Origin of the sequence: Catellatospora sp. NPDC049111, assembly GCF_040648615.1 — a bacterium.
Classification (GTDB): Bacteria; Actinomycetota; Actinomycetes; order Mycobacteriales; family Micromonosporaceae; genus Catellatospora; species Catellatospora aurea.
Window position 1 is genome coordinate 1 of the sequence record NZ_JBEZEB010000056.1, and the last position, 54,108, is coordinate 54,108.

General features: G+C 71.1%; 53 protein-coding genes and 2 tRNA genes. 35 read left to right on the forward strand and 20 right to left on the reverse strand.

What is annotated here, in order from left to right:
- Positions 1-121 precede the first annotated feature (121 nt).
- Positions 122-1,324: a hypothetical protein gene (locus AB0B66_RS39870; protein WP_360540163.1), complete on the reverse strand. Its 1,203-nt coding sequence runs from the start codon at positions 1,322-1,324 to the stop codon at positions 122-124.
- A 148-nt stretch (positions 1,325-1,472) separates the two neighbouring features.
- The gene (locus AB0B66_RS39875) at positions 1,473-2,297 is read right to left on the reverse strand and encodes an SURF1 family protein (RefSeq protein ID WP_360540165.1); all 825 of its coding nucleotides are present in this window, start codon (positions 2,295-2,297) and stop codon (positions 1,473-1,475) included.
- Between the two features lie 177 nt (positions 2,298-2,474).
- Between AB0B66_RS39875 and AB0B66_RS39880 the strand changes: the two genes are divergently transcribed.
- A complete protein-coding gene (locus AB0B66_RS39880) occupies positions 2,475-3,071 on the forward strand; it encodes a GNAT family protein (RefSeq protein ID WP_360540167.1) in 597 nt (198 codons plus the stop codon).
- Positions 3,072-3,128: 57 nt separating this feature from the next.
- Here AB0B66_RS39880 and AB0B66_RS39885 read toward each other — a convergent pair whose 3' ends face one another.
- Positions 3,129-5,351, reverse strand: coding sequence for a transglycosylase domain-containing protein (locus tag AB0B66_RS39885; RefSeq protein ID WP_360540169.1), 2,223 nt, complete (start codon positions 5,349-5,351; stop codon positions 3,129-3,131).
- A 122-nt stretch (positions 5,352-5,473) separates the two neighbouring features.
- Between AB0B66_RS39885 and cobT the strand changes: the two genes are divergently transcribed.
- Together cobT and cobA are read left to right on the forward strand one after the other, a co-directional pair.
- On the forward strand, positions 5,474-6,547 hold the full coding sequence (gene cobT / locus AB0B66_RS39890) for a nicotinate-nucleotide--dimethylbenzimidazole phosphoribosyltransferase (RefSeq protein ID WP_360540239.1): 1,074 nt from the start codon (positions 5,474-5,476) through the stop codon (positions 6,545-6,547).
- A gap of 112 nt (positions 6,548-6,659) precedes the next feature.
- On the forward strand, positions 6,660-7,859 hold the full coding sequence (cobA, locus tag AB0B66_RS39895; RefSeq protein WP_360540171.1) for a uroporphyrinogen-III C-methyltransferase: 1,200 nt from the start codon (positions 6,660-6,662) through the stop codon (positions 7,857-7,859).
- Between the two features lie 184 nt (positions 7,860-8,043).
- Here the strand turns inward: cobA and AB0B66_RS39900 are convergent, their stop codons facing one another.
- The 3 genes from AB0B66_RS39900 to AB0B66_RS39910 are packed head-to-tail and all read right to left on the reverse strand — an operon-like array spanning position 8,044 to position 13,523.
- On the reverse strand, positions 8,044-9,513 hold the full coding sequence (locus tag AB0B66_RS39900; protein WP_360540173.1) for an ATP-binding protein: 1,470 nt from the start codon (positions 9,511-9,513) through the stop codon (positions 8,044-8,046).
- Between the two features lie 51 nt (positions 9,514-9,564).
- Complete coding sequence (otsB, locus tag AB0B66_RS39905) at positions 9,565-12,105, reverse strand: trehalose-phosphatase (RefSeq protein ID WP_239167873.1); 2,541 nt, start codon at positions 12,103-12,105, stop codon at positions 9,565-9,567.
- Positions 12,102-13,523, reverse strand: coding sequence for a trehalose-6-phosphate synthase (locus tag AB0B66_RS39910; RefSeq protein ID WP_203697773.1), 1,422 nt, complete (start codon positions 13,521-13,523; stop codon positions 12,102-12,104). The genes otsB and AB0B66_RS39910 overlap by 4 nt, the downstream gene beginning before the upstream one ends.
- A 291-nt stretch (positions 13,524-13,814) precedes the next feature.
- Here AB0B66_RS39910 and ettA point away from each other — a divergent pair, with 291 nt between their 5' ends.
- The 4 genes from ettA (at position 13,815) to AB0B66_RS39930 (ending at position 17,321) form a co-directional block, all read left to right on the forward strand.
- Entirely contained in the window at positions 13,815-15,491 is a 1,677-nt protein-coding gene (gene ettA, locus AB0B66_RS39915) for an energy-dependent translational throttle protein EttA (RefSeq protein WP_360540175.1), read from the forward strand.
- Between the two features lie 73 nt (positions 15,492-15,564).
- Entirely contained in the window at positions 15,565-15,966 is a 402-nt protein-coding gene (locus tag AB0B66_RS39920; RefSeq protein ID WP_120316575.1) for a thioesterase family protein, read from the forward strand.
- Complete coding sequence (locus AB0B66_RS39925; RefSeq protein WP_360540177.1) at positions 15,951-16,580, forward strand: hypothetical protein; 630 nt, start codon at positions 15,951-15,953, stop codon at positions 16,578-16,580. The genes AB0B66_RS39920 and AB0B66_RS39925 overlap by 16 nt, the downstream gene beginning before the upstream one ends.
- A 273-nt stretch (positions 16,581-16,853) precedes the next feature.
- On the forward strand, positions 16,854-17,321 hold the full coding sequence (locus tag AB0B66_RS39930) for a YbjN domain-containing protein (protein ID WP_120321434.1): 468 nt from the start codon (positions 16,854-16,856) through the stop codon (positions 17,319-17,321).
- A 107-nt stretch (positions 17,322-17,428) separates the two neighbouring features.
- Here AB0B66_RS39930 and AB0B66_RS39935 read toward each other — a convergent pair whose 3' ends face one another.
- The 4 genes from AB0B66_RS39935 to AB0B66_RS39950 form a co-directional block, all read right to left on the reverse strand.
- Positions 17,429-18,712, reverse strand: coding sequence for a delta-60 repeat domain-containing protein (locus tag AB0B66_RS39935; RefSeq protein WP_360540179.1), 1,284 nt, complete (start codon positions 18,710-18,712; stop codon positions 17,429-17,431).
- Between the two features lie 118 nt (positions 18,713-18,830).
- On the reverse strand, positions 18,831-19,247 hold the full coding sequence (locus AB0B66_RS39940; protein ID WP_360540181.1) for a globin: 417 nt from the start codon (positions 19,245-19,247) through the stop codon (positions 18,831-18,833).
- A 10-nt stretch (positions 19,248-19,257) separates the two neighbouring features.
- A complete protein-coding gene (locus AB0B66_RS39945; protein ID WP_360540183.1) occupies positions 19,258-20,601 on the reverse strand; it encodes an MFS transporter in 1,344 nt (447 codons plus the stop codon).
- 141 nt (positions 20,602-20,742) lie between these two features.
- The gene (locus AB0B66_RS39950) at positions 20,743-21,762 is read right to left on the reverse strand and encodes a mechanosensitive ion channel family protein (protein ID WP_360540185.1); all 1,020 of its coding nucleotides are present in this window, start codon (positions 21,760-21,762) and stop codon (positions 20,743-20,745) included.
- 200 nt (positions 21,763-21,962) lie between these two features.
- Between AB0B66_RS39950 and AB0B66_RS39955 the strand changes: the two genes are divergently transcribed.
- Complete coding sequence (locus AB0B66_RS39955) at positions 21,963-22,481, forward strand: HNH endonuclease (protein WP_360540187.1); 519 nt, start codon at positions 21,963-21,965, stop codon at positions 22,479-22,481.
- 3 nt (positions 22,482-22,484) lie between these two features.
- Here the strand turns inward: AB0B66_RS39955 and AB0B66_RS39960 are convergent, their stop codons facing one another.
- The 3 genes from AB0B66_RS39960 to AB0B66_RS39970 all read right to left on the reverse strand — a co-directional run bounded on the left by AB0B66_RS39960 (position 22,485) and on the right by AB0B66_RS39970 (position 24,347).
- Entirely contained in the window at positions 22,485-23,102 is a 618-nt protein-coding gene (locus AB0B66_RS39960) for a class F sortase (protein WP_360540189.1), read from the reverse strand.
- A gap of 4 nt (positions 23,103-23,106) precedes the next feature.
- A complete protein-coding gene (locus AB0B66_RS39965) occupies positions 23,107-23,601 on the reverse strand; it encodes a hypothetical protein (protein ID WP_360540191.1) in 495 nt (164 codons plus the stop codon).
- Positions 23,602-23,912: 311 nt separating this feature from the next.
- Positions 23,913-24,347 (reverse strand): Lrp/AsnC family transcriptional regulator, encoded by a 435-nt coding sequence (locus tag AB0B66_RS39970; RefSeq protein WP_360540193.1) that lies wholly within the window; start codon positions 24,345-24,347, stop codon positions 23,913-23,915.
- 142 nt (positions 24,348-24,489) lie between these two features.
- On the opposite strand from AB0B66_RS39970, the gene AB0B66_RS39975 reads away from it, so the two are divergent.
- The 14 genes from AB0B66_RS39975 to AB0B66_RS40040 all read left to right on the forward strand — a co-directional run bounded on the left by AB0B66_RS39975 (position 24,490) and on the right by AB0B66_RS40040 (position 36,714).
- On the forward strand, positions 24,490-25,380 hold the full coding sequence (locus tag AB0B66_RS39975; protein WP_360540195.1) for a tryptophan 2,3-dioxygenase family protein: 891 nt from the start codon (positions 24,490-24,492) through the stop codon (positions 25,378-25,380).
- A 92-nt stretch (positions 25,381-25,472) separates the two neighbouring features.
- A complete protein-coding gene (kynU, locus tag AB0B66_RS39980; RefSeq protein ID WP_360540197.1) occupies positions 25,473-26,753 on the forward strand; it encodes a kynureninase in 1,281 nt (426 codons plus the stop codon).
- Positions 26,750-28,084, forward strand: a complete 1,335-nt coding sequence (locus AB0B66_RS39985; protein ID WP_360540199.1) for an NAD(P)/FAD-dependent oxidoreductase — start codon at positions 26,750-26,752, stop codon at positions 28,082-28,084. Before kynU ends, AB0B66_RS39985 begins: the two co-directional genes overlap by 4 nt.
- Positions 28,085-28,101: 17 nt before the next feature.
- Complete coding sequence (locus AB0B66_RS39990; protein ID WP_360540242.1) at positions 28,102-29,583, forward strand: 2-hydroxymuconic semialdehyde dehydrogenase; 1,482 nt, start codon at positions 28,102-28,104, stop codon at positions 29,581-29,583.
- Between the two features lie 29 nt (positions 29,584-29,612).
- The gene (locus tag AB0B66_RS39995) at positions 29,613-30,410 is read left to right on the forward strand and encodes a fumarylacetoacetate hydrolase family protein (protein WP_360540200.1); all 798 of its coding nucleotides are present in this window, start codon (positions 29,613-29,615) and stop codon (positions 30,408-30,410) included.
- Between the two features lie 124 nt (positions 30,411-30,534).
- On the forward strand, positions 30,535-31,452 hold the full coding sequence (locus AB0B66_RS40000; RefSeq protein WP_360540244.1) for an acetaldehyde dehydrogenase (acetylating): 918 nt from the start codon (positions 30,535-30,537) through the stop codon (positions 31,450-31,452).
- The gene (gene dmpG, locus AB0B66_RS40005) at positions 31,449-32,483 is read left to right on the forward strand and encodes a 4-hydroxy-2-oxovalerate aldolase (RefSeq protein WP_360540202.1); all 1,035 of its coding nucleotides are present in this window, start codon (positions 31,449-31,451) and stop codon (positions 32,481-32,483) included. The genes AB0B66_RS40000 and dmpG overlap by 4 nt, the downstream gene beginning before the upstream one ends.
- An 11-nt stretch (positions 32,484-32,494) precedes the next feature.
- The gene (locus tag AB0B66_RS40010; protein ID WP_360540246.1) at positions 32,495-33,208 is read left to right on the forward strand and encodes a fumarylacetoacetate hydrolase family protein; all 714 of its coding nucleotides are present in this window, start codon (positions 32,495-32,497) and stop codon (positions 33,206-33,208) included.
- Positions 33,205-33,624, forward strand: a complete 420-nt coding sequence (locus tag AB0B66_RS40015) for a RidA family protein (protein ID WP_360540204.1) — start codon at positions 33,205-33,207, stop codon at positions 33,622-33,624. Before AB0B66_RS40010 ends, AB0B66_RS40015 begins: the two co-directional genes overlap by 4 nt.
- Before the next feature lies 1 nt (position 33,625).
- Positions 33,626-34,147, forward strand: coding sequence for a 3-hydroxyanthranilate 3,4-dioxygenase (locus AB0B66_RS40020; RefSeq protein WP_360540206.1), 522 nt, complete (start codon positions 33,626-33,628; stop codon positions 34,145-34,147).
- On the forward strand, positions 34,144-35,148 hold the full coding sequence (locus AB0B66_RS40025) for an amidohydrolase family protein (protein ID WP_360540248.1): 1,005 nt from the start codon (positions 34,144-34,146) through the stop codon (positions 35,146-35,148). The genes AB0B66_RS40020 and AB0B66_RS40025 overlap by 4 nt, the downstream gene beginning before the upstream one ends.
- Positions 35,149-35,203: 55 nt before the next feature.
- The gene (locus tag AB0B66_RS40030) at positions 35,204-35,944 is read left to right on the forward strand and encodes an alpha/beta hydrolase (RefSeq protein ID WP_360540208.1); all 741 of its coding nucleotides are present in this window, start codon (positions 35,204-35,206) and stop codon (positions 35,942-35,944) included.
- 112 nt (positions 35,945-36,056) lie between these two features.
- Positions 36,057-36,320, forward strand: a complete 264-nt coding sequence (locus AB0B66_RS40035) for a hypothetical protein (protein ID WP_360540250.1) — start codon at positions 36,057-36,059, stop codon at positions 36,318-36,320.
- Positions 36,307-36,714, forward strand: coding sequence for a DUF5130 family protein (locus tag AB0B66_RS40040; RefSeq protein WP_360540210.1), 408 nt, complete (start codon positions 36,307-36,309; stop codon positions 36,712-36,714). The genes AB0B66_RS40035 and AB0B66_RS40040 overlap by 14 nt, the downstream gene beginning before the upstream one ends.
- Positions 36,715-36,773: 59 nt before the next feature.
- Here the strand turns inward: AB0B66_RS40040 and pepN are convergent, their stop codons facing one another.
- Entirely contained in the window at positions 36,774-39,329 is a 2,556-nt protein-coding gene (gene pepN / locus AB0B66_RS40045; protein ID WP_360540212.1) for an aminopeptidase N, read from the reverse strand.
- A gap of 176 nt (positions 39,330-39,505) precedes the next feature.
- On the opposite strand from pepN, the gene AB0B66_RS40050 reads away from it, so the two are divergent.
- From AB0B66_RS40050 to AB0B66_RS40065, 4 genes are all read left to right on the forward strand, one after another.
- Entirely contained in the window at positions 39,506-40,141 is a 636-nt protein-coding gene (locus AB0B66_RS40050) for a disulfide bond formation protein DsbA (protein WP_360540213.1), read from the forward strand.
- 105 nt (positions 40,142-40,246) lie between these two features.
- Positions 40,247-40,447, forward strand: a complete 201-nt coding sequence (locus tag AB0B66_RS40055; protein WP_360540215.1) for a hypothetical protein — start codon at positions 40,247-40,249, stop codon at positions 40,445-40,447.
- A gap of 72 nt (positions 40,448-40,519) precedes the next feature.
- Complete coding sequence (locus AB0B66_RS40060; RefSeq protein ID WP_360540217.1) at positions 40,520-41,710, forward strand: DUF1015 family protein; 1,191 nt, start codon at positions 40,520-40,522, stop codon at positions 41,708-41,710.
- 303 nt (positions 41,711-42,013) lie between these two features.
- A complete protein-coding gene (locus AB0B66_RS40065) occupies positions 42,014-42,484 on the forward strand; it encodes a ribose-5-phosphate isomerase (protein ID WP_360540219.1) in 471 nt (156 codons plus the stop codon).
- Positions 42,485-42,519: 35 nt separating this feature from the next.
- On the opposite strand, the gene AB0B66_RS40070 is transcribed toward AB0B66_RS40065, so the two are convergent.
- Positions 42,520-42,750, reverse strand: coding sequence for a hypothetical protein (locus tag AB0B66_RS40070; protein WP_155389646.1), 231 nt, complete (start codon positions 42,748-42,750; stop codon positions 42,520-42,522).
- Positions 42,751-42,829: 79 nt separating this feature from the next.
- Here AB0B66_RS40070 and AB0B66_RS40075 point away from each other — a divergent pair, with 79 nt between their 5' ends.
- From AB0B66_RS40075 to AB0B66_RS40085, 3 genes are all read left to right on the forward strand, one after another.
- Positions 42,830-43,405 (forward strand): hypothetical protein, encoded by a 576-nt coding sequence (locus AB0B66_RS40075; RefSeq protein ID WP_360540220.1) that lies wholly within the window; start codon positions 42,830-42,832, stop codon positions 43,403-43,405.
- Positions 43,406-43,616: 211 nt separating this feature from the next.
- Positions 43,617-44,222 (forward strand): hypothetical protein, encoded by a 606-nt coding sequence (locus AB0B66_RS40080; RefSeq protein WP_360540222.1) that lies wholly within the window; start codon positions 43,617-43,619, stop codon positions 44,220-44,222.
- Positions 44,223-44,330: 108 nt separating this feature from the next.
- On the forward strand, positions 44,331-44,753 hold the full coding sequence (locus tag AB0B66_RS40085; RefSeq protein WP_360540224.1) for a hypothetical protein: 423 nt from the start codon (positions 44,331-44,333) through the stop codon (positions 44,751-44,753).
- A 48-nt stretch (positions 44,754-44,801) separates the two neighbouring features.
- On the opposite strand, the gene AB0B66_RS40090 is transcribed toward AB0B66_RS40085, so the two are convergent.
- The 3 genes from AB0B66_RS40090 to AB0B66_RS40100 form a co-directional block, all read right to left on the reverse strand.
- Positions 44,802-44,875 (reverse strand) — tRNA-Gly (locus AB0B66_RS40090).
- Positions 44,876-44,940: 65 nt separating this feature from the next.
- Positions 44,941-45,017 (reverse strand) — tRNA-Pro (locus AB0B66_RS40095).
- A gap of 290 nt (positions 45,018-45,307) precedes the next feature.
- Positions 45,308-45,616 carry a hypothetical protein gene (locus AB0B66_RS40100; RefSeq protein WP_360540226.1) on the reverse strand — a complete coding sequence of 103 codons (309 nt, stop codon included), beginning with the start codon at positions 45,614-45,616 and terminating at the stop codon, positions 45,308-45,310.
- Positions 45,617-45,861: 245 nt separating this feature from the next.
- On the opposite strand from AB0B66_RS40100, the gene tig reads away from it, so the two are divergent.
- From tig to clpX, 4 genes are all read left to right on the forward strand, one after another.
- Positions 45,862-47,229 (forward strand): trigger factor, encoded by a 1,368-nt coding sequence (tig, locus tag AB0B66_RS40105; protein WP_360540228.1) that lies wholly within the window; start codon positions 45,862-45,864, stop codon positions 47,227-47,229.
- Positions 47,230-47,386: 157 nt separating this feature from the next.
- Complete coding sequence (locus AB0B66_RS40110) at positions 47,387-47,998, forward strand: ATP-dependent Clp protease proteolytic subunit (RefSeq protein WP_203699347.1); 612 nt, start codon at positions 47,387-47,389, stop codon at positions 47,996-47,998.
- Between the two features lie 12 nt (positions 47,999-48,010).
- Positions 48,011-48,664 (forward strand): ATP-dependent Clp protease proteolytic subunit, encoded by a 654-nt coding sequence (locus AB0B66_RS40115; RefSeq protein ID WP_155369939.1) that lies wholly within the window; start codon positions 48,011-48,013, stop codon positions 48,662-48,664.
- A 200-nt stretch (positions 48,665-48,864) separates the two neighbouring features.
- Positions 48,865-50,157 (forward strand): ATP-dependent Clp protease ATP-binding subunit ClpX, encoded by a 1,293-nt coding sequence (gene clpX / locus AB0B66_RS40120; protein ID WP_203699348.1) that lies wholly within the window; start codon positions 48,865-48,867, stop codon positions 50,155-50,157.
- Positions 50,158-50,243: 86 nt separating this feature from the next.
- Here the strand turns inward: clpX and AB0B66_RS40125 are convergent, their stop codons facing one another.
- On the reverse strand, positions 50,244-50,924 hold the full coding sequence (locus tag AB0B66_RS40125) for a helix-turn-helix domain-containing protein (RefSeq protein WP_360540231.1): 681 nt from the start codon (positions 50,922-50,924) through the stop codon (positions 50,244-50,246).
- Positions 50,925-50,965: 41 nt separating this feature from the next.
- Between AB0B66_RS40125 and AB0B66_RS40130 the strand changes: the two genes are divergently transcribed.
- Together AB0B66_RS40130 and AB0B66_RS40135 are read left to right on the forward strand one after the other, a co-directional pair.
- Positions 50,966-51,814, forward strand: a complete 849-nt coding sequence (locus AB0B66_RS40130; protein ID WP_360540233.1) for a DMT family transporter — start codon at positions 50,966-50,968, stop codon at positions 51,812-51,814.
- A gap of 56 nt (positions 51,815-51,870) precedes the next feature.
- Positions 51,871-53,043 (forward strand): MFS transporter, encoded by a 1,173-nt coding sequence (locus tag AB0B66_RS40135; protein WP_360540235.1) that lies wholly within the window; start codon positions 51,871-51,873, stop codon positions 53,041-53,043.
- Here AB0B66_RS40135 and AB0B66_RS40140 read toward each other — a convergent pair.
- The gene (locus AB0B66_RS40140) at positions 53,040-53,882 is read right to left on the reverse strand and encodes a GNAT family N-acetyltransferase (protein WP_360540237.1); all 843 of its coding nucleotides are present in this window, start codon (positions 53,880-53,882) and stop codon (positions 53,040-53,042) included. The two genes, AB0B66_RS40135 and AB0B66_RS40140, sit on opposite strands and share 4 nt — an antisense overlap.
- Between the last annotated feature and the right edge of the window lie 226 nt (positions 53,883-54,108).

The window sequence follows — 54,108 nt, forward strand, 5'->3', positions numbered from 1 at the left end:
GGGGGCGCCACCCCCCCGCCCGCCCGTTTCCCTAGCCCGGTTCCCTTAACAATTCATGTCCTACCGCCGCGTCCCTTTTTTCTACGCCCACCGTCGACTAAGGTGCGCCCCCGGCGGGCCGCTACAGGGCGGCCAGTGAACGGGCGTAGTTGACCTGGGCGTGGATGTGGGCGACCACGCGCTGGTCGGTCACCGGGATGCGGATCACGTACTGCCGCGGGCCGTTGGTGATGAGGACCTGCACCGTGCCGCTGTACCGGGTCTCCTTGGCGAGCAGGAAGAGCAGGCTCAGGAAGCAGACCAGGAAGAAGCCCACGACCGCGCAGACCACCGCCCACGCGGGGATGCGCTGTTGGGAGTGCCACTGGTCGCTGACCGTCCACTGCGAACCGCGCAGCGGGATCTCGCCCGACGGCGTGTGAATGGTGGTCGAGCTGACCGACACTTCACCGAGCTGCACCAGCACCGGCCCCGGCCCGGCGGCCGGCCGCCCCGGGGGCGTGGCCGGGGGACGGGTCGCCGGAGCCGGCTCGTTCGGCAGTTGCAACCGAGGCGGCGCGGGCTGCGTGGCCCGAGCCGCGGGCGGCGGTGCAACGGGCGGGACCGACGGTGCGACGGGCGCGACTGGAGGCGTCGAGACCTGCGCGGATCCGACGGCGGGTGCCGAGGCGATGGGTGCGGTAGGCGCGAGCGGCGGTGCGGGAGGCGCGACCGGAGGCGTCGAGACCTGCGCGGATCCGACGGCGGGTGCCGAGGAGATCGGTGCGGTGGGCGCGAGCGGTGGCATGGGTGGTGCGACTGGAGGAGTCGAGACCTGTGCCGATCCCACGGCGGGTGCGGAGGAGATGGGTGCGGTGGGCGCGAGCGGTGGCGCGACGGCGGGCGAAGAGACCTGCGCGGATCCGACGGCGGGTGCCGACGAGATCGGTGCGGTGGGCGCGAGCGGTGCCACGGCCGACGGGATCGTGGGAGCCGAGACCTGCGCGGATCCGACAGCGGGCCCGACCGGGGGAGTGGAGACCTGCGCGGAACCCACCGCCGGCGCGGAAGGGGCCGGCGGGGCGGGGACCTGTGCCGAGCCCACGGCAGGGGCGGCAGGGAAGGCCTGCGTCGGGTCGGCCGGGGGCACGGGCGGGGTGGCGACGTAGACCACCGGCATGGTGGGCAGGGCCGGGGGTTCGCTAGGTGGAGCAGCGACGGGGACCTGAGCCGCGCCGGGCATCTCGGCCCGGGCACGCGCGCCGAAGGCCGCCAGCGGCTCGGTCGGCAGCGGCAGGGTGGGCGGCAGGTCGGGGGTCGGCTTGTCGGGCTGCTCGTCGGTCACACCGGCACGATAGCCGCTGGCCCGCAACGGCATCAGCGCTCACCGGGGTGACCGCCCGTGCACAGCCCGGTGTCCGGCAGCGGCGTGCACACCGGACGGTCGGGCACAGCGGCCGGGATGAGAACCGATCCCGCTACGTCGGAGCAGCTCAGGCGGGCGTCACGGCGTCGGCGGGCGCGGATTCCGGGTCGAGGTCAGGGTCCGGACCCGTGCCGGACTCCGCTGCGGCCTGCTGTTCGCGCAGGTCCTTGCGAGCCAGATAGGCGACGCCGACCAGGGCGCCGGCTGCGAAGATCCACCACTGCACCGCGTAGCCGAGGTTGAGCCAGTCGTTCTCGTGGCCGACCTCGATCGCGGTGAGGCCCTGCGCGCCGGGGGTGTCGGCGTCGGCGAGCACGTACGCGCCGAGCACCGGGTAGGGCAGCTTCTCCGCGATCGCGGGCACGCTGACGCGGCGGGTCTCCCAGTGGCCGTTGCGCTGGTCGACGCCGCTCGCGCCGGACTCGGTCAGGTGCACCCGGCCGACGACGGTGACGGTGCCGTCCGGCGCGGCGGGGAACTGCGGCGCGACGGTGATGCCGTCGGGGTGCGGCGGCACCCAGCCGCGGTCGACGAGCAGCGCCGAGCCGTCGGCCAGCAGCAGCGGCGTGAGGATCTCGTAGCCGACGGTGCCGTCGACGGTGCGGTTGCGGACCAGGATCTCCTGCGTGGTGTCGTACCGCCCGGTCGTGGTGACCCGGGTCCAGGCCGCGCCCTCGCCGGGTCCCGGCGCCGCGCCCTTGCCGGTGGCGGGGGCCAGGACGTCGCCCACCGGCACCGGTGTGACCACAGTGCTGGCGTCGATCCGGTCGTTGATCGCGCTGCGCAGCTCGTACCGGCTCCACTGCCAGCGGCCGAGCAGCACCATCACGAAGGAGGCGAGCAGGGCGACGGCGAAGACGGTCAGCCAGCGGCGGGTGAGGAGGGCGTGCACCCGGGCAGTTTACCTATGCCCTGAGCTGTGAGTTCTGTCACGGCCGATCGGTGGAGCGGTCACTCGGGCGACCGGTTGGGCCAGCGGGTATGGTGCAGCTTCGGACAGCGGCCGCGCGTCCGTGAAACAGCACCTGTGTTCCGCCGAGGCGGCTGCCCTTACGTCTGGAGTCCTCGTATGCCTGCCAACGATCCCGGCGTGGCCGGGCTGGGCAACGTCGCCGTGCGCCGTTTTCCGACGATGACCGTGCAGACCCCGCGGCTGGACGTGCGGCCGCTGCTGGCCGCCGACGCCGACCCGGTCACGGAGATCTTCGCGGACAAGCAGACGCAGCGCTGGCTGCCGTTCCCGAAGGAGTTCGGGCAGATCGACGGGCGCTCGTGGTGCACGGAGATGGCGGGTGAGCGCCGCGACAGCGGGGCGGGCGACCACTACGGCATCGTGCGGCGCGAGGACCAGCGCCTGGTCGGCTGCCTGTGGACGAAGCGCACGGACTGGGTCGGCCGGGTCACCGAGATCTCGTACGCGGTCTCCGCGGACACCCGGGGGCTGGGCATGGCTCCGGAGGCGGTGGACGCGCTGACCCTGGCGCTGGTGCTGGAGCACGGCTTCCAGCGCATCGAGCTGCGGGTGGCCCCGGGCAACACGGCCTCGCGCCGGGTGGCCGAGAAGGCGGGCTTCACCTACGAGGGCCTGCTGCGCAACGCCGGATACGTGCACAGCGGCCGGGTGGACCTGGAGGTCTGGTCGATAGTGGCGGCCGACCTGCGCTGATGTCTCAACGTGAAGGGGCCCCGCCGACCGGCGGGGCCCCTTCACTGTGTGAGCCGTTCAGTTCTTCTTCTTTTTCTTCATCTTCGGCAGGTTCGCCGGCTTCTTGCCGAGGATGTTGTCCGACGGCGGCGTGAACTGCTGCACGTCCTTGCCCTTGAGCGCGTCCTTCAGGGTGTACGCCACGGTCTCGATCGGTTTCCAGGAGTTGTAGTCGCCGGTGGCGTGGAACGGGTTGTCCGGATCGGCCATGAACGACGCCGCGGCCAGTTCCTTGGTGAAGCCGACGAACCAGGCGGCGCGGGTGTCGTCGGTGGTACCCGTCTTGCCGGCGACCGGGCGGTCGACCATGCCGTACACGCCGGGCGCGGTGGACCAGCCGCCGCATGCGCCCTTGGCCGCGCCGTACCCGGTGACGCAGCGCATCGCGTCGGTGGCGGCACGGGCCACGTCCTTGCTGACCTCCTGCCGGCAGCGCGGCGTCGCGACCGGCACCTGCTTGCCCTTGACGTCCATCATCGCCGGGGTGCCGTCGGGCTTGACGATTCCGGTGACGGGCAGGACCTCGCAGAACTTGCCGTCGGCGGCCATCGTGGCGTACGCGTTGGCCATCTCCAGCGGCGTGGTGTCCGCGACGCCGAGGGTGAACGAGCCCCAGGTCTTGGACTTGCCCGGCGAGGCCTGCAGCTTGTCGATGTCGGTGCGCCACTTCAGGCCGAGCCGCTCGGCCATGCGGACCGCCTTGTCCGCGCCGACCTTCTGCTCCAGCTGCACGAAGTACGTGTTGACCGACTTGCCGAAGCCCGACCACATGGCGTGGTTGCCGGTCATCGAGCCGCTCGCGTTGGACGGGCACCAGTGCCCGCCGCCGCAGGAGCCGCGCTCGCCCCAGCCGGCGAAGTACTGCGACTTGTAGCGGTGCGGCGCGTAGAACCAGGTGTTCATCTTCATGCCGGCGTCGAGCGCGGCGACCATCGTGAAGATCTTGAACGTCGAGCCTGCCTGGTATCCGGGCAGGTTGCCGCCGCCGAGCAGCGGGTTCACCGTGTTCGGGTAGTTGCCCTTGATCTTGCCGTACCGCTTGGGGTCGGTGTGCGCCCCGTTGCCCGCCTGGTCGAGCGAGTACGTGCGGTTCACCGCCATCGCCTTGACCAGCCCGGTGCCGGGCTGCACGACCACCTCGCCCAGGGCGTACGCGCTGCCGATCGGCTGGCGCTTGGTGACGTGGTCCATCGCGATGTCCTGGACCTTCGGGTCCAGCGAAGTGGTGATCTTGTAGCCACCGCGGCGCAGGTTGTCCTCGCGCTCGCCGGGGTTGGCCCCGAAGGCGGGCTGCGACAGCCACCAGTTCTTGAACATGTCGCAGAAGAAGCCCCAGCTGTTGTTCTTCTTGGCGACCGCGATGCAGTCGTTCGGCGGCTCGGTGATCTTGAGCTTGATCGGCTCCTTCTTCGTGGTGTCCGCGACCGCGGGAGTGATGTAGCCGAGTTCGGCCATGCGGTCGATCACGTAGTTGCGCCGCTGGGTGGCCGCCGTCTGGTCGCTGCCCGCCGGGTCGTACGCCGTCGGCGCCTTGACCAGGCCCGCCAGTGTCGCCGACTCGGCCAGCGTCAGGTCCTGCGGCAGCTTGGAGAAGAAGATCTGCGCCGCGGCGAAGACGCCGTACGCGCGGTGTCCGAAGTAGGCCACGTTCAGGTAGCGCTCCAGGATGTCGGTCTTCGACATCTCCTTCTCGACCTTGATGGCCAGCCGCGCCTCGCGGATCTTGCGGATGGGGGTCTGCTCGGTCGCCGCCATGACCTCGCTGGGGGTCTGCGCGCCGTCGCGCAGGGCCATACGCACGTACTGCATGGTCAGGGTCGACGCGCCCTGGGACACCTCGCCCGCGGTGTGGTTGGCTACGAAGGCGCGGGCGATGCCCTTGGCGTCGACGCCGTTGTGCTCGTAGAAGCGCCCGTCCTCACTGGCCACGATCGCCTTGCGGATGTTCTCCGAGATGCTCGCGATCGGCGTGTACTTGCGATGTTCCTCGTAGAAGTTCGTGAGCAGCGTCTTGCCGTCCGAGGCGTACACGTAGCTGGTCTGCGCCGGCGGCAGGCTTTTGAGTTCCGAGGGCAGCGAGTCGTAGAAATCTGCGCCGGCCTTCAGTCCCAGGCCGCCGACGGCGGCGAGGGGGTAGGTGACCGCGGCTACGACGACGCCCGCGATCAGGCCCGACCGCAGGATCGGCGCGAGACGTCCAGTGGCGGAAATTGCACCTTTTAGGCGGCTAAGCGGCTTCACCCTACAAAGGTAGGACAAACTACTCAGAAGAAGGATTCAAAGCAGTAAAAGACGCGACGATTTCTGCCCCCGAGTCGGCATCGCGACAGTCGACATGGTGAGGTGAGGTCGTGACGAGTGAGCTGTTGGGCTTAACGATCGAGGCGGTCCGTCCGCTCGACGCCGCCGCGATGAACCAGGCCCGCGAACTGCAGGCCCGGCTGACCAAGCCGGCCGGATCGCTGGGTGAGCTGGAGGAACTGTCGGTGCGCCTGGCCGGCCTGACCGCGGTCTGCCCGCCGCCGATGCTGGACTCGGCCCAGCTGGCGATCTTCGCCGGTGACCACGGGGTGCACGCGCAGGGCGTGACGCCGTGGCCGCAAGAGGTCACCGCACAGATGGTCGTGAACTTCCTGGCCGGCGGCGCGGCCGTGAACGCCTTCGCCCGGCAGACCGGCGTCACGGTGACCGTGGTCGACATCGGGGTCGCCGCCGACCTGCCTGCGGCCGCGGGCCTGGTCTCGGCCAAGGTCCGCGCCGGCACCCGGGACATGACCGTCGAGCCCGCGATGACCCGCGCCGAGGCGCAGGCCGCGCTGGAGGTCGGCATCCAGACCGCGTACGCGATGATCGACGGCGGGGCGCGGGTGCTGCTCACCGGCGACATGGGCATCGGCAACACGACCGCGTCGGCGGCGCTCATCTCGGCCTTCACCGGGCGCGACCCCGGCGTGGTGACCGGCTACGGCACGGGCATCGACGCGCCCACCCACCTGCGCAAGGTCGAGGTCATCCGGCAGGCGCTGGCGCTGCACGGCCCGTCCTGGGGCGACGACGCCGCCGGCGATCCGGTGGCCGTGCTCGCCGCGATCGGCGGTCTGGAGCACGCCGGCCTGACCGGTTTCATCCTGGGTGCGGCGTCGCGCCGGGTGCCCGTCATCCTCGACGGCGTGATCGCGGCCGCCGCCGCGCTGACCGCCGCCGCCATCGCGCCCAGCAGCCGGGATGCCATGATCGCCGGACACCAGTCGGTGGAGCCGGGCGCTAGCGTGGCCCTGTCGCAGCTCGAACTGAACCCGCTGCTCGACCTCGGCCTCCGGCTGGGCGAGGGCACCGGCGCGGTGCTGGCCTACCCGATCGTCGCCGGCGCGGTGCGGGTCCTGCACGAGATGGCGACCTTCGACAGCGCCGGAGTCGCCGCGAAAGTCGAGGAGTGAGCCCGCCGGGCTGAGCCCGGTTTCACTGCACAGACGAGAATGACAGCGGCCGCCGCCACGGCGGCCGCGGCGGTGGGTGGTGGCTCGCCGTGCGAACCGAGTGAGGACGCCCGTGACTGAGCTGTATCCCCTGGCGTTGCGGTTGGACGGGCGGCTGGTGCTGGTCGTCGGCGGGGGCGCGGTGGCGACCCGGCGAGTGCCCGCGCTGCTGGCGGCCGGGGCGCAGGTGCGCCTGGTCGCGCCGGAGCTGACCCCGGCGCTGCGCGGCCTGGCCGACGCGGGCCGGCTCACCTGGCGGGAGCGAGCGTTCGTCGAGGACGACCTGGACGGCGTCTGGCTGGTGCAGGTCGCGGTCGACGACCACGAGGCCGCCGAGTCGGTCTCGGCCGCCGCTGAGCGTCGCCGCATCTTCTGCGTACGCGCCGACGACCGGCACGCCGCGAGCGCCTGGACCCCGGCGGTGGCCCGGCACGGGGCGGTGACGGTCGCCGTGCTCGCGGGCGGTTCGCCCCGGCGGGCGGTCGCGGTGCGTGACCGCATCGCGAACCTGCTGGCCACCGACGAGGCGACGGTGCCGGAGACGATCAAGGGCACCGTGGCGCTGGTGGGCGGCGGCCCCGGCGACCCGGAGCTGATCACGGTCAAGGGCCGCCGCCTGCTGGCCGCCGCGGACGTGGTGGTCGCCGACCGGCTCGGACCCGGCCTGCTGCTCGACGAGCTGCGGGCGGACGTGGAGCTGGTCGACGTGGCGAAACTGCCGTACGGCCCGGCCGCGCAGCAGGAGGAGATCAACCGCATCCTGGTGGAGCGGGCCAAGGCCGGGCTGTTCGTGGTACGCCTCAAGGGCGGCGATCCCTATGTCTTCGGCCGGGGCGGCGAAGAGGTGCTGGCCTGCGCCGAGGCGGGCGTCCCGGTGACCGTGGTACCCGGTGTGACCAGCGCGATCTCGGTGCCCGCGGCAGCCGGCATCCCGGTGACCCACCGCCGGGTCGCGCACGAGTTCACCGTGATCAGCGGGCACCTCGGCCCGGACCACCCGGACTCGCTGGTCGACTGGCCCGCGCTGGCCCGGCTGCGCGGCACCCTGGTCATCCTGATGGGCCTGAAGAACCTGCCCGCCATCGTGGCGACCCTGCTGGCCCACGGCCGCGACGCCGCCACCCCGGCCGCGATCGTCCAGGAGGGCACCACCGACCAGCAGAAGTCGGTCCACGGGACCCTCGCCGACCTGCCCGCCCTGGCCGAGCAGCTGAGCCCGCCCGCCATCGTCGTCATCGGCGACGTCGTCGACGTCCTGCCCACCACTTTCTGACCCCGCCTGGACCCGGGTCGCGCCGCGGCAAGATCCGGGGCCGTTCGCAGCCATGATCTGTTTTTGTGGACGCCAGCGGCCCCTATGGGGGCACCCAGCGTCCACAAAAACAGATCATGAAGCGGTGTACGCCGCCGCGGCCGGTAAGCGTGACGGCAGGGCCGGTCGTCGGGACCCGGGGCCGTCACGACCCCTGGTAGAGGCGGGCCAGGTCGACGAGTTCGACGTCGCCGCGGGTGGACGCGGTGCGTTTCAGTGCGGGGGTGAAGCCCGAGCGGGCGAACAGCAGCAGCCGGGGCGCGGGGATCGCGGCTTCAGCGGGCAACAGGGTGCGCAGGTGCTCCAGGCGGTGCAACTCGTCGACGCCGACAGGGCTGGCGGTGGCCTTCGCCTCGCCGATCGCGATGATGCGGTCCGGGTGGCCGGAGCGGGTCTCCCAGACGACGGCGTCCAGTTCGTGCCCGGCCCGGTGCTCCCGGCAGGGGAGTTCGGTGGGCAGCGCCCGGCTCGCCAGGCCGCCGAGGGTCTGCTCGCTCGCGTGCCGCAGGCACCACTGCCTGGTCAGGTCCTCGAAGTGCGGTCCGTAGATCTTGGAGGCGATGGTGTCGCTGTTGCGGTCCCACACCTGCTCCGCTCGCCCGGCGACCAGCTCGGCCTCGTGCCGGTTGATGATCAGCTGGTACAGCCGGACGACCGGTTCGGTGATCCGGTAGACGGTGCGCTTGCTGCGCAGGGCGTCGTCGACGGCCTCGACCAGGCCGATGCCCTGCAGCCCGTTGAGCAGGTGGGCCAGCGCGGAGGCGGGCCGGCCGAGTTCGGCCGCGATCTCGGTGCGGCGGACCTTGCCGGCGCTGAGCGCGGTCAGCACGGCGGCGTACGACGTGGGGTCAGCGATCGACGGGTCCTCGCGCAGCAGCAGGCTGCCCTCGCGGAACATCGCCGACGCCGGGTTGACGATCCGGCGCAGCACCCAGCGGCCGAAGTCGGCGGCGCTGCGCGGACCCGTCCCGCCGCTCATCTCCAGGTACGCCGGGGTGCCGCCGACCAGCGCGTTGACGCGAAACGCCAGCTCGGGATCATCGAGCCCCCAGAAGGCGGCCGCCTCGCGGTAGCCGAACGGGCGCACCACCAGTTCCAGCACCGCCCGGCCGCGCAGCGGCGCGCCCGCGCTGAGCAGCGTGGACATCGTGGTGAGCGCGCTGCCGCAGAGGATGAGCCGGGTGCGGGTGTCCTGCTTGGCCTCGCCGAGCGGGCTGAGCGCCTGCTGCAGGTACGACGGCAGGGCCGGGGTCGTGGCGACCAGGTACGGGAACTCGTCGATGACGACGGGCAGCTGCCGCTCCCGTCCGAGGCGGATCAGCTCGGTCAGCGCCTCGCGCCAGTCGGCCGGAGCCAGGGGCGAGCCGAGCCCGCGGTGCTCGGCCAGCGCGCGGCCGAGGTCGGCCAGGTTCTGGCTCTCGGTCTGCTGGGTCGCGCCGAAGAAGAAACCGCCGGCCTGCTGGGCGAGCAGTTCGAGCATGAGCGTCTTGCCCTGGCGGCGGCGGCCGTAGACGAGCCCGAGCGTCGCGCCGGGCGTCGGCGCGGACACGAAGTCGGTCAGCTCGTCCCATTCGACGGCGCGGCCGTGCAACCGCTCAGGTTTCGATGTGTCCACATAACTATGGTAGCGGCAACTATCATAGTTGCCGCTACCATAGTTGCTGGATCAGCGGCCGAGGAGCTGGGCGCAGCGGATCAGGCCGAGGTGGCTGTAGGCCTGCGGGTGGTTGCCGAGGCCGCGCTCCAGGTCCGGGTCGTACTGCTCGGGGAGCAGGCCGGTCGGGCCGGCGGTGGCGAGCATCTGGTCGAAGAGTTCCTCGGCGTCGGCGCGGCGGCCGGTGCGCAGGTAGGCCTCGATCAGCCAGGCGGTGCAGATGTGGAAGCCGCCCTCCTTGCCGGGCATGCCGTCGTCCCACTTGTAGCGGTAGACGACCGGGCCGGAACGCAGCTCGGCCTCGACGGCCAGCACCGTGTCCAGGAAGCGCGGGTCGTCGTCGGCCAGCAGGCCGGACAGGCCGATCCACAGGCTGGAGGCGTCCATCTCCGGGAAGCCGTAGGCCACCGTGTACGCCTTGGTGCCCTCGTGCCAGCCCTGGTGCAGGACGTTCTCGGCGATCCGGTCCCGCAGCTCGACCCACTCGGGGCGTTCCTCGGTGGTGTGCCGCTCCAGCACCTGCAGGGCGCGGTCCACCGTCATCCAGGACATGACCTTGGAGTACACGTGGTGGCGCGGAGGCAGCCGGGCCTCCCAGATGCCGTGGTCGGGCTCGTGCCAGCGCTGCGAGCAGGCCTGCACCATGGCCTCCATGACCCGCCACTCCTCGTGGCGGATCTTGCCGCGCTTGTCCGCGACCGCCATCAGCACGTCCGCGACGGGGCCGAACACGTCCAGCTGGAGCTGCTTGTTGGCGGCGTTGCCGACGCGCACCGGCCGGGAGCCGGCGTAGCCGGGCAGGCTCTCGATCACGGCCTCCGGGCCCAGCTCGTAGCCGTCCACGGTGTAGAGCGGGTGCAGCCGCTCCGGGTGCCCGCCGGTCCGGTCGACCACACCGTCGACCCACCGCAGGAACGCCTCGGCCTCGGTCAGCGAGCCCAGCTCGACCAGCGCCTTGACGGTCATCGCGCCGTCGCGCAGCCAGACGAAGCGGTAGTCCCAGTTGCGGATGCCGCCGAGCGTCTCCGGCAGCGAGGTGGTCGCCGCCGCGATGACGCCGCCGCCCTCGAAGTGGCACAGCCCGCGCAGCGTGAGCGCGCTGCGCATGACCACCTCCTTCTCGACCGAGGGCAGTTCCAGGGAGTTGGCCCACTCCCGCCACGGCTGCTCGACCAGCTCCAGCCGCTCGCCCGCGGACAGCGGGTGCGCGGTCAGGTTGTGGCTGCGCATGCGCATCTCCAGCAGCGCCTCGCCGTTCATCTTCGACAGGTCGATGACCGCGCGGGCGGTGTCGTGCCCGCCGTCGTCGACGACGTCCCACTCCACGCCGGGGGAGTACAGGCACAGGTGCTCGCTGGTGCCCAGCACGAGCAGCCCGTCGGTGAGCGGCTGCAGCTGCACCGGCACCTGCCCGAACTCGGGCCGCGGCGCGTACTCGACGCGGACCACGGTGTTGCCGGTCAGGCGGCGCATGAGGCTGTCGCCTTCGAGCCAGTCCGTCACGGTCACCCCGGACCAGCGCGTCTCCACGGTCATCGTGCCGGGGCGGTAGCGCTGGCCCAGCGGGTGCCCGCCGCGCTGCGGGGCGATGCTGAAGTGGCCCGCGGGCGCGCCGCCGAGCAGGTCGGCGAAGATGGCCGCGCTGTCCGGCCGCGGGTGGCACAGCCAGCTCACCCGGGCGTCCGGGCTGATCAGCGCGACGGTGCGGCCGTCGGCCAGCATCGAGTGGCGCTCGATCGGCACCGCCCGCTCGCCGAACAGCCAGTGCCGCCGGGTGTCCAGCAGCAGCGCCAGGATGCGCACCGCCTGCAGCGGGTCCTGCACCCGGAACGACGCGGCGGTCTCGCCCGCGCCCACCTTGACGCCGATGTCCTTGCCCGACAGCTGCCGGAAGGCGTTCTCGTCGGTGACGTCGTCGCCCATGAACAGCACCGCGCCCGCGGACACCTGGCGGCGCAGCTCGTCGATCGCGGTGCCCTTGTGCGAGGCGAGCACCGACAGCTCGACGACCTCCTTGCCCTCGGTGGTGTGCACGCCGGCCCAGGCGGCAGGGCCGCACCGGATGGCGTCGGTCACCGCGGCCGCCACCGCCCGGGAGGCGGTGCGCAGGTGCACGGCGACGCTGGCGGGCTTGTTCTCCAGGCGTACGCCCGGATGCTCGGCGGCGATGCGCTCCAGCTCGGTCTGCAGCCGGCTGCGCAGCTCGACCAGGTCGGAGGCGAGCCGCTGGACGAAGCCGATGTCGAACTCGGAGCCGTGGCTGCCGACGAGATGCACCTCGCTGGGCAGCCGGGAGAGCGCCGCGAGGTCGCGCAGCGCCCGCCCGGAGACCACCGCGACGGTGGTCTGCGGGAGCGTGGCCAGCGATCGCAACGCTGCGACCGCCTCGGGGATCGGGGCGGCCGCGGACGGGTCCTCCACGATCGGGGCCAGGGTGCCGTCGTAGTCGCACGCGACGAGCAGGTGCGGTACGCGGGCCAGCTGCGCCAGCGCGGAGCGCAGTTCGGGGTCGAAGCCGTCGCGGTCGAGATCGACGGTCATGCCCAGGGTCATGGTATTGCTCCCAGTTCGGTCAGGAAGTCTGACGCCCAGCGCGCCACGTCGTGACGCCGCAGGTGCCGCTGCATCACGCTCATCCGGCGCCGGGCCTCGTGCTCGTCGACGGTGACCGCGCGCATGAGTGCGTCCTTGACCGCGTCCAGATCGTGGGGGTTGCACAGGAACGCCTGTCGCAGCTCTCCGGCCGCGCCCGCGAACTCGCTCAACACGAGTGCGCCACCATGTTCCAAGCGTGCCGCCACGTACTCCTTGGCCACCAGGTTCATACCGTCCCGCAACGGGGTCACCATCATGACGTCGGCCGCGCAGTAGAGCGCGGCCAACTCACTGCGACTGTACGACTGGTGCAGGTAATGCACGGCAGGCACGCCGACGCGGCCGAAATCCCCGTTGATCCGGCCCACCTCGCGCTCGACCTTGATGCGAAGTGCCTGGTAGTGCTCGACCCTTTCCCGGCTCGGCGTCGCCACCTGCACCATCACCGATTCCGGCACGGAAAGCCGTCCCGCGGCCAGGAGCTCGCGATATGCCTTCAGGCGGTGCTCGATGCCCTTGGTGTAGTCGAGGCGGTCCACGCCCAGGATGACCGTTTTGGGGTCACCCAGCTCGGCCCGGATCTGCACCGCGCGCTCCCGGACAAGTGGGTTGTCCGCGAGACGCTGCATCTCGCCCACGTCGATCGAGATCGGGAAGGCGTCCGCCTTGACCTGCCGGCCCTCGTACTCGATCACGTTGCCGTGGTACGGCGTGCCGAGCAGGTGGCGGGCCAGCCGGATGAAGTTCTGCGCGGCCAGCCGCTGCTGGAAGCCGACCAGGTCGGCCCCGAGCAGCCCGCGCAGCACCTCGGCGCGCTGCGGCAGCTGCATGAACAGCTCGATCGGCGGAAAGGGGATGTGCAGGAAGAAGCCGATCTTGAGGTCGGGGCGCAGCTCCCGCAGCATCGCGGGCACCAGTTGCAGCTGGTAGTCCTGCACCCAGACGGTGGCCCCCTCGGCGGCGACCTCCGCGGCCGCCTCGGCGTAGCGGCGGTTGACCACCCGGTAGGCCTCCCGCCAGCGGCGGCGGAAGACGGGCGGCTCGACGTTGTCGTGGTAGAGCGGCCAGATGGTGGCGTTGGACTGGCCCTCGTAGTACCGCTCAAGATCTTCTTCGGAGAGCGGCACCGGCCGCAGGTTGATCCCGTCCAGCTCGAACGGCTCCGGAGCCGGGCCGGGCGAACCCGACCAGCCGATCCACGTGCCATGGCGCTCGACGAGCACCGGGTGCAGTGCGGTGACGAGCCCGCCGGGACTGCGCCGCCAGCGGCGGGCGGAGTCACCGGAACCCGTGACGCGACCTCCTGGCGTGTCCGTGGTCACTTCGTCCACGGGCAGCCGGTTCGCGACGACGACGAACGGACTGCGATCGACCATCGCTGCCTCTCCTCCGATCGGTGGATCGTGGGCCATCCTCTGAGACTACTGAAGTCCCCTGAAAGGTGGATCATCGGCGCGGCACGCGGGGGCGATACGTGTAGATCATCCCAGCGGGGCGCATTGATCACAACCCGCTGCGTGATGCCCGGCCCGTGCCCCGCCAAACCCGCTGTCCGGATCGTCGCACGTCCCGGCGGCGCGATCCGCCTCACACGGCCCGATGTCCCAGGCCGCGGGACCACCTGGGAGTATTGAACCGAAGACTGTCTGAAGGGGGTTGGCCCGACCGTGGCCCAGTTCATTTACACGCTCGAGAAGGCACGCAAGGCGCACGGCGACAAGGTTGTGCTCGACAACGTCACGCTCAACTTCCTGCCGGGTGCCAAGATCGGCGTGGTCGGCCCGAACGGCGCGGGTAAGTCGAGCCTTCTGCGGATCATGTCCGGCCAGGACATCGTCAGCAACGGCGAGGCCCGGCTCATGCCCGGCTACACCGTGGGCATGGTGGCCCAGGAGCCCCGCCTCGACGAGTCGCTGACCGTGCTGCAGAACATCGAGCTGGCCGTCGCCGACACCAAGGCCAAGCTCGCCCGGTTCAACGAGATCGCCGAGCTGATGGCGACCGACTACTCCGACGAGCTGATGGACGAGATGGGCCGGCTCCAGGAGGAGCTGGACCACAGCGACGCGTGGGACCTGGACTCCAAGCTGGAGCAGGCCATGGACGCGCTGCGCTGCCCGGAGCCCGACCTGCCGGTCGGCCCGCTCTCCGGTGGCGAGAAGCGCCGCGTGGCGCTGTGCAAGGTGCTGCTGGAGCAGCCCGACCTGCTGCTGCTCGACGAGCCCACCAACCACCTGGACGCGGAGAGCGTGCTCTGGCTGGAGCAGCACCTGGCGAAGTACCCCGGCACGGTGATCGCGATCACCCACGACCGGTACTTCCTGGACAACGTCGCCCAGTGGATCCTGGAGCTCGACCGCGGCCGCGCCTACCCGTACGAGGGCAACTACTCCACCTACCTGGAGAAGAAGGCGGCGCGTCTGTCGGTCGAGGGCCGCAAGGACGCCAAGATGCGCAAGCGCCTCTCCGAGGAGCTGGAGTGGGTGCGCTCCAACGCCAAGGCGCGCCAGACCAAGTCCCGGGCCCGTCTGGACCGGTACGAGGAGATGGCCAACGAGGCCGAGAAGACCCGCAAGCTCGACTTCGAGGAGATCCAGATCCCGCCGGGCCCGCGCCTGGGCAACACGGTGATCGAGGTCAAGGACCTGGTCAAGGGCTTCGGTGACCGGGTGCTCATCGAGAACCTGTCGTTCTCGCTGCCGCGCAACGGCATCGTCGGCATCATCGGCCCCAACGGCGTCGGCAAGACCACGCTGTTCAAGACCATCGTCGGCATCGAGAACCCCGACCAGGGCAACGTCAAGGTCGGCGAGACGGTGACCCTGTCCTACGTCGACCAGAACCGGGCCGGCCTGGACAGCGCCCAGACCGTCTGGGAGGTCGTCTCCGACGGCCTCGACTACCTGATGGTCGGCAAGGTCGAGATGCCGTCGCGGGCGTACGTGGCCGCGTTCGGCTTCAAGGGGCCGGACCAGCAGAAGCCGGTCAACGTGCTGTCCGGCGGTGAGCGCAACCGCCTCAACCTGGCGCTCACCCTGAAGATCGGCGGCAACGTGCTGCTGCTCGACGAGCCCACCAACGACCTGGACGTGGAGACGCTCTCCAGCCTGGAGAACGCGCTGCTGGAGTTCCCCGGCTGCGCCGTGGTCATCTCCCACGACCGCATGTTCCTCGACCGCGTGGCCACCCACATCCTGGCGTGGGAGGGCACCGACTCCGACGAGTCGAAGTGGTTCTGGTTCGAGGGCAACTTCGAGGCGTACGAGAAGAACAAGATCGACCGCCTCGGCGCCGAAGCCGCCCGCCCGCACCGGGTCACCCACCGCCGTCTGACGCGCGACTGATCCAGATCTTCGGGATCGTTCGCCCGGCCGGCCGCGGCCGGCCGGGCGAACGATCAAGGCGAGTGGGAGAACCATGAGATTCACCTACCACTGCGCGCTGCGGTGGTCCGATCTTGACGCGTACGGGCACGTCAACAACGCGCGCTTCCTCACCCTGTACGAGGAGGCCCGGGTCGCGATGATGTTCGTCGGCGCCCGGGAGGCCGGCGTGACCTCCTTCGAGGACGGCATCGTGGTGTCCCGGCACGAGGTGGACTACCTGCGGCCGATCGACTACGGCGACCCGGTGCGCATCGAGCTGTGGATCGAGGACTTGAAGCCGTCCCGCTTCACCGTCTGCTACGAGCTGTTCGACGGTGACCTGCTGGCCAGCCGGGCCCGGTCCGTGCTGGTGCCGTACGACCTCGACAAGCAGCGGCCCCGCCGGATGAGCGAGGCCGAGCAGAGTTTCCTGAAGCCATGGCTGTCGACCTGACCGACCGCGCCGACGCGGCGGTGTTCCTGCACCGGCTGGTGCGGCTGGATCCGGCGACGCTGGTGCGGCTGTGCCCGGCCGGGCCGGGCCGGGTGGCGCTGTGGGCGACGCTGCCGTGGGGCGTGCTGGTCACCCGCACGGTCGCCGGCAGCGTCGACCGGGACCGGGTGGCACAGGCGTCGGCGCTGCTGGAAGGCGTCGCGGAGCCGCCGGCGCTGGACGACCGCTGGCGCGGCGCGCTGCCCCCGGCGACCGTCCGCGCCGTCGAACGGCTGCCCGCGGCGGTGGTCGGCGGTGCTGCCGCCGCGGCCGCGCAGGCCCTGCGCGACGTCGGGTCCACCGGGCTCAAGGGCCGTGCCGTGGGGCAGCGGGTGCTGCGGGACGCGCTGCTGGACCACGTCGTCATCAGCGGTGTGTCCGATGTGGACGGCGCGTCGTTCGCGGTTCCGCAGCGGCTCGTGCAAGGCTTGGTCCGGATGGGGTTCCTCGGTGCCGACGAGGTGACGGTGGTCACCGCCGGCACGTGGACCGGGCTCGCCGGTTCCTATGGCACCGCCTGGTTCCGGACACCCGTATTGTCCGTACGGCCGATTGTCAGTCGGTCGATAGGTTGATCGGACATCGGCTGTTCAGCCCGGGACCTTCGGTAAGGGGATGACGAAAGACGGCTGTACGGGTAGCCTCCTCGCCGGGGATGGAACTGAGGGTAGGCAAGCAGTCTCCCTCAGCATTGATCTGTCGGCTTCAGGCTACGGTCGGACAGGAGCATGGGCATGGCGTGGTTTTCGTGGCAACGCTTGCGGGTGGGTCAGTCGACGGCGGGGGAGACGCGGCCGCGTACGGTCCCGCAGCAACGCAGCCTCTTCGAGGTGCCGGACGACCTGTCCATGATGGACAGCCTGCCACCGGCTCCGACCACGCTGGCCCCGGCTGAGACACCGCAGGTCAACCTGCGCCGCATCGCCGCCACCCTCGACCTGCTCGACATCCGCTACCTCTCCGACGGGGAGGAGAGCCTGCTGGCGCTCTGGGAGCGGCACGCCCTGCTGTTCGCGGTCGAGGGCCCCGACGACGAGATCCTGGTGATCCGGGCCCGCCCGCACGCCACCGTGCCGCCGGAGCTGGCCGACCTGGCCTACCGGGCGGTCAACGAGTGGAACCACACCCGCCGCTTCGCCAAGGCATACGTGGGCGACCCCACCGAGCGCGGCCAGCTGCCGATCTACGCCGAGTGGCAGGTGCCCCTGCGCTCCGGCGTGCACGACGCGCTCCTCATGGAGCTGCTCGACTGCGCCGCCTCGGTGTCCACCACCTTCGTGGACTGGATGCACAGCGACGGCGGCCTGCTGCTCTGAGGACGTCTCTCCACCGCCGCAGGGCCCTCTGACGGCGACAGCCGCCTGTCCGGGTCTCGTACACCCGGGCAGGCGGCTGATCCGTCTGTGTCGTCATGCGGAGCCGCTCACTCCATGCGGGGGAACAGCCCGATCCGGCCGTGGTACTCCCGGCCCAGTTCGTCGGTGTCCGAGCCCACCAGCAGGCCCTGCGGGGAGATGGCGAACGCGCGCACACCCACGCCGCGCGAGCGGGTCGGGTTCCAGGGCAGGGCCATCCCGGTGACCGGGTTGATCGCCGCGACGCCGGGGCGCTCCACCGCGCCGGGGCCGGCCGACTCCATGCCGTACGGGTTGTTCAGCCAGCGCTGGTGCCCGCCCACGTAGACGGCCCCGCCGACGATCTCGACGGCGTAGAGCGAGTCGCCGCCGGTGTGGTTGACCCAGGTGGGCCGGACCTTGCCGGTGGCGTAGGTCTCGAACCGGGCCGCGGTGTCGCAGTTGATCTCCCAGCCGCTGAGGCGGCCGGTGGTGACGATGACGAAGTACTCGCCGTCGGGGGAGAAGTCGGCCGCGCGCATGTAGGTGTCGAAGCCCTCCCGGCACAGCGGGACGTACGCGTCGGTCGACCAGTTGGCGGCCTTCGACGGGTTGCCGGTCAGGTCGAACATGGCGGCCTGCACCCGGCGGGCCGAGCCGACCCGGGTGAACGCGCCGATCGCCAGCAGCCGGTCGCCCGCCGGCGAGACGGCGATGTCCTCGACCTTCACCCGGCCGATCTCCGGAGCGTCCAGCCGCGCGTCGAACACCGTGTCCACCGCACCGGTGACCGGGTCGAGCCGGGCCAGGCCGCGCCGCGGCACGTCGTTGATCGCGGTGAACGAGCCGCCCAGGTAGAGCCACCCGTCCGAGACGGCCAGCCCGCGCACGTCGCCCCAGTTGATCGCGGCGTCGAAGCCCGGGATACGTCCCCCGGTGGACAGGTCCAGCCGGGCGAGCCCGCGCTGCTCGGCGTCGTTGATCTCCTCGAAGGAGCCGCCGACGAACACCGAGTTGTCCGGGCCGGGGGTCAGCGAGTACACCATGCCGTCCACGTCCGGCGCGAAGTCTTCGAGCACCGCCCCGGTGCGCAGGTCGAAGGCGAACAGGTGCTCGCGCTCGTACTCCTCGGTGCCGGTGTTGTCGCTCACCCTGGTGAAGTCGCCGCCGACGACGGCGACCTGGCCGACCACGGCCAGCGCGTGCACCTCGCCGTCGAGGATGTGCGGTGTCCAGTCGGCGGGATCCTCGTCGACGGTGCGCACCGGGCCCGGCTTCAGGTTCTCGGCCGGGGCCTGGGGTGCTGCCGCCCATACGGCGGCGGGCAGGGCCATCGCGGCCAGCACGGCCAGCGATACCACGCGGTGGCGCATCAGGACGTCTCCTCGCAAATCCGGGCAATTCCTCCCCTGGTTAACGAGGCGACCGAAAAGAAGGGCACCCTCCTCGACCGGTCAGTCGAGAAGGGTGCCCGAAGTCACTCGGCCCAGATCAATGGTCAGAATTCACCATGAAGAATGCCGCCCGCTCCAGGTAGTCCCAGAGCATCTTGTCGAGTTCAGGGCTGAGTTCGAGGACGTCGACGGCGTGGCGCATGTGGCGCAGCCACGCGTCGCGCTCGACGGCGCCGATGACGAAGGGGGCATGGCGCATGCGCAGCCGCGGGTGCCCGCGCTCCTGCGAGTACGTGTTCGGGCCGCCCCAGTACTGGATCAGGAAGAGCCGCAGCCGCTCGTTGGCCGGGCCGAGGTCTTCCTCCGGATACATCGGCCGCATCACCGGGTCGGTGGCGACCCCGGCGTAGAACTCGTCGACGAGCAGGCAGAAGGCGTCCTCGCCGCCGAGCAGTTCGAAATAGTTCGGAGTCGGCAGGGCGGTCGACGCGGGGGTGGCGGGCTGGTCACTCACCAGGCCCAGGCTACCCGGCGACCGGAGCCTCGTTGAGCCGCCGGGCGCGCTCGATCGCGGCGGTGAAGCGCTCCTGCGCGGGCCATGCGGACAGCGCCACCAGCACCAGCACCACGCCGGCCACGCTCCACAGGCCGATGACCTGGTGCAGTGGCCAATGGCTGGCCAGCATCCCGGTGATCAGCACCGCGCTGCCCTGCATGATCTGCATCCCGCCCTGCATCACGCCGAACGCGCGGGCGCGGTAGACGTTCGGCAGCGCCTGCACGAAGAGCCCGTTGATGGCGGGCAGCATGCCGGCCAGGCAGAAGCCGCAGGCCGCGGCCATCAGGCACACGGCGTACAGGGACGGGTTGAGCAGCGCCGGCACCAGCATGATCGGGGTGAGCAGGGCCAGCGGCCGGATCAGCAACCGGCGCAGGTGCGGTGCCGTGAACCGGCCGATCACGATGCCGCCCAGCACGTAACCGGCCGGGTTGGCGAGCATGATCATTCCCTGGGCGAAGCCGCGCTCGGCCTCCCCGCCGGGTTCGAGGTGGTGCGCCCAGACGGCGGCGAGGCCCTCCGGCACGATCGCGAACAGGGTCACGCTGAAGACGAGCAGGGCGATCGCCCGCAGCGCGGGGATCCCGAAGACCACCCCGAAGCCCTCGGCGGTCTCCCGGACCAGGTTGCGCCGCGCAGCCGGGTCGCCCACCGCCGGACGGTGCCGCACCACGAACGTCAGCAGCAGCGCCGACAGGGCGAAGGTGCCGGCGTCGAGCAGCAGCGACAGCCGCGGGTTCATGGCGGCCAGCAGGCCGCCGGCGAGGTAGCCGCCGATCTGGGCGGCCTGGCCCGCGCTGAGGTTCAGCGAGATCCCCACCACCAGGCGGTCGCCGGCGAGGATGGCCGGATACAGCGCCGAGCGGGCCGCCTCGTAGGGCGGGTTGCCCAGGGCGGTGAGGAAGAGCAGGCCGATCAGGACCGGGATCGGCAGGCCCGGCACCGCGACCAGCCCGATGAGCACCATGCGGGCGAGATCACTGATGATCATTACCGTGCGGTACGGATACCGCTCGGCGACCGCCGCCAGCATGGGACCCAGCAGCACCCACGGTGCGAAGCTGATGGCGAAGGTGGCCGCGGCCATGCCGGCCGACTGCGTCTGCTCGTAGACCAGTGTGGTGACCGCGGCCTTGGCCAGGTAGTCGCCGATCCAGGACAGCACGCTCGCACCGAGCATGCCCCGGTACTCGCGGATGGCGAGCACTTCGCCGAACGTCGCGCGGTGCTCAGGTGGTGAGCCGGGCGGATCGTTCGGTGGGGGTGTATTGGTGCGAGCGGGGTGGTGCACCACCGGATGGTCCTCCATCGATCACGACACTGGTGTCGAGGACCGCCATCCTGTCGCAGAGTCACGCCGAATGACCGTCCCAGAAGGGATGTCGTCGGTTGATTCTGCCCGATCGGTGGATAAAGCGCTAGCCTCTACGGCTGATGCCACCACGTACAGTCAGGGAGCCGACGATGGCTCCTCGGTCGGCACCGACGCCCGCAACGCGCGGGCCGCCTGCATCTGCGCCGCGATGCCCGACGCCTCGAGCGCCTCGGTGAGCCGTCGGCGCATCTCGCGCTGCAGGTCCCACTGCCGGTCGGCGGAGGTCTTGCACACGGTGCGGATCACCGCGCCGTCCACGCTGATGTTCTCCACGCCCAGCACCTGCGGCGGCTCGACGAAGTCGGCGGCCCACTCGGGATCGTGCGCGAAGGCGTCGACCGCCTGGCGCAGCACCGACGTCGCCTCCTCCACGCCGACGAAGCCGATCGGCACGTCGATCATGACGGTGGCCCAGCCCTGGCTCTTGTTGCCGATGCGGATGATCTCACCATTGCGGACGTACCAGATCACGCCGCGGCCGTCACGGATGGTGACGGTGCGCAGGCCGACCGACTCGACCACGCCGACGGCCTCGCCGGTGTCGATCACGTCGCCCACCCCGTACTGGTCCTCCAGCAGCATGAACAGGCCCGCGATCAGGTCCTTGACCAGCGACTGCGCACCGAAGCCCAGGGCGACGCCGGCGATGCCGAGGCTGGCGATGAGCGGCCCGACGTTGATGGAGAACTCGCTCAGCACGATCAGGAAGGCGACCGAGAACACCGCGACGGTGACCATGCTCTTGAGCACCGAGCCGATGGCTTCGGCACGCTGGCGGCGGCGCTCCGGGAACGCGCTCCCGGCGTTCAGCACCGAGACCGGCACCTTCTCCCGGATCGGTCGCAGCATCGTCGGCACCTTGCCCTGCGCCGTGCGGGCCACGATCTTGTTGATCGTGTGATTCAGCAGCGCGCGGGCGATCATCGCCACGACAATGATGACGACGATGCGGATCGGCTTGATGAGGATGTAGTAGCCGCCGTCGGCCAGCCACTGCGAGTCGGAGAAGTTGTAGACGCCTTTGCAGACGGGGTCCGCCAGGCACGCGGTGGAGGGCGTCTCCGTGGGGTCGGGGGCGAGAAGGCTCAACGGCATGGCTTACTAGCTACCTCATCGGTCGGTCGGCGGTGCGGGCGGCCTGCGGGGGACTTTCCTCGCATATGCGAATGAGCAGGGCATAGCGCGGCTGAGAATTCATGAGACCGCCGCAAATTGTAGGTGCAATCACCAGATCAATCGGGGACGATGGTCACAATGACGCGATGACGTGACTGTGCCGCCGGAGGGTGAGACCGATGCCTGACATACGACCCACAGCCGCCTCCGCCGCGTTGCTCCTCAACGCGACTTACGAACCGCTGTGTGTCGTGTCCGTGCGCCGGGCCGCCATCCTCATCCTCTCCGGCAAGGCCGTCTGCGTCGCTGACGGCGACGGGGTGCTGCACAGCTCCCGTGCCCGGGTGCCCGTCCCCCTCGTGGCCAAGCTCACCCGCTACGTGCGGGTGCCCTACCGCACCCAGGTCGGCCTGTCCCGGCGTGCGATCTTCGCGCGCGACGGCGGGCGCTGCGTCTACTGCCAGGGGCCGGCCGAGACGATCGACCACGTGCACCCCCGCTCCAAGGGCGGGCAGCACGCCTGGGACAACGTGGTCGCCGCCTGCGCGCGCTGCAACCACCACAAGGGCGACAAGACGCTGGCCGACCTCGGCTGGCGTCTTCCGGTGAAGCCCACTGTGCCGCACGGCGCGGTCTGGCGCGTGCTCGGCCACCGCACCCCGGACCCGCGCTGGGCGCAGTGGCTGGAGACCGCCTGAGGCTCAGGCCTTGTGCGCGCTGACCAGGCTGGCGAACACCACGATGTTGTCGGCGTAGCCCAGTTCGCCGCCCACCCAGCGGCCCCCGCAGGTGATCAGCCGTAATCCGGGCCGGGTGTAGTCATGATAGATCCGGTCGACGGGCAGGCTCTGCTTGCTGAACCGTTCGACCGTGTTGACCTCGAACACGGTGACCTTGTTGTCCCGGCGCGTGATCTCGATCTTCGCGCCGGGCTTCAGCTCGTTCAGGCGGTGGAAGACCCCGGGAGAGTCCTTGGTGTCCACGTGCCCGACGATGATCGCCGGTCCGTACTGGCCGGGGGAGGGTCCGTCGTCGAACCAGCCCGCCTCGTTGCGCAGCAGCAGCGACGGGGTGTCGATCGCGCCGCGCTCGTCCAGGCCCACCCCGTGGATGTACGCCTTGACCTTGATCGCGGGGATCTGGATGCGCAGCGGCCGGCTCGGGCCCAGCACGGGGAACTCGCCGGGCGGAGCCTTGCCCGGTCCCCGGAACAGCTCGGCGAACGAGAAGCCGCCGGCCTGGCCCAGGCCGATACCGACGCTGAACAGCCCGACCAGGAGCAGCACCGCGGCCAGCGGGCCGCGCAGGCGGCGCAGCACGGCGTCAGGCGGGGGTCAGCGGGTTGCGCCCGCGGCGACGCGACAGCAGCAGCACACCCAGGCCGAGACCCATCGCCGCGGCGCCCGCGCCGATCAGCGTCGTGCCGCCGTCCCCGGCCAGGCCGCCACCGCCGGTGTTCGGACCGCGCTGCGGGCTGTCGTGGTTGACCACCCACAGCGTGGTGGTGGCGGTCTGCCGGCTCGGGCAGGTCAGCTTCACGTTGTAGCCGCCCGCCTTCTTGTTCTCCGGCACCGTCGCCGCCGCGATCAGGTATACGTTGACCGGCTCGACGGTGACCGTGCCGAACGCGTCGGAGTGCACCTTCGCGTTGTTCAGCGCGTCGCCGCAGCTGGCGCGGATCGCGACCTGGAAGCCGGCCTGGATGGTGCTCGGGTTGACCTCGACGAAGACACCCTCGGCGTGCGCGGGCGCCGGCGCGGTGAGCGCCGCGACGACCAGCGCCACGGCCCCGGCCGCCACCCGGAGAGCAGACCGCATGTTTCCCCCAAATCGCGTATGACCGCCCGATCACCCCGGGCTATCCCAAATCCTCTCACCCAGCACTAACCCACCACGCCCATAAACATGAAAAAAGGCCCTAACCGGGCATCTCCGGCCCGCAGGCGCGTCGTCGTCGACCGTCCCCGCCAAGGTCATCCGACTTGCCTGGCACCTGTGCGTATCTTGACCGCCCATTCGCCCACCTGCCTGGCAAGTCGAACGATCATGGTGCGTTGCCGCACCGGCTCGCGGCCTGGCGTGCCCGTGCCCGCGCTCGGCCGCGCGTGGGCGGGACCCGGGCGGGGTCTTCAGGGCGGGGTGAGGGGGCGCCAGGCCAGCGGGGTCGACAGGATGAGCGTGCTGGACGGGCGGCCGTGCGGGGCCAGGCGGTCGATCAGGGCCTCGAAGGCGTCCATGGAGGTCGCGGCGACCTTGAGGATGCTGCAGGCGTCGCCGGTGATGCGGTGGATCTCCAGGATCTCCGGCCACTCGGCCACCGACGGGTCGCGCAGGATGCAGCCCGCGCCGTAGCAGGACATCTGGATCAGCGCGACGACCGGACGCCCGGCCGCGGTCAGGTCCACGTGGGCGCGGTAGCCGGCGATCACCCCGGACTCCTCCAGCCGCCGTACCCGTTCGGCGACCGCCGGCGGGGACAGGTGCACCCGCCGGGACAGCTCACTGAAGGACAGCCGGGCGTCCTCCTGCAGTTCGCGCAGCAGCGCCCAATCCATGTCGTCCACGACGCGCTTTCCCTTCGTAAACGAAACGCCCCGACCCCAGTATGAACGTTAAGCCGATCGCCCCCAGCGCCGTTGATTCGGCATTCCGTCAGGGGGCATCACGGAGACATCATGACGTTGACCAGAGCACCTGGAGGAACGTGTGACCGCTCCATCGACGACGAACGCTGCCGTACGCCCGGTGACCGCGGCCGAGCGCGCCGAGCGCGCCGAGGCCAACGGCGGTGAGCCGACGCTGGAGTTCGCCCAGCGCACGCCGTATGACGCGTACGTGCACGCGAGCACCCTGCACACGCTGCAGCAGACGCTGAGCAAGGACCCGGGCGAGATGTCCTTCCTCATGATCAGCCAGGTGATGGAGCTGTACTTCGGCCTGGTGCGCTTCGAACTGCGCGAGACCCAGCGCCTGCTCGCCGAGGACGACGTGTACGGCGCGCTCGCCCCACTGCGCCGCACCGTGCTGCACCTGGACGGGCTCAACGCCGCCTGGAACGCGCTGCACTGGATGACCCCGGCCGACTTCAACCGGTTCCGCAACCTGCTCGGCGAGGGCTCGGGCTTCCAGTCGGCGATGTACCGGCACCTGGAGTTCCTGCTCGGGCTGAAGACGGCGTCGCTGATCCGCCCGTTCCAGCGCCAGGACGAGGTGTACCACGATCTGCTGGCCACCCTGCACGGCGCGAGCGTCTGGGACGACGTGATCGCGCTGCTCGCCCGCCAGGGCTTCGACATCCCCGCCGACCTGCTGGCCCGCGACTTCGCCACCGAGCACGAGGCCCACCCGGCCGTCGAGGCCGCCTGGGTGCGCGTCTACGCCGACCAGAGCCCCGACAACCACCTGCGCCTGCTCGGCGAGGCGCTGACCGACGTCGCCGAGCGGTTCGACGACTGGCGCTACAAGCACCTCAAGGCCGTGGCCCGCACCATGGGCGCGAAGGTCGGCAGTGGCGGCTCCAACGGGTACGCCTGGCTCCAGCGCAGCATGTCCCGCACCGTCTTCCCCGAACTCTGGTCCGCCCGCACCGCCATGTAAGCGCTGATCATGAACTTATGGCACGGGTCGACGGCGTGTCCGTGCCATAACCTCATGATCGGGGACATCTAACGAGACACAGCGAGAGCAGCATGACGTTCACCGAAGACGACGCGCGGCGTCGGGATGCGGCCGATCCCGGCCACCGTGACCTGTTCCTGGTGCCGCCCGCCGAGGGCGGGGCGTACCCGGAGACCGCCTACATGGCCGGGAACTCGCTCGGGTTGCAGCCCCGGGCGACCCGGGACGAGCTGCTGGGCGACCTGGACGCCTGGGCGCGGCTCGGGGTCGAAGGGCACCTGGAGGCAGCCCGGCCGTGGCTGCCCTATCACGAGCTGCTGACCGAGCAGGCCGCACGGCTGGTCGGGGCGCTGCCGGCGGAGACCGTGGTGATGAACTCGCTGACGGTGAACCTGCATCTGCTGATGGTGTCGTTCTACCGGCCGGCGGGGGCGCGTACGCGCATCGTGATCGAGGACGCGGCGTTCCCGTCCGACAGCTACGCGGTGCGCAGCCAGGCCCGCTTCCACGGGCTGGACCCCGACACCACCGTGGTACGCCTGCGTCCGCGCGCCGGCGAGGACACCCTGCGCACCGAGGACGTGCTCGCGTTCCTGCGCGACGAGGGCGACACCGTCGCGCTGGTCATGCTCGGCGGGGTCAACTTCCTCACCGGTGAGCTGATGGACATCCCGGCGATCACCGCGGCGGGCCGGGCCGCGGGCGCGGTCGTCGGCTGGGACCTCGCCCACGCGGCGGGCAACGTGCCGCTGCGCCTGCACGACTGGGACGTCGACTTCGCGGCCTGGTGCTCGTACAAGTACCTGAACTCCGGCCCCGGCGCGCTGGCCGGGGTGTTCGTGCACGAGCGCCACCTGGGCGACCCGGAGCTGCCCCGATTCGAGGGCTGGTGGAGCACCGAGGCGGCGACCCGGTTCGAGATGACGCCGACCTCCCGCCCGCCGGCCACGGTCGAGGCGTGGCAGATCTCCAACCCGCCGATCTTCGCGATGGGCCCGGTGCGCACCTCCCTCGAACTGTTCGACAAGGTCGGCATGGACGTGCTGCGCGAGCGCAGCCTGCGGCTGACGGCATACCTGGAGAGCCTGCTCGACGAAGTGCTGCCCGGTCGGCCGCTGCGGCAGGTCACCCCGCGCGACCCGCGGCGGCGCGGCTGCCAGCTGTCGGTGCGGACCACCGAGCTGGGCGCGAACGAGCTGGCCCGGCGGCTGCGCCACGAGCACGGCGTGATCGCCGACGCGCGCCAGCCCGACATCGTGCGCTTCGCGCCGGTGCCGCTGTACTCGACCTATCACGACTGCTGGCGGGTCGCCCAGGCGCTCGCCGCGATCTTCCCCGGGGAGCGGGCATGACGCGTGAGAAGACCGTGGCCGTCGTCGGGGCAGGGCTGGCGGGCAGCCTGCTGACCTGCTATCTGGCCCGCCGTGGCTACACGGTGACGATGTACGAGCGCCGCCCGGACCCGCGTACCGGCAAGGTCGAGCGCGGCCGCTCGATCAACCTGGCGCTGTCCGAGCGCGGCCTGGACGCGCTGCGCCGCATCGGCCTGGACCGCTCGGTGATGGCCGACGCGCTGCCGATGCGCGGCCGGATGATCCACCCGGTCGAGGGCGAGCCGGGTTTCCAGCCCTACAGCAGTGACGGCGAGCGGGCGATCAACTCGATCAGTCGCGGCGCGCTGAACAACGCCCTGCTGGAGGCGGCTACCGCGCTGCCGGGCGTGACCGCGCACTTCGACCACCGCCTGACCGGGCTGGACCCGAAGACCGGCGAGATGCGCTTCGACACCCCGCACGGCGCGGTGGAAGCGCAGGCCGACGTGGTCATCGGCACCGACGGCTTCAGCTCGGCGGTACGCGGGCAGCTGCTCGCGCACACCGGCCTGACCGAGAGCCTGGACTTCCTGGAGCACGGGTACAAGGAGCTGACCATCCCGGCCCGCGACGGCGAGTTCGCGATGGACCCGGGCGCGCTGCACATCTGGCCGCGCGGCGCGTCGATGATGATCGCGCTGCCGAACCCGGACCGCTCCTTCACCTGCACCCTGTTCTGGCCGACCGGCGGCACCAACGCGTTCGCGTCGCTGAGCAGCCCGGCCGCGATCGAGCAGCACTTCGCGCGGGTGTATCCGGACGTGATCGAGCTGGCCCCGAACCTGGTCGACGACTACCTGCACAACCCGGTGGGCGTGCTGGGCACCGTGCGGTGCGGCCCGTGGCACGCGTACGGCAGGGTCGGCCTGCTCGGCGACGCCGCACACGCCATCGTGCCGTTCTACGGCCAGGGCGCCAACTGCGCCTTCGAGGACGTCGTCGAGCTGGACCGCATCCTCGACGAGACCGGCGACGACTGGGACCGGGCGCTGCCCGAGTTCGAGGCGCGCCGCCGGGAGAACACCGAGGCGATCGCGCAGATGGCGCTGGACAACTTCGTGGAGATGCGCGACAAGGTCGCCTCCCCGGTGTTCCAGGCGCAGAAGAAGGTCGAGCACGCGCTGGAGCGGGCGCTGCCCGGCCGGTACGTGTCACGCTACGAACTGGTGTCGTTCTCGACCACGCCGTACGCGCAGGTGCAGCAGCGGGTGCGCAGGCAGCAGCGGCTGCTCGCCGCGGCGGCGGGCGTGGCGGTGCTGGCCGCGGGCGCGCTGGCCGCGTTCGCCTTCCGGAAGGGCACGGGCCGATGAACTGGGATCCCATCCTCATGACCGGCCGCCCGGCGGGTGAGCCGGGGCTGCTGCGCAATTTCGTCGGCGGCGAGTACGTCACGACCGCGAAGACCTTCGCGAAGGTGTCGCCGGTGACCGGCGAGAAGATCTTCGACGTCGCCGAGGCGGACGCGGCCACCGTGGACGCCGCCGTCGCCGCCGCCCGCAAGGCCCTGCACGGGCCGTGGGGGCGGATGAGCGAGGGCGAGCGCGCGGCGGTGCTGCGCCGGGTCGCCGACGAGCTGGAACGGCGCTTCGACGACCTGGTCACCGCGGAGGTCGCGGACACCGGCAAGAGCATCTCCCAGGCGCGTACCCTCGACATCCCGCGCGGCGCGGCCAACTTCCGGGCCTTCGCCGACATCGTGGCGACCGCGCCCACCGAGTCGTTCACGACCACGACCGCGACCGGCGCTCGCGCCCTGAACTACGCGGTACGCAAGCCCGTCGGCGTCGTCGCGATCATCGTGCCCTGGAACCTGCCGCTGCTGCTGCTCACCTGGAAGCTGGCTCCGGCCCTGGCCTGCGGCAACGCGGTGATCGTGAAGCCGTCGGAGGAGACCCCGTCCTCGGCGACGCTGCTCGCCGAGGTGATGGCTGCCGCGGGCATGCCCGAGGGCGTGTTCAACCTGGTCCACGGCTTCGGCCCGGACTCGGCCGGGGAGTTCCTGACCAAGCACCCGGGCGTGGACGCGATCACGTTCACCGGCGAGTCGGCGACCGGCAGCGCGATCATGCGCGCGGCGGCCGACGGGGTGAAGGCGGTCTCGTTCGAGCTGGGCGGCAAGAACGCCGGGCTGGTCTTCCCGGACGCCGACCTGGACGCGGCCGTGGCCGGTTCGGTGCGGTCCAGTTTCACCAACGGCGGCCAGGTCTGCCTGTGCACCGAACGGCTGTATGTGCACCGCTCCGTCTTCGACGAGTTCGCCGACCGGCTCGCCAAGGCCGCCTCGGAGTTGGCCTTCGGCTGGCCGCACGAGGAGGCCACGGTGAACATGCCGCTGATCTCGCGGCAGCACCGGGACAAGGTGCTCGGCTACTACGACCTGGCCCGCGCCGAGGGCGCGACGGTGCTGGCCGGGGGCGGGGTGCCGGGCTTCGGTGACGCCCGCGACGGCGGCGCGTATGTGCAGCCGACGGTGCTCACGGGGCTGGCCCAGGACGCCCGGGTCAACCGCGAGGAGATCTTCGGGCCGGTGTGCAGCCTCATGCCGTTCGACGACGAGGACGAGGCGTTCGCGCTGGCCAACGACAGCGCGTACGGCTTGGCGAGCACGGTGTGGACGCGCGACGTCGGCCGGGCGCATCGGGCCGGGGCGCGCCTGGACGCCGGGCTGGTCTGGGTGAACACCTGGTTCCTGCGCGACCTGCGCACCCCGTTCGGTGGGGTGAAGGCCTCCGGGGTGGGCCGCGAGGGCGGCGTGCACTCGCTGGCCTTCTACTCGGAACTGACCAACGTCTGCGTGGACCTGTCGTGACTGGCGCGGCCACGACCGGAGAGGTGAGCATGACCAAGGAGATCGTCGACGAGGCGGCGCGGCTGCTGCGCGAGGCGCAGGAGACCCGCACCCCGATCGCCCCGCTGCGCGAGCGGCTGCTGCCGGTCGGGGACGTGGCCACGGCGTACGCCGTGCAGCGGGCGATGACCGAGCAGGCCGTCGCCGCCGGGCGGCGCATCGTCGGGGCGAAGATCGGCCTGACCAACCCGGCGGTGCAGCGGCAGCTCGGCGTCGACCAGCCCGACTTCGGAGTGCTGTTCGCCGACATGGCCTCCTTCGACGGGGCCGAGGTCGACATGACCCGCATCCTGCAGCCCAAGGTCGAGGCGGAGGTCGCCTTCGTGCTGGGCCGTGACCTGCCGTACGAGCAGGTCACCGTCGCCGACGTGAGCCGGGCGACCGACCACCTGCTGCCCGCCATCGAGATCGTCGGCTCGCGCATCGCGAACTGGGACATCTCCATCGTGGACACGGTCGCCGACAACGCCTCCAGCGCCATGTTCGTGCTCGGCAACCGCCCGGTCGCGCTGCGCGACGTGGACCTGCGCCTGTGCGGCATGGTCCTGGAGCACGAGGGCGAGCCGGTCTCCGTCGGCGCGGGCGCGGCCTGCCTCGGCAACCCCCTGCACGCCGTCGCCTGGCTCGCCTCGACCATGGCCGCCGCCGGCACCCCGCTGCGCGCCGGTGACGTCATCCTGTCCGGCGCCCTGGGCCCGATGGTCCCGGTGACCCCCGGCGCCGCCTACGAGGCCCGCATCTCCGGCCTCGGCTCGGTCCGCACCCGCTTCTCCGGCCTGGCCGGGTGAGGCGCATGGGCGGCAGGTCGCGGCGCGGCGAGGCACGAGCGTTGATCATGAAGTTGTTCACGCGACACGCCGTCGACCCGTGCCACAAGTTCATGATCAACGCGGGAGAAGGGCGGTGGGTGCGGTGAAGGCCGGGGTGGCGGTCATCGGGTCGGGGAACATCGGGACCGATCTGATGATCAAGGTGTTGCGGTTGAGCGAGTCGCTGCGGATGGTGGCGATGGTCGGGATCGATCCGGAGTCGGACGGGTTGGCGCGGGCCGCGCGGCTCGGGGTGGCGACGACGGCCGAGGGCGTGGACGGGCTGGTGGCGATGCCGGAGTTCGCCGAGGTGGAGGTCGTGTTCGACGCCACGTCGGCGGGGGCGCACCGGCGCAACGCCGAGGTGCTGCGGGCGCACGGCAAGGTCGTGATCGACCTGACCCCGGCGGCGATCGGGCCGTACGTGGTGCCCACGGTCAACCTGGACGAGCACCTCGACCAGCCGAACGTGAACATGGTGACCTGCGGCGGGCAGGCGACGGTGCCGATCGTCGCGGCCGTGCACGCGGTGACGCCGGTGGCGTACGGCGAGATCGTCGCGTCCATCGCGTCCCGCTCGGCGGGCCCCGGCACCCGGGCCAACATCGACGAGTTCACCGAGACCACGGCGCGGGCCATCGAGGTCGTCGGCGGCGCGGCACGCGGCAAGGCGATCATCGTGCTGAACCCGGCCGAGCCGCCGCTGCTCATGCGCGACACGGTGTACTGCCTGTGCGCGGACGCCGACGCCGACCGGGTCGCGATCGAGGCGTCGGTCGAGGACATGGTCAAGCAGGTCCAGGGTTACGTGCCCGGCTACCGGCTCAAGCAGAAGGTGCAGTTCGACCGGGTGAGCGTGCCGATGCTCGCCGAGCCCGCGCTGCAGGTGTCGGTCTTCCTGGAGGTGTCGGGGGCGGGCCACTACCTGCCCGAGTACGCCGGGAACCTGGACATCATGACCTCGGCGGCGCTGCGTACGGCGGAGCGGCTGGTAGGCAAGCGCGCGGAGGCGGCGGCATGACGGAGATCTACGTACAGGACGTGACCCTGCGCGACGGCATGCACGCCATCGGGCACCGGTACACCGTGGACCAGGTGCGGCGGATCGCCGCGGCGCTGGACGCGGCGGGCGTGGCCGCGATCGAGGTCGCGCACGGCGACGGCCTGGCCGGTTCCAGCGTCAACTACGGCCACGGCGCTGCCACCGACGCCGAGTGGATCGCCGCGGCGGCCGAGGTCATGACGCGGTCGAAGCTGACCACCCTGCTGCTGCCCGGCATCGGCACGATCGCCGATCTGAAGGCCGCCCGCGACCTCGGCGTGACCAGCGTGCGTATCGCCACGCACTGCACCGAGGCCGACATCTCCGCCCAGCACATCGGCTGGGCCCGGGACAACGGCATGGACGTCTCCGGCTTCCTCATGATGTCCCACATGAACGACCCGGCCGGGCTCGCCAAGCAGGCCAAACTCATGGAGTCGTACGGCGCGCACTGCGTCTACGTCACCGACTCCGGCGGCCGCCTGCTCATGCGCGACGTCGCCGAGCGCGTCGACGCCTACCGGCAGGTGCTGGACGAGACCACCCAGGTCGGCATCCACGCCCACCACAACCTGTCGCTCGGCGTCGCCAACAGCGTCGTCGCCGTGGAGCACGGCGACCGCCCCGGCGTGCCGGTGCGCGTGGACGCGAGCCTGGCCGGCATGGGCGCGGGGGCGGGCAACGCCCCGCTGGAGGTGTTCGTGGCCACCGCCGAGCTGATGGGCTGGCAGCATGGCTGCGACGTGTTCGCGCTGATGGACGCCGCCGACGACGTGGTGCGGCCGCTGCAGGACCGGCCGGTGCAGGTCGACCGGGAGACCCTGTCGCTGGGGTACGCCGGCGTCTACTCCAGCTTCCTGCGTCACGCCGAGCGCGCCTCGGCGAAGTACGGCGTGGACGTGCGCTCGATCCTGGTCGAGCTCGGCCGCCGCCGCATGGTCGGCGGCCAGGAGGACATGATCGTGGACGTGGCCCTGGACCTGGTCCAGGCGGCGGAAGGAACGAAGTGAGCGTCACCGAGATGGCCGCGCTGCTGGACGACGCGGCGGTCAACGCCACCGCGATCCCGCAGCTCACGCTGGCCAACGAGCTGGACGTCGACGGCGCGTACGCGGTCCAGGAGGCGCTGATCGCGCGCCGCCTCGACCGGGGGCAGCGCCTGGTCGGCGTCAAGATGGGGCTGACCAGCCGGGCCAAGATGGCGCAGGTCGGCGTGCACGAGGTGATCTGGGGACGGCTCACCGACGCGATGGCCGTGCCCGACGGCGGGCAGCTCAGCCTGGACGGTTTCATCCACCCGCGGGTCGAGCCGGAGATCGCGTTCCTGCTGGGCGAGAACGGCATCGCCGCGGCCGCCCCGGCCCTGGAGATCATCGACTCGCGGTACGCGGACTTCCAGTTCACCCACGCCGACGTCGTCGCCGACAACACCTCCGGCGCGGCGTACGTGATCGGCGCGTGGCAGCCGGTCCCGGCGGGCGTGGACAACCTCGGCGTGCTGCTGGAGGTCGACGGCAAGGTCGTCCAGGCCGGCTCGACCGCGGCGATCCTCGGCGACCCGCGCCGCGCGCTCACCGAGGGCCGCGCCCTGACCGCCCGCTACGGCGTCGCCCTCGAACCCGGCTGGGTCTTCCTCGCCGGAGCCGCCACCGCCGCCGTCCCGCTGACGCCTGGCGCACACGTGCGCGCTGTCGTCGAAGGCCTCGGCACCGCTTCGCTGAAGGCCACGGCATGAGCGGGGCGAAGACGGTCGCGGGCAAGGCGACGCCGCGAGGGAAGTTCCCGCACGTGAAGGTGGCGGGCGGGTTCGCGTTCGTGAGCGGGACGTCGAGCCGGCGGCCGGACAACACCATCGCGGGCGCGGCGGTGGACGAGATGGGCACGACCAGCCTCGACATCCGCGAGCAGACCCGCGCGGTGATCGAGAACATCGGCGACATCCTGCGCTCGGTCGGCGCGGACCTGTCCGACCTGGTCCAGGTCACGACGTACCTGGTCAACATGAACGACTTCGGCGGGTACAACGAGGTGTACGGCGAGTTCTTCGACGCCACCGGACCCACCCGCACCACGGTCGCGGTGCACCAGCTCCCGCACCCGCACCTGCTGATCGAGATCCAGGCAGTCGCGCTACTTCCCAAGGAGGTCTGAAGTGACGGAGATTTCCGAGCCGGTGAGCTTCCCCGGCTGGATCGAGGAGAACCAGCACCTGCTCAAGCCGCCGGTCGGCAACAAGCAGATGTTCCCCACCGGCGACGACTTCATCGTGATGGTGGTCGGCGGCCCGAACCAGCGCACCGACTTCCACGTGGACCCGTACGAGGAGTTCTTCTACCAGATCAAGGGCACCCTGCGGATCAACGTGATGACGCCGGACGGCCCGCAGACCATCACGGTGCCCGAGGGGCACATGTGGATGCTGCCCCGGCTCACCCCGCACTCGCCGCAGCGCGAGGCCGGCTCGATCGGCCTGGTCATGGAGCGGGTCCGCGAGGAGGGCATGCTGGAGAAGTTCCGCTGGTACTGCCCGAACTGCTCCGAGATCGTGCACGAGGTGGAGCTGCAGGTGCGCGACATCGTCGCCGACCTGCCGCCGGTGTTCACCGCGTTCTACGACAGCGAGCAGGCCCGCACCTGTGCCAAGTGCGGCACCCTGCATCCGGGCAAGGGCTGATGTCCCCCGTCGTCGACGTGCACACCCACGTCGTGCCCCAGGGCTGGCCGGAGCTGTCGAGCGCGTGCGGCGGCGACGGCTGGCCCTGGCTGCGGGTGGACTCCGAGCGCGCCGCGATGATCATGATCGGGGAGACGGAGTTCCGGCCGATCGGCGCGCAGTGCTGGGACGCGCCGACCCGGCTGTCCGACATGGCCGACGACGGCGTCGACATCCAGGTCGTCTCGCCGACGCCGGTGTTCTTCTCGTACGAGCGCCCCGCCGACCAGGCGATGAAGGTGGCCCGCATCTTCAACGACCTGGCGCTCACGGTCTGCGCGGACGGGGGAGACCGGCTGGTGCCGTTCTGCCAGGTGCCGTTGCAGGACCCGGACCTGGCCTGCGCGGAGCTGGACCGCTGCCTGGCCAACGGGCACGCCGGGGTCGAGATCGGCAACCACGTCGGCGACCGCGACCTCGACGACGCCGGGATCGTGCAGTTCCTGCAGCACTGCGCGCAGGTCGGTGCGCCGGTGTTCGTGCACCCGTGGGACATGCCGACCGGGCCGCGCCTGGACCGGTGGATGGCCCGCTGGCTGACCGGCATGCCCGCCGAGACCCACCTGTCGGTGCTGTCGATGATCCTCGGCGGGGTCTTCGACCAGGTCCCCGAGTCGCTGCGGCTGTGCTTCGCGCACGGCGGCGGCAGCTTCCCGTTCTGGCTGGGCCGGGCCGACAACGCCTGGCACCGGCGCGGCGACGTGGTACGCGGCCAGTCCGCGCTGCCGCCGAGCCACTACACGCACCGCTTCTCCGTGGACACCGTGGTGTTCGACCCGTCCGCGCTGCGGCTGCTCGTCGACACGATGGGGGAGGACCGGGTGCTGCTGGGCAGCGACTACCCGTACCCCCTGGGCGAGCGTCCGGTCGGCGCGGTGGTGCGCAAGTCCGACTTCCTCACCGACACCCAGCGCGCCAAGCTGTTGGGCGGCAACGCCCTGGCGTTCTTGGGGCGGGAATGAGCGAGCGAATCAGTCGGCGCGGCTTCGCCGACGACGAGCGCAGCGAGGAGGAGGCATGAGCGAGGACCGGTCGGTGCTCACCAGGGAGGCGGCCGCGCCGGACCTCGCCCTGCGCTACGGCCCGCGGCCCGAGCACGTCGCCGACGTCTGGTCCGGTGACGCCCGCGCTGCGGTCCGGCCGCTGGTCGTGATCGTGCACGGCGGTTTCTGGCGGCCCGAGTATGACCGTGCCCACACTCACCCGATGGCGGCCGCGATCCGCGACGCGGGCTGGACGGTGGCGTCCGTCGAGTACCGCCGCGTGCCCGGCGACCCGGACGCGACTGTGCGCGACGTCACCGAGGCACTCGCCGTCGTGCCCGGTGAGCTGGGCGGACACGACGGACGGGTGATCACCGTCGGGCACTCGGCCGGCGGTCACCTGGTGCTGTGGGCGGCGATCGCCGCCCCCGCGCCGCGGCAGGCCGGTACGCTGGCCCTGGCGCCGGTGGCGGACCTGCGGCTGGCGCAGCGGCTGGAGCTCGACGGCGGCGCGGTCGTCGATTTCCTGGGTGCGGACGCATCGACCCGCGAGGATCTCGACCCGGCTCGGCTGCCCGCCCCGCCGGGGCCGACGGTGCTGGTCCACGGCGTGTCGGACGAGATCGTGCCGATCACCGTGGCCGAGTCGTACGCCGTCGGGCAGCCCGGCAGCAGGCTGGTCGCGGTGCCCGGCGCGGCGCACTTCGCGGTCATCGACCCGCTGTCGGCGGCCTGGCCCACGGTGCTCGCCGAGCTGTCGCGGCTGGGTGACTGAGGCGGCACGCGACCACCCCTGAGCAGGTGGCCGCGTCCGCTCCGCTAGCGTTGAGACGTTCATTCGGACTGAGCCGGGGGGCTTCACGGTGTCCACGCCAGATCTATCCGATCTGCTGATCTACGCGGGCATCCCGCTCGCGGTGATCGGGATCATCTTTGCACTGGTCTATGCGGCCGGCGGCCGCAACGCCAAGCGGTACCGGCCCGGCCGGCCGTACGAGTTCGCGCCGGTGTGGTTCCTCGCCCGGCCCGAATCGGACGGACCGGAGGCGCAGCACGCGGCACTGGACGCCGCCGCACGCGCGGAGCTGACCGCGGCCGGCGACATCGCGCCGGTCGTGGACGTGACAGGAGGCGCAAGTGACCGCTGGTGACCACTACGCCGTGTCCAGCAAGGCGGTGCTCGACGGGCCGTTCACGACCCGTCAGCTGCTGCGGCTCGACGACGCGCTGCGCAAGGCCGACGAGAACTCCGGCCTGACCTTCAGCACGTACGTCGGCGAGGTCGAGGAACCGATGCGCGAGGGAGCCGAGCGGCTGCACGCCCGGCTGGCCCACCCGGCGGAGTCGGTGCTCATCGCCGTCGACCCGGCCCGGCGCCAGCTGGAGATCGTGACCGGTTCGCAGGCCCGCAAGCGCCTGTCGGACCGCGACTGCAAGCTGGCCGCGCTGTCCATGGCCGCCTCGTTCGGCGGCGGCGACCTGGCCGGCGGCCTCGTCAGCGGTCTCGCCCAGCTCACCGGGCTGGCGGGCAAGCACAACCTGTGACCTGACGTTCATGCGAGAAGGGCCGGACGCGTAGCGTCCGGCCCTTCTCGCATACCTGCTCAGGACGAGGCGGCGTCCTTGGCGCGGGCCTTCAGGGCGCGCAGCACCCGGTCGTTGCCCTCGGCCATGAGGCGGCGCAGCGGGGCCGGGTGGCCCTCCTCCGCCAGCCACGCCTGCGCCGCGGCCACGGTCTGCTGCGACACGTCGAGCACCGGGTAGGCCAGCACCACGAACTCCTGCGCCGGCTCGCTGTCGCGGGCCGCCCACACGCCCGCGACCTCGGCGAAGAACCGCGGCGTGTACGGCGCGGTCAGCTCCGCCTGGGCCGGGTGCTGGAAGCCCTGGATCAGCGCCCGGTTGCGCCAGTTGGGCAGCGCCGTCGGGCCGGTCAGCTCCGTCCACACGGCGGCCTTGTTCTCCGGCGTCGGGATCAGCGCGTACGCGAGCGCCGCGCCGATGTCGCCGGACGCGGTGCGGTCGGCGTCGTGTTCGGCCTGGATGACCGCCGGGTCGACGCCGCCGTTGGCGACCAGGCACTGCACCAGCTGCCAGCGCAGCTCACCGGCGATGGTGATGCCCTCGGGCACCCCGGTGCCGGTCAGCCAGCCCTGCAGCACGGCCAGGTCGGAGCTGCCCCGGGCGGCGCTGATGAAGGCCCGCGACCAGGCGAGCTGGAAGCCGCTGCCGGGCTCGGCGACGGCCAGCGCCGCCTTGGCGGTGTCGGCCAGCTTCGCCCAGCCGGCCGGCGCCCAGGCGGGGTCGGCGTACTGGGTGAGCACCAGCTGGACCTGGCGCAGCGTGGCGGTGACCAGGTTGATGTCGCGCTCGCCGGGCAGCGCGTTGGTGACCAGCGCGACGTAGTCGCGGGCGGGCATCTCCGCGTCGCGGACCATGTCCCACGCGGCGGCCCAGCACAGCGCGCGGGCCAGCGACGAGTCGAAGCCGCTCAGGTTGCCGACCACCGTGGCCAGCGAACGCTCGTCGAGGCGCAGCTTGGTGTAGGTGAGGTCGTCGTCGTTGAGCAGCAGCACGTCGGCGGCCTTCTTGCCGGCCAGCTCGGCCAGCACCGTCTCCGCGCCGGCGACGTCGGTCTCGATCCGCTCGCGGCGCACCAGGCTGCCGTCCACGAGGTCGTACAGGCCGACGGCGAGGTGGTGCGGGCGCAGCGTCGGGTGGCTCTCCGGCGCGGTCTGCACCACGGTCACCTGCCGGTACGTGCCGTCCTTGGCGATCTCCACGACCGGGCGCAGCGTGTTGACCTGGGCGGTCTCCAGCCACGCGGCGGCGAAGTCGCGCAGCTCGCGGCCGGAGGCGGCCTCCAGTGCCGAGAGCAGGTCGCCGAAGGTGGCGTTGCCCCAGGCGTGCTGCTTGAAGTAGGAGCGCAGGCCGGTGACGAACGCGTCGATGCCGACGTACGCCACGAGCTGCTTGATCACGCTGGCGCCCTTGGCGTACGTGATGCCGTCGAAGTTGACCTCGACCGCGTCCACGTCGGGCATGTCGCAGTAGACCGGGTGCGTGCTGGACAGCTGGTCCTGTCCGTAGCCCCAGTTCTTGCGCACCGACAGGAACGTGGTCCAGGCGTCGGAGAAGCGGGTCGCCTCGGCGTTGCACCAGTGCGACGCCCACTCGGCGAACGACTCGTTCAGCCACAGGTCGTCCCACCAGCGCATGGTGACCAGGTCGCCGAACCACATGTGGGCCAGCTCGTGCAGGATCGTATTGGCGCGCTGCTCGCGCTCGAAGTCGGTGACCTCGCTGCGGAAGATGTACGACGCATCGGCGTGGGTGACGCAGCCGAAGTTCTCCATCGCGCCCGCGTTGAACTCGGGCACCCACAGCTGGTCGTACTTCGGCAGCGGGTAGCGCACGCCGAACTGGGCCTGGAAGAAGTCGAAGCCCTGCTTGGTGATCTCGAACAGCTCGTCGGCCTCAAGGTATTCGGCCATCGAGGCGCGGCAGTAGACGCCCATGTCGATGCCGTCGTGCGTGGTGCGCACCTCGTGGTACGGGCCGGCGCACAGCGCGGTCACGTACGTCGACATGCGAGCCGACTGCTCGAAGTGGACCGTCTTGCCGAAGCCCTCGGTGGTGACCGAGCCGACCGGCGCGTTGGAGACGACCTTCCAGTGCTTGGGCACCACGGCGTGCCAGGTGTAGACCGACTTCAGGTCGGGCTGGTCGAAGCAGGCGAAGACCTTCTGGGCGTCCGCGGTCTCGAACTGGCTGTAGAGGTAGACCTCCTTGTCCGCGGGGTCGACCGCGCGGTGCAGGCCCTGGCCCTGCTGCGAGAACGGGAAGTCGGCCTCGACGACGAGCGTGTTCTGCTCGGCGAGCTGCGGCAGCACCAGGCCGGTCTCGGCGGTCCAGGCGCTGGTGTCCAGCGCGGCGCCGTTCAGCTCGGCGCGCAGGACCTTGCTCGCGGCGACCTCGATGAAGGTGCCCGCACCCGGTTGCGTGGCGGTGAACTTCACCGTGGTCACGCTGCGGAAGGTGCCGTCGCCGGGGTTGCCGGCCCCGTCGGTGAGGTCCAGCGAGATGTCGTACGAGTTGACGTCCAGCAGCCGGGCCCTGTCGGCGGCCTCGGTCTGGGAGAGATTGCGCGTACCGGTCACGGCGTGTTAACTCCTGTCGGCTGCGGTCGTGAGCAGCATGGGGGGCAGTGGCGCTGCCCAGAGCAGTCTTTCATCACGTCCCGGGTGAGGGCGCGAAGTAACTGTTTCACATTGTGTCCCAGAGGCGTGGCTAAGGTCACGCGCCGGAGTGAAACCGCCGCGTCATGATTCACCACATGACCCCTGTAAGCGAATCCCCCTCCTCGGTCGGCATGTGGTTCGACCCGATCTGCCCGTGGGCCTGGATGACCTCCCGCTGGCTGCTGGAGGTCGAGAAGGTCCGCCCGGTGAAGGTGGACTTCCACGTGATGAGCCTGTCCGTGCTCAACCAGGGCCGTGACCTGCCCGAGCAGTACCAGGACCTGATGGCCAAGGGCTGGGGCCCGGTGCGCGTGTGCATCGCGGCCGCCCGCAAGTACGGCGACCACGTGCTGCGCGACCTCTACACCGCCCTGGGCACCCGGATCCACCTCGGCAAGCAGGAGCTGGGCCCGGAGCTGTACGCCGCCGCCCTGACCGACGCCGGGCTCGACCCCGCGCTGGCCGCGGCCGCGACCGAGACGGTGCACGACGACCTGCTCGTCGAGAGCCACAACGCGGGCATGAAGCCGGTCGGCACCGACGTCGGCACCCCGGTGATCCACGCGCCCGGCCCGAACGGCGAGCGCATCGCCTTCTTCGGCCCGGTCGTGACCCCGGCTCCGAAGGGCGACGCCGCGGGGCAGCTGTGGGACGGCGTGCTGCTGGTCGCGGGCATCCCCGGCTTCTACGAGCTCAAGCGCAGCCGCGACCTCGGTCCGATCTTCGACTGAGGTCCGGCCGACCGGCCGACCGCGCCGGGGCGACCTTTTCCGCCCACCCGCTCGTTGGTGAAGTGGACCACATCACCGCTTCACCGACGAGTCGGGAGAACAGACATGGCGGACGTCGCCGCGGACCCCTGGCGCCTGGACGCACCCGCCCAGGCCGTCACGGACAGCCTGGGCACCTCGTGCTTCACGGTCGAGGAGAGCAGGTGGGCGACCTGGCAGCCGGATCTGCCCGCCGAGATCGCGGCGTTCCTCGCCGAGCCGGTGCTGGTCGGGGCCTCGCCCGCCGGGTTCATGATCGGCCGCTGACCTCGCCTGCCACGGCGTGGCCCCACGGGGCCACGCCGTCCCAGCGGGTGGACGCCGGTAGCGTGAGCAGCCGTGACAGTCGTACACCCGATCCACACGGCCTGGCTCACCACGGGAGCCACCGGCGCGCAGAACTACGACGAGTTCGCCGACGACGCCGAGATCACCGAGATCATCACCGCCAACCCGCGTAGCGCGCTCGCCGTCGAGATGCCGCACCGGGCACCGGACAGCCTGGGCAAGTCCTTCGCCGACGCGCTGCCCGACGCGGTGTCGCGGCTGGCCGAGGCCAAGGACGCCGGGGCGTACCGCGCAGCGCACGACGTGGTGGTGCTCTACGCGATCACCGCCCCCGACGGCTCGGCCGCGTACGGCCTCTGGTGCATGGTCGACACCGACCAGATCTCCACCAGCGCCGACGAGCCCGGCCTGGTGATCCGCAACGAGGACGTCTTCCTGGAGAAGGTGCGCGAGCGGGTGGCGCTCGCCCAGGCGCTGGGCCACCTGCTGTCGCCGGTGTTGCTGCTGCAGACCGGCCGCGGCGACGAGCTGCACGCGGCGCTGGCCGAAGCGGTCGCCCAGGCGGGTGAGCCGGCTGCGACCGACGTGGACCCGTCGGGGCGTACCCACGCGATCTGGCCGCTGCCCGCGGGCCCGCAGGCGGACGCGCTGGTCGCTTTGGCCGGCGGCGGCGACCTGGTCGTGGCCGACGGCAACCACCGCAGCCTGGCCGCGCAGACCGGCGGCTTCGCCCGTTTCCTGGCCGTGGTGACCACGCCCGCCTCGGTAGCGATCCAGCCCTACAACCGCCTGGTGCACAAGCTCGACGTCACCGTCGAGGAACTGCTGACCCGCCTGGAGAAGGCGGGCGCGCAGGTCGCCGAGGGCACTGCCGACGTGCCCGCCACCGGCGGCGTGATCCACCTCTACGCGGCAGGCCGCTCCTACGCGGTCACCCTGCCCCGCGACCCTGCCGGCTCCGTCGTCGACAACATCGACCACGCTCTGGTCGAGCGGGTCCTGTTCGGCGAAGCCCTCGACCTGGAGCCCGGCGACAAGCGCATCACCTACGTCGGCGGCGACTACCCGGCCTCCTGGCTGACCGGCGAGGTCGACGCCGGCCGCGCCGCCCTCGCCGTGCTCATCGCCCCGGTCACCGTTGACGACTTCGTCGAGGTCAACCTGGCCCGCCAGAAGATGCCCCGCAAGAGCACCTGGTTCACCCCCAAGGCCCGCGCCGGCCTCGTCGTAGCCCAGCTCTGACGAAAGGAAGGGCACCTTCACATCGCTCCGCGATGTAGAAGGTGCCCTTCTTAACGCGCCACCCACGCTGAGCAGCGCTGACGGGACGCCGGGCGGGAGCGCGCACGGCGGGCGGGCAATGCGGGTCGTCGGCCCGGCCGCGCCGTGATCGTCCGACTTGCCGGGCACCTGTGCGTATCTTGGTCCCGTATTCGCCCAGTTCCTGGCAAGTCGAAAGACCTTGGTGCGGAGCGCGCCCCGATCGGCTGCGGCGGCAAGCGGGTCCGCTGCGCGGCCGGCGGGTCCGGCTGGCAGACTTTGACCATGCGCGTTTACCTCGCGGCGGACCACGCCGGTTTCGAACTGAAGGCCCACCTGGTCACCGAGCTGCAGGCCAAGGGATACGACGTGGTCGACGTCGGCGCGCACGCCTACGACGCCGAGGACGACTACCCCTCGTTCTGCCTGCACGCCGGGCACCGCGTGGTCACCGACCCGGGCAGCCTCGGCGTGGTGATCGGCGGTTCCGGCAACGGCGAGCAGATCGCCGCCAACAAGATCGCGGGCGTACGCGCCGCGCTGGCCTGGAACATCGACACGGCCACCCTGTCCCGCCAGCACAACGACGCCAACGTCGTCGGCATCGGCGCGCGCCAGCACTCGCTGGAGGAGGCCACCGCGATCGTGGAGGCGTTCCTCAGCACCCCGTTCTCGCAGGCCGAGCGGCACGCCCGGCGCATCGAGGAGGTCGCCGTGTACGAGAAGACCGGCGAGCTTCCCCCGCTGCCCAACTGACGGATTCCCGACTGTTTCGGGCGATTCCGGCGGCGTCAGCGCAGCGGATCGCGCGGCACCCAACCACGGCGGACGATCTCCAGCTCGGCCTCGGCGCGGGCCAGGTCTTCCGCCGTGGGCCGGGCGGCGTCGCGCGCCCGCAGCGCCGCGGACAGGCTGATCTGCGACGCGCCGGGCCCGATCAGCCCGCGCAGCCCCCGCTCGAGGTCGTGGTCGTCATCGTCGTCGGAGCGGCCACGGTGCCTCCGGCGCTCGTATTCCTGCATCCCGTCAGGCTATCGGGTGAACTCGGCCGGCCGCGATACTCGGCTGGCGGTGTCGTGTCAGGCGGCTAGCATGTCGGGCGTGACTGAGGGGACCGATCCGACGCAGGAACTGCGCTTCGACCGCACGCAGGAGATCCCGACCGAGGCGTTGCAGACCCAGCAGCCCGGTCCGGGCCAGAAGGACTTCAAGACGGGTGTGGCAGCGGTGCCCGCCCAGCGCCAGGTGGAGCAGACGGTCTCCTTCGAGCCGACGCTCGCGCCGGGCCAGATCGTCACGTCCGGCCACCTCAAGCGCCCGGACGTGCCGTTCGGCGTACGCATGCGGCAGCTGAAGGCGGGCGGCCGGTGGAGCGTCGCCGGAGCGATCTTCCTGCTGGTCTCCTGGGGCCTGTGGGCCGCCTCGGCGGGCGGCGACAGCGACCACGCCTCGGCCACCCTGGCCCTGTTCCTGGTGTTCGTGGTGGCGGTCGGCCTGTTCGCGCTGTCCCGGCTCGTCGGCGGCGTGGTGCTGGAGAAGCTCATGGGGCGGACCCGGCGCAGCGCCTGGCTGTCGCACGCCGTGACCGGCCTCTTCCTGGTCGTCGCCGGCGTGCAGTACCTGCGAACCATCGACTGGGTCATCGACGCCTGGAACTTTCTGCGCGGCGTCCGCTGACCGGGCCCCGTCCCACACCGCGACACGTCCCCGGCTGAGACCGACCGCTCGGGCGGCCGCCGGATGAAGATCGCCGCTTCGGGTCAGGATCTGCGGTTGGACCGTGGATCCGGACCGGAAACGGCGATCTTTGCGTTTGTCGGATGCCATGAATCGGGCGGAACTAGGGTGGATTGACCCGGAGGAGTTCGTCCGATCGTGGGAGGGCGGGGTGGGACTGCGGTATCCGCTGGCCGCGACGCTCGGCGTGCTGCTGCTCGGCGGCGGTGTGGCGCTCGGCCGCGGGCTGCTCGCCGATCCCACCGCCGGTGTGGGTCCCACCGGCGTCGGCACCGTCGTCGTGGCAGGGCCGCAGCTCGCCGCGCCGGTGACGCCGAGCGGCACGCCCGCCTCGACGCCCGCGGCGATCATCCCCGGGCTCGCGCCGTATGTCGGCACCTGGCGGGTGCACGGCGCCGAGCTGACCATCGAGCCCGACGGCAAGGCCATCGAGCGCATCGACCTCGGCCCGTGCCGCGGCATCGACGTCCCTGTCCGCTGCACGGCCACCGCGACGCTCAAGGTGGACCTGAGCCCCGGTGCACCCCACCTGGTCTACACGGGCTTCCGTTACACCGGCGACGACGGCGCGACGGTCGTGCCGGACAGCCTCGACGGACTGCCCCGCGTCGGCGACGGATACCGGGTGCGGGTGTTCGCCCCCGGGGTCCTCGAGCTGATCCCGCTCACCGAGCACCTGCGCCGGATCCTCGGCTCGCCCTACCGCTGCGGCGCCGCCGCCGACGAGAACGCCCACCGCCGTCTCTGCAACGCCTGACCGACTCCGGAATGGACCGTCCGGACAGATACGGCGGGCCGTACGGACGTCGCTCTATGGCGTGAGTCGTGATTGGAGCGCAGGCCACGGGTGTGGTCTGCTGCGCTGGTGAGCATCTCGGTCGACGTCTATCTGCGCAACGATTCCGGCAACCTCGTCATCCTGACCACCCCGCCGGAGGAGTCCGACCTCGTCGGGCACGACGACACCCGGCACACCCTCTGGGGCTCGCCGGCGGTGCGCGCCCTGGGCGCGACGGTGGTGGTCGGGCTGGCCCAGGGGGACGTGTGGGTCGACTTCGGGCGACTCGACGAGCTGGTCGCCGACTGCGAGCTGATCGGAAAGCACCTGGCCGACGTGGCGGCCGCCGCGGGGCGGTCGGAGGACTACCTCCGGTTCCGGGTCGGCAACCTGCTCGCCGCCGCCGAGCGGGCCCGCGCGCACCGCGCGGGCGTGGTGATCTGGGCCGGTCACGGCGACATCGTGTACAACGCCCGCCCGGCGGCCGACGAGGTCCCGCCGGCCGCCTGACGTCGCCGATGACGAAGGCCCAGGTGCGAGCACCTGGGCCTTCGTCCGTGGAGCGGGCGACGAGAATCGAACTCGCGTAGTCAGTTTGGAAGACTGAAGCTCTACCATTGAGCTACGCCCGCGCGGCCCTTAGTTTAGCGGCCCGTCAGCATGGTCCGTCGGCGAGGTCGACGTGCCGGACCATGGCTGGTCGGGGTGGCCGGATTCGAACCGACGGCCCCTCGCTCCCAAAGCGAGTGCGCTACCAAGCTGCGCTACACCCCGTTGCGCCGGTGACCGGCGCCCCCGGAAGTGTATGCGGTCTTCGCACCCGGTCGCACACCCATATAACCGTGTCCTGTTGTGAATCATTTTCGGCATTTGCCCCCTGCCGACCCCTGTGCCGATCTACCGTGGAGCCAGGGACGGGGAGACGATTCGCCCCTCGCTAGCCGGTCCGGGAGTGCACCGGGGTTCGTTCGTCCGAGCCGTTGACACTCCTGGACCGGCGCCTTCGGCGGGGCCGGTGCAAGGCGCGGCGGTGTGGCCCGGACCCCCGGTGGGGCTTTGTTCGATCAGGCGGATGGGGCTCCACCGGGCTGCGTGGGCCGGTCCTGGTGGGCCAGGTGCGCGTTGGCCGGGGTGAGTCGCTCCGGCCTGATCTTCTTGTGCAGCCATACCGTCAGCGCGACCGTGAGCAGCGCGAAGAAGACCGCGCCCAGCAGCGCCGCCTCCTTGCCGTCGGCGGGGCCGGCCGACAGGGTGACGAGCGGGGCCGCGAGCGAGCGCGGCGGCAGGTCGGCGGCGGGCGTGAGGCTCAGCAGCGGCCCGCCGACGTCAACGAGCACGGTGGCGAGCAGCATTGGCGCATCGATCGGTGGCACGGCGGACCCCTCCCCGGACAACCCGCCCAGTTTGTCTGCTTTGCTGGATATTATGGTGGTGCCGCGCCCGAGATGTGTGACATCCGCCGAGAACCGCGGCCCGATGCCAGGGGCCAACCAGGTATTCGCCTACACTCGACCGGGCTCCGTGTCCGCGTGTCGGACCGGCCTCATGACGCGGCGTGGCCGAGCAGTACAGTGCGAAGGCCCGTCAAAACGACCGAAAGATCCCAAGGAGTACGCCAGTGAAGAGCACCGTCGAGACTCTGAGCCCGACGCGAGTGCGGCTCGCCATCGAGGTGCCGTTCGCAGAGCTCGAGCCGAGCCTGAAGAAGGCGTACCGGGAGATCGCGGCGCAGGTGAACATCCCCGGCTTCCGCAAGGGCAAGATCCCGGCTCAGGTCATCGACCAGCGCGTGGGCCGCGGCGCCGTGCTGCAGGAGGCGATCGAGGAGGCCATTCCGCAGCAGATCTTCGCCGCCGTGCGTGAGCACGAGGTCAAGCTGCTGGGCCGCCCGGCCGTGGACAACCTCGAGTTCTCCGACGGCCAGCCGCTGAAGTTCACCGCTGACGTCGACGTGCGCCCCGAGCTGACCATGCCCGAGCTGAGCGCCATCAAGGTCGAGGTCGAGCCGCTGGCGATCGCCGACGCCGAGATCGACGAGCAGGTCGACGGCCTGCGCCAGCGCTTCGCGACCCTGAAGACGGTCGAGCGCGCCGCCGCCACCGGTGACTACGTGCAGCTCGACCTGATCGCCACGGTCGACGGCGCCGAGGTCGAGGGCGGCACCGCCAACAACATCTCCCACGAGGTCGGCTCCGGCCAGCTCCTCAAGGGCCTGGACGAGGCCGTCGTCGGCCTGTCCGCCGGCGAGGAGGCGACCTTCACCAGTCAGCTCGTGGGCGGCGAGTTCGCCGGCCGCGACGCCGACGTGAAGGTGACCGTGCGCACGGTCAAGGAGAAGGAGCTCCCCGCGCTCGACGACGAGTTCGCCGGTCTGGCCAGCGAGTTCGACACCCTGGAGGAGCTGCGCGGCGACCTGCGCGAGCGGATCACCCGGGTCAAGAAGGTCGAGCAGCTGTACGCGGCCCGTGACAAGGCGCTCGCCGAGCTGGTCAAGCAGGCCAACGTGCCGGCCCCCGAGGGCGTCGTCTCCGACGAGGTCGAGCAGCGCAAGGCCGCCATGGTCGAGCAGCTCGAGCGCATGGGCGCGAGCCTGGAGGAGTATCTCGCCGCCGAGGAGAAGACCGAGGAGCAGATCGACGCCGAGCTCGCCGACGCGGCCGCCGAGGGCGTGAAGATCCAGCTGGTGCTGGACACCATCGCCGAGGCGGAGAACGTCGAGGTCAGCGACGACGAGTACGGCCACGAGATCGTGCACCGCGCCCAGCGCGCCGGGGTCGCTCCGCAGGTGTACTACGACCGCCTGGTCCAGCAGGGCGCCGCGGCCGCCGTCTACGGCGACGTGCGCCGGGGCAAGGCGCTGGCGCTGGTCATGGAGCGGGTCGTGATGACCGACACCGCCGGCGAGGTGCTGAGCCTGGACTCGCTGCGCGAGGACAACGGCCACGAGGGTCACGACCACGGTGACCACGAGGGCCACAACCACTGATGTGAAGATCGAGAGGGACCCGTTCACCACCGTGGGCGGGTCCTTCTGCGTTCATGCCGGGGCCGGGTGCGCTGACAGCGAACACGCCGATCTCGGGGAAGCTGCGGTCAGTGGCAGCGGTTAGGGTCGCTGTAGGACAACGAGAAAGGCTGCCGATATGAGCGAGCTGCACGTTCCATCTGCGCGGGGTTCCGATCCGATCGCCGGCGGCCTCGACGATTCTGTGTACAACCGCCTGCTCAAGGAGCGCATCGTCTTCCTGGGCAGTGACGTGAACACCCAGGTCGCCAACCGGATCTGCGCGCAGCTGCTGCTGCTGTCCGCCGAAGACCCGGACCGCGACATCTACCTCTACATCAACTCGCCCGGCGGCTCGGTGTACGACGGCATGGCGATCTACGACACCATGCAGTACATCAAGAACGACGTGGCGACGATCGCGCTCGGCATGGCGGCCTCGATGGGGCAGATGCTGCTGTGCGCGGGCGCCAAGGGCAAGCGCTCGGCGTTGCCGCACGCGCGGATCATGATGCACCAGGCCTCCGGTGGCATCGGCGGCACCGCGGCCGACATCGCCATTCAGGCCGAGCAGATGATCTACACCAAGAAGCTCATGATCGACCTGATCGCCCAGCACACCGGCCAGCCGGTGGAGCAGATCGAGGCCGACAGCGACCGTGACCGCTGGTTCAACGCGCAGGCGGCCAAGGAGTACGGCTTCATCGACCACGTGATCACTTCGGCGCAGGCCGTGCCGGTCGGGAACTGAAGGAGTTCAACGATGTTTCCAAACCTGAAGCCGAGCTTCGCCGAGGTCAGCAACCGTTACATCATCCCCTCGTTCATCGAGCGCACGTCGTACGGGACCAAGGAGACCAACCCGTACAACAAGATGTTCGAGGACCGCATCATCTTCCTGGGTGTGCAGGTCGACGACGCGTCCGCGAACGACGTGATGGCGCAGCTGCTGGTGCTGGAGGCGGCCGATCCCGACCGTGACATCACCATGTACATCAACTCGCCCGGCGGCTCGTTCACGGCGATGACCGCGATCTACGACACCATGCAGTTCGTGCGCCCGGACATCCAGACGGTGTGTCTGGGCCAGGCGGCCAGCGCCGCGGCGGTGCTGCTGGCGGCGGGCACGCCGGGCAAGCGCCTGGCGCTGCCGAACTCGCGCATCATCATCCACCAGCCGGCCACCGAGGGTGGCTACGGGCAGGGCTCGGACATCGAGATCCAGGCCCGGGAGATCATGCGGATGCGCACCCAGCTCGAGGAGATGCTGTCTCGGCACTCCGGCAAGGACCTGGCGCAGGTCAAGAAGGACATCGACCGCGACAAGATTCTCACGGCCGCCGAGGCGCTCGACTACGGCCTGGTCGACTCCGTGATGACCAGCCGCAAGAAGAGCCTGATGGCGGGCGCTCGCTGATTGCTCGTGGTGCCGTCCACCCCAACAGGTGGACGGCACCACACCGGTGTCACAGTGGCGTGTCAGAATCTGGTTCAGCGGTAGGCGGGGTGGGGACGCCGCAAACCGGCTCACAACAGGTAACGTCAAGGCAGAACCGATGTCGCGCCGTCTTCGTGCGGCACGATGTTCGTCCGCTTCAGGGGCAGGGGGAGTCGTAGGTGGCACGGATCGACGGCGGCGACCTGCTGAAATGCTCTTTCTGCGGCAAGTCGCAACGCCAGGTGAAGAAGCTCATCGCCGGGCCGGGCGTCTACATCTGCGATGAGTGCATCGACCTCTGCAACGAGATCATCGAAGAGGAGCTCGCCGGCGAGGAGCAGGTCCGCTGGGAAGAGCTGCCCAAGCCGATGGAGATCTGCCAGTTCCTCGACTCGTACGTGGTCGGGCAGGACGGCGCCAAGAAGGCGCTCGCGGTGGCGGTCTACAACCACTACAAGCGGCTGCAGGCCGAGGCGGCGCACACCCGGGGCGGTGAGGCGGTCGAGGTCGCGAAGAGCAACATCCTGCTCATCGGCCCGACGGGCACCGGCAAGACGCACCTCGCGCAGACCCTGGCCCGCATGCTCAACGTCCCGTTCGCGATAGCCGACGCGACCGCGCTGACCGAGGCCGGCTACGTGGGTGAGGATGTCGAGAACATCCTCCTCAAGCTCATTCAGGCCGCCGACTGGGACATCAAGCGCGCCGAGACCGGCATCGTCTACATCGACGAGATCGACAAGATCGCCCGCAAGTCCGACAGCCCCTCGATCACCCGTGACGTGTCCGGCGAGGGCGTGCAGCAGGCGCTGCTGAAGATCCTGGAAGGCACCCGGGCCAACGTGCCGCCGCAGGGCGGCCGCAAGCACCCGCACCAGGACTTCGTCGAGATCGACACCACGAACATCCTGTTCATCTGCGGTGGGGCGTTCGCGGGCCTGGAGCAGATCATCGAGCAGCGCACCGCGCGCTCGGGCCTGGGCTTCGGCGCGCACCTGCGGGCGGTCTCCGACCGCACCAACGACGAGGTGCTGGCCAAGGTCATGCCGGAGGACATGCTGAAGTTCGGCATCATCCCCGAGTTCATCGGCCGCCTGCCCGTCATCACCACGGTGCGCAGCCTCGACCGCGAGGCGCTCGTCAAGATCCTGACCGAGCCCCGCAACGCCCTGGTGAAGCAGTACCAGCGCCTGTTCGAGCTCGACAACGTGGTGCTCGACTTCGACTCCGAAGCCCTGGAGGCCATCGCCGACCAGGCCATGCTGCGCAACACCGGCGCCCGCGGCCTGCGCGCCATCATGGAAGAGGTCCTGCTCTCCGTGATGTACGAGGTGCCCAGCGACCCGAACGCCGAGCGGGTGCTGATCACCCGCGACACCGTGCTGGAGAAGGTCTACCCGACCATCGTGCCGCGGCGCGACATCAGCACCGGCCGCCGGGCGCGTCACCACCGCGAGGAGAAGACCGCCTGAAGACGCGAAAAGTGCCGTCCCTCCTCGGGGGACGGCGCTTCGTCGTATCGGGGCGGGACCCGGCGGTCGAGCCGAGCGGATCGGGCTCAGCGCTGGGCGATCAGCGAGCCGCGTCGGCGGTCGAAGTCGCCGGGGGGCATTGCCACGATCATGACCAGCCGGGCGGGGGAGTCGAGCGCGTTGCGGTAGGAGTGTGCGCGGTCGGCCCGGAAGTCCAGGGTCTGCCCGACACCCACCGGGTGGTCGACGCCGTCGACAGTGACCGCGATCTGCCCGACCAGCACGTGCACCATGCACCGCGTGCCGGGTAGCAGTTCCTCGGCCTCATAGCGCTCCTGCGGGGCGAACCGCCAGTCCCACAGCTCCACGAAGTCCGGGTCGTTCAGGCCGCGCAGCAGCCGTCCCGTGCCGCCCCGCCCGCCGCGCCACAGCACGGGCGCGTCGTCCATCTCGCTGAGGTGCACAGTGCGGTCGGCGGCGGGCTGGAGCAGGCGGGCCACCGTGACCCCGAAGGCGTCCGCGATCCGGGCGAGGGTGCCGACGCTGGGATTGGTGCGGCTGCCCTCGATCTGGACGAGCATGCCCTTGCTGACCCCGGACCGGCCGGAGAGCTCGTCCAGGGACCAGCCGCGGCCGGCCCGCAGCGCGCGCACGTGCAGCGCCACCGCGGCATTGATCTCGTCAAGGGGCAGATGCCGGGGCCGGGGCGCGTGCGAACCGTCGCCGCGTGCGGTGGATCGGGCCCGTTCGATCGTCGTATCGGTCAACGCGCTGTCCTTTGCGGTCAATACTGTGATACGAACTCGTCGTGATCTCTATCCTGCTTGCGGGCACGTCCGCCCTGGTCTGGGGCACCGCCGACTTCTGCGGCGGCAAGGCCGTCCAGGGTGCCGCGAGCGTGCGTGGCCATTCGTACTCGGTGACCGTGGTATCGCAGTTGTGCGCGATACCGATGATCGCAGCTTTCCTCCTGTTGGTCCCGGGTCGGCTCGGCGTGTCGGCGCTGGGATGGGGCATGGCGGCCGGGATTGCCGGACTTTTCGGGATTGTCCTGCTGTACCAAGGGCTGGCGAGCGGCGCGATGGCCGTCGTGGCCCCCGTCACCGCGGTCACCTCCGCGCTCGTGCCGCTGATCGGCGGCCTGCTGCTCGGGGAGCGGCCCGCCGCCGCCTCGCTCATCGGGGCGGTCTGCGCCATCGGGGCGATCGCGCTGGTCAGCCTCGGCCCCGCAGAAGGCGCGAGCGCGACCGGCCCGCGCGTGATCGGGCTGGCGTTGGCCTCCGGCGCCATGTTCGGGATCTTCTTCCTGCTGCTGGCCCAGGCCGGGGAGAGCGCCGGCATGTGGCCGCTGGCCGCCGCCCGGCTCGCCTCCATCCCGGTCGGCCTGCTGCTGCTCCGCCCGGTAGGCGGCACGCTGCTGCTGCGCGGAAGGGTGCTCGCGCTGACCGCGGTCGCGGGCACGCTCGACATCGCGGCCAACGGCCTCTACCTGCTGGCGGCGCACCAGGGACAGTTGAGCGTCGTCGCCCCGATCGCATCCCTCTACCCGGCGAGCACGGTCCTGCTCGCCCTGGCCGTGAACAAGGAACGCCTGCGCCGGATCCAGTTCGCCGGCCTCGGCCTGGCCGCCACCGCCCTGGTGCTCGCCTCCCTCTGACCGGTGCGGTGACGCCGAGGGTGGTTTCGGGGGATGGCGGGACGTAAGGTCCGTCTGTGACTTCGGTGGTGACGCGGGCCCGCTGGGCGGTGGCGACGGTATTCGCGGTGCATGGCGCGGTCAGCGGCAGCTTCGCGTCCCGTATCCCGTGGATCGCCGAGAACCTGGACCTCAGCGAGGGCGCGCTCGGCCTGGCGCTGATCATGCCCGCGGTCGGCTCGCTCAGCACGATGCCGTTCGCCGGGCGGCTGGTGCAGCGCTGGGGTGGGCGTACCACCACCCGGGTCCTCATCGCCGCGTGGAGCATCGCCATCGGTGTGGTCGCACTCGCGCCCAGTCAGTGGGCGCTGATGGGCATGCTGCTGCTCGCGGGTGCGGCCGCGGGCACCTCCGACATCGCCATGAACGCCGAGGGCGTCGAGGTCGAAGGGCGGCTCGGCCGCTCGATCATGTCCAGCCTGCACGGCATGTGGTCGGTCGGCGGCCTGATCGGCTCCGGCATCGGGGCGGGGGCCGCGTACCTGGGCGTCAGCGCCCCGGTGAACCTCGGCGTGATGGGCGTGCTGCTCGCCGTGGTGGGCGTCACCGCCGGGCGCTGGCTGCTGCCGAACGCGCCCGTGCCGGTCTCCGACGACGGGCCGCGGTTCTCGCTGCCGCGCGGACCGGTGCTCATCATCGGACTCGTCGGCTTCTGCGCCGTCTTCGCGGAGGGGGCCACCGCCGACTGGTGTGCCGTCTACCTGCGTCAGATCCTGGACGCCGGGGAGGGGCAGGCCGCGGTGGCGTACAGCGCCTTCGCACTCGCCATGGCCGGTGGCCGGCTCGTGGGCGACGCGGTCGTGCGGCGCTTCGGCGCCGTCGGCACGGTGCGGGTGGCCGGGATCGTCGGCATCGCCGGCGGGCTGCTGGTCGTCACCGCCTGGACGCCGCTGGTGGGGGTGCTCGGCTTCGGGATGATCGGTCTCGGCTGCGCCGTGGTGGTCCCGCTCGCGTTCAGCGCCGCGGGGCACACCGGGGACCATCCCGCCCACGCGATCGCGGGCGTCGCGACGGTGTCGTACGGCGCAGGTCTGGCCGCGCCGGGGCTGATGGGCGGGATCGCGCACGCCACCTCGCTGCCGTTCTCGTTCGCGCTGGTGACCGGGCTGATCGCGATCGTCGCGCTGGCCGCGGGCAGGCTGCGCGCGGCCGAGATCGCCCACCGCGAACCGGCCCCGGTGTCGGCCTAGGCGACCTCCCACATCGCGGTGTCCTGCAGCGGCCGGTACCCGATCGCCTGGTAGATCTTGTTGCTGGTCGGGTTGGCGAGGTCGGTGAAGAGCGTCGGACGCAGCCCCGCGGTCAGCGCGGCCGCGCTCACCGCGGCGACGAGCGCGGCCGCGTAGCCGTTCCCGCGGCGGCGGGGCGGGGTGTAGACCAGGTTCAGGCGTACGACCCCCGCTGCGGGCGCGGTCATCGCGGCCATGCTGACCGGTTCCCCGCCGGCCTCCCACACCCAGAGCAGCCCGCCCAGGGCGAGTCGGCCGTCGATCGGCGCGGCCGGGTTCGAGTGCGGGTGATCCGCCAGCGCCTCCCGTTGGAACGCCCCGGACCAGGCCACCAGCAGATCCCGATCGGCGGCCGCGGCCTCCCGCGGCCGCCCGGCCACCCCCGCCGGCGGGACTACCCGCTCGACGTCGAACATGCGGTACGACGCCAGCAGCGCGGCCCGGCCACCGGTGCGTCCGGCCAGTTCCACCGCGAGCCGCTGCGCGTGGTCCAGGAGCCCGGTGAACCGCCGCACCTGTGGCGCGTGCTCGGCGAGGTGCTCCGCCAGCACGGGCACCGCTCCCTCGGGCAGTTCGCTCAACAGCATGGCGAAGGGCGGTGGGCACACCGCGACCCCGGCGAGGGTGTCGCCTTCGCCGAGCACCCGCAGCATGAGCAGGTCCGATTCGGGCAGGACGATGCCGTCCATCCGCGACTGCAGCAGCGTCAGCAGCTGGTTGTTGCGGACCGGTTCGGTCCTCAGCCAGGGCAGCACCTCGTCGGCGAATGCGGCCAACGCTGTGTCCCCGGTCACTCTCACGGTTGGATTCTGCCCCCACGGGGCCTTCGGGAACACTCCTTTCCCGACATCGAGGCCGTGTGACCAGCTAAGATGGGCGGACGGAGCGATGTGACCGGCGACAACCGACCCCGATTTGCATCCGGGTCGGGGGGCCGCGTAATGTTCTCTCTGCCAGCGAGGAACGGACAAAAACACCGGGGCTGAAGAGCTCGGGTGGAGGCCGGATCGCTTGGCCGCCCGGAGT

Bases quoted from the DNA above. Each gene is read 5' to 3' on its own strand.
- AB0B66_RS39945 (WP_360540183.1), bottom strand. From the start codon at position 20,601: ATGGAGGACCATCCGGTGGTGCACCACCCCGCTCGCACCAATACACCC.
- AB0B66_RS40115 (WP_155369939.1), top strand. From the start codon at position 48,011: ATGTTTCCAAACCTGAAGCCGAGCTTCGCCGAGGTCAGCAACCGTTAC.
- AB0B66_RS40070 (WP_155389646.1), bottom strand. From the start codon at position 42,750: ATGCAGGAATACGAGCGCCGGAGGCACCGTGGCCGCTCCGACGACGAT.
- AB0B66_RS39910 (WP_203697773.1), bottom strand. From the start codon at position 13,523: ATGGTCGATCGCAGTCCGTTCGTCGTCGTCGCGAACCGGCTGCCCGTG.
- AB0B66_RS40055 (WP_360540215.1), top strand. From the start codon at position 40,247: ATGGCGGACGTCGCCGCGGACCCCTGGCGCCTGGACGCACCCGCCCAG.
- AB0B66_RS40010 (WP_360540246.1), top strand. From the start codon at position 32,495: ATGGCCGCGCTGCTGGACGACGCGGCGGTCAACGCCACCGCGATCCCG.
- AB0B66_RS39985 (WP_360540199.1), top strand. From the start codon at position 26,750: ATGACGCGTGAGAAGACCGTGGCCGTCGTCGGGGCAGGGCTGGCGGGC.
- dmpG (WP_360540202.1), top strand. From the start codon at position 31,449: ATGACGGAGATCTACGTACAGGACGTGACCCTGCGCGACGGCATGCAC.
- AB0B66_RS39995 (WP_360540200.1), top strand. From the start codon at position 29,613: ATGACCAAGGAGATCGTCGACGAGGCGGCGCGGCTGCTGCGCGAGGCG.
- AB0B66_RS39950 (WP_360540185.1), bottom strand. From the start codon at position 21,762: ATGCCGTTGAGCCTTCTCGCCCCCGACCCCACGGAGACGCCCTCCACC.
- AB0B66_RS40015 (WP_360540204.1), top strand. From the start codon at position 33,205: ATGAGCGGGGCGAAGACGGTCGCGGGCAAGGCGACGCCGCGAGGGAAG.
- AB0B66_RS39925 (WP_360540177.1), top strand. From the start codon at position 15,951: ATGGCTGTCGACCTGACCGACCGCGCCGACGCGGCGGTGTTCCTGCAC.
- AB0B66_RS39880 (WP_360540167.1), top strand. From the start codon at position 2,475: ATGCCTGCCAACGATCCCGGCGTGGCCGGGCTGGGCAACGTCGCCGTG.
- AB0B66_RS39920 (WP_120316575.1), top strand. From the start codon at position 15,565: ATGAGATTCACCTACCACTGCGCGCTGCGGTGGTCCGATCTTGACGCG.
- AB0B66_RS40110 (WP_203699347.1), top strand. From the start codon at position 47,387: ATGAGCGAGCTGCACGTTCCATCTGCGCGGGGTTCCGATCCGATCGCC.
- AB0B66_RS39990 (WP_360540242.1), top strand. From the start codon at position 28,102: ATGACCGGCCGCCCGGCGGGTGAGCCGGGGCTGCTGCGCAATTTCGTC.
- AB0B66_RS39955 (WP_360540187.1), top strand. From the start codon at position 21,963: ATGCCTGACATACGACCCACAGCCGCCTCCGCCGCGTTGCTCCTCAAC.
- AB0B66_RS40030 (WP_360540208.1), top strand. From the start codon at position 35,204: ATGAGCGAGGACCGGTCGGTGCTCACCAGGGAGGCGGCCGCGCCGGAC.
- AB0B66_RS39935 (WP_360540179.1), bottom strand. From the start codon at position 18,712: ATGCGCCACCGCGTGGTATCGCTGGCCGTGCTGGCCGCGATGGCCCTG.
- AB0B66_RS40050 (WP_360540213.1), top strand. From the start codon at position 39,506: ATGACCCCTGTAAGCGAATCCCCCTCCTCGGTCGGCATGTGGTTCGAC.
- AB0B66_RS39930 (WP_120321434.1), top strand. From the start codon at position 16,854: ATGATGGACAGCCTGCCACCGGCTCCGACCACGCTGGCCCCGGCTGAG.
- AB0B66_RS39965 (WP_360540191.1), bottom strand. From the start codon at position 23,601: ATGCGGTCTGCTCTCCGGGTGGCGGCCGGGGCCGTGGCGCTGGTCGTC.
- otsB (WP_239167873.1), bottom strand. From the start codon at position 12,105: ATGACCCTGGGCATGACCGTCGATCTCGACCGCGACGGCTTCGACCCC.
- AB0B66_RS40065 (WP_360540219.1), top strand. From the start codon at position 42,014: ATGCGCGTTTACCTCGCGGCGGACCACGCCGGTTTCGAACTGAAGGCC.
- kynU (WP_360540197.1), top strand. From the start codon at position 25,473: ATGACGTTCACCGAAGACGACGCGCGGCGTCGGGATGCGGCCGATCCC.